This window comes from Cnuella takakiae (assembly GCF_001953305.1).
GTDB classification, from domain to species: Bacteria; Bacteroidota; Bacteroidia; order Chitinophagales; family Chitinophagaceae; genus Flavisolibacter; species Flavisolibacter takakiae.
Window position 1 is genome coordinate 5,298,243 of record NZ_MTFE01000010.1, and the last position, 57,671, is coordinate 5,355,913.

The window sequence follows — 57,671 nt, forward strand, 5'->3', positions numbered from 1 at the left end:
CGCAGTGGCAGCAGCCGAAGCCAGCTTTATCAATTACCTGTTTGAACAGATTGAAGCAGAGTTTGCACTCACTGAATCATCACAGGAAGAAATGCTTCGCACTTACCTGAAGCAGCTCCTGATCAAGTCCACCAGGCTTTGGAAAAAGCAGCATTTTGATACCGGGATGATGCAGCAAAACAATGACCTGGAATTTTTCAGGCGGTTTACCCTATTGGTTGAAAAACACTACAAGGAAAAACATGGGGTTGCCGATTATGCCGACCTGCTGCTGATGGCTCCAAAAACATTGACCCATAAATTCAAGCGTTTACATCTTCCACAGCCAAACGAAGTAATCAAGAACCGGCTGATGCTGGAAGCCAAAAGGCTGCTGGTACACACATCCATGTCTGCAAAGGAAATAGCTTATGAGTTGGGTTATGAAGACCCTGCCTACTTCAGTCGCCAGTTCCAGGTAAAAACCGGTGAGCCCCCTTCCTCCTTTCGATCCAGGTACCTGTCCGCTCCATCGTGATGGTATTCAGGCATACGCCCCTGCCACACCTACTGAGCACATTTACCAGAGAAACATTTTTATGCATTTTCCAAAACCAAATGACCTCCTGATGGGCATACTGTCCGCCTTATATTCTTGTGTGCTCATTGGCTATGTTGCGCCACAAGCACACCTGTTAGGCGCTGGTAGTCAGAAGTCAGGGCAATTGTTGCCATCAGTGGCTTTTAAATATGCTCTGTCCTCCCTTATAATCTGCTGGTCTAAGTATAGCTTGATATACTCAATTGTCGGATAGTCCAACACCCAGAAAAGATACATGGGAACCCGGCAAAACCTGCAGGTTAATGGTTAACGCATATCAGAACATTGGATTTTTTATCAGCACCCATACCCACCTCCTGTAAAGCAGGCATTCGGGAGGTAACCGGACGAACCCTTCGGGTAACAGGTCCTGAGGCGAAAGCCGGCAGGCCTCACTGGCTTTAGGCTTTACGTAAAGCTTAAAACAGGTACCCGGACCTGGCAGCCTACCGGAGCAAGGCCAGCACCTTCAATTTGTACAGCTGGTCCATACCACATCCACCGTGGCAACACCATTGCATGGGTTTCATGGAAGCGCTCCCATATTGCAGGCGCCAACCTTAAACTCTTACGGATGAACGCAGCAGCATTATACCGCACATTGGTCCGGGTTATTTTATTTGCCGCGGCCACTACCATTGCTTTGTGGCTGTTGGGGCAGGTGTATTCGGCAATTTTGTTGTTGCTGGTTGCCCTGGTGCTCGCCGTGGTCATCAACAAGCCGGTTGGCGACCTGGAGCAAAAAGGCTGGAAGCGGGGTTGGGCATCCCTGGCCGTATTCCTGGCCATCCTCCTTGTTATAGGTTTGATTGCATGGATTGTAGTGCCCAAGGTGAACCAGCAACTCCAGGTGCTGCTGGAAAACCTGCTCCAATACATTGAAGTAGTTCAAAAGCGGCTGGCAGACTGGCTGGATGTGATACCGGGCATGGAGGCACCAACCAAATCAAGCCCCGGTGGGCTTTCAGGAGGACTGCCCTCCCTTTCGCAGGCATTGCTGCGCATCGGCAATATTTCTCTTTCGGTATTGAACGTCATCCTGCTGTTGATCATCATTATCAGCATGGTTGTATACGCGGTGGTAAATCCCAAACCACTGGCAACATTGTATTTTTCCTTTTTCCATCCCAGGCAGCGCGAGCCGGCTACAAAGGCATTCCAGGAAGCTGCGGTCATGCTGTCGGGTTGGTTCAAATCAAATGTCATTGGCGGCTTTATTGAAGCGGTGGCAACGGTGATCGTACTATCGCTGCTGGGGGTGCCCGGAGCCTGGGTATGGGGTGCCCTGGCCCTGTTTGCCGAACTGATTCCAAAACTGGGATTTTACCTCATGGCTGTTCCGCCAACGCTGGTAGCTTTATCCATCAGCAATGCTACAGCCATTTGGGTTGCCGTGTTTTTCATCGTGATGGATGAAGTGATGGGCGATGTTGTGATGCCGCAATTAAGATCCAACACCATGAACATTCACCCCGTTCCCATCCTGTTCATGGTACTTGCCATGGGTGCCGCCTTTGGCTTTGTGGGCATCCTGCTGGCAACGCCACTGACAGCGATCTTCAAAGCCTATTATGAGAACTTCTACGAACGGCGCCTGCCGGAGGACCCGGAACTTCCGTCCAGGATAATGGCGATCATTCATCCCAAAACAAGCAGGCAAAAAGAAAATCAGCAAATCGGTTAATGCAGCGCTGCAGATCATTTCCCTTCAGTGCAATAAAACATTTTACCGGAACGGGCCTGTATTACAGCACCACCATTAAAATCTACAAATAACCATGAAGCTAAAACTACCCATTCCCATCTGGACCATTATAGCGCCGGTACTTGCCTGGCTGTTGTACTTTTTTGCACCTCCTGCAGGCAACACCTTTTTTGCAATACTCCTTGGCATTTCCCTTATGAGCGCGGTAATGGCAGCGGTTTACCATGCCGAGGTGATAGCTCACAAAGTGGGCGAACCCTTTGGCACCCTGGTGCTTGCCATTGCGGTTACCATCATCGAGGTTTCCCTGATTGTTTCTTTGATGTTGGCGGGTGGCACAGATACTGCTACCCTTGCCCGTGATACCGTTTTCGCTGCAGTCATGATCATCCTGACCGGCATGATCGGCCTGTGCCTTTTAGCAGGAGGAGCCCGCTATGGCGAGCAGGTGTTTGGACGTCATGGCGTCAGTTCTGCCCTAGTAACGCTGATGGCCATTACCGTGCTCACCCTTATCCTGCCCAACTATACCACCAGCATTGCAGGACCCTATTATAATACCAGCCAGTTGATCTTTGTTGCCGTGATCTCACTTGTGTTGTACGGAACATTTGTCCTTGTACAGGCAGTGCGCCACAGGGATTATTTTCTGCCGCCTGCCGCCGAAGCCGACGAGGAAGTACATGCCGAACCACCCACTACCCGCGTGGCCCTGCTCAGCACCCTGTTCCTTTTACTTTGCCTGGGCATTGTGGTGTTTCTTGCCAAAGCCCTGTCCCCAACCATTGAAAAAGGGGTGCTTGATTTAGGTGCGCCCAAATCACTCGTAGGTATTATCGTCGCATTTGTGATCTTGCTTCCGGAAGGCTTTGCCGCACTGAGGGCCGCCCGCAAAAACAGGTTGCAAACCAGCCTGAACCTGGCCCTGGGTTCTGCACTGGCAAGCATCGGGTTGACTATTCCCGCTGTAGCGATTGCCTCCCTCATTACCGGCTTTCCGGTAACATTGGGCATCGATGCAAAATCAATGGTGCTGCTGATGCTGTCCCTGTTTACGATTATCTTATCCTTTAGTACCGGTCGCACAACAATCCTGCAAGGCGTGGTTTTGTTGGTGGTGTTTGCCGTGTATTTGTTTACCACCATTGTTCCATAAGATGCCGCTCTTTAAAACTTGAGGTACTTGCGCCTTGGCAAAACAAGCTTGCTAAGCCGCTTTGTAAATTGTTGGGTTGTGGGGTACTTTCTGTTAGGCGTCAGGTTGTTGAAAATAACGGCCACCAGCAAAAGGATGGATGCGCCGGTAAGCACAGGCGCAAAGACGTATAGAAAGCCAAGGGCCTTTATTTTCTGTGAGCCGATCACCGCAATGAGCGCGGTGGCTCCGCCTGGAGGATGGAGTGTTTTGGTGACCTGCATTACGACAATGGATAGAGCAACGGCAAGCGGTGCGGTCAGCCAAATAATATCCGGTAAGACTTTAAAGATCGTTACACCAATCAATGCAGAAAGCACATGGCCACCAATCAGGTTTCGCGGCTGTGCCATCGGACTTTGCACCGCCCCATACACCAACACGCTGGATGCTCCAAAGGAGCCGATCAGGAATACATTTTCCAGTTCAGACAGAAATGAGTTGTGCAATAATGCAATGAGCAGGATTCCCGTAAAAGCGCCAACGAAAGACCAAAAGATCTCCCGGTAGTCTACAAGGGTTTCTTTGTAGATGATGTATTTCGAAATTCTTATTGCCCGTTTTATTTTCTTTTGAACCATCGGGGGTACACCTATAAATGGCCGGCAAATATAATATGATAATGTTTACAGCACCTGCGCAGCTTCCTTAGAGCAGTGCCTGACACCAGCTGATATCCGGGGTTATTTTCTTTAGAGGTGCAACATGCGAAAACCCTGTTAGCCTGGTGAAAGCAGGTTATACCTACATAAAAATGCCCCTTGTAGAAACAAAGGGCCATGTCCGTACCTATGATTGCGTTTAACAGTTCAATATTGACCGGCGTGCATAGCCACCTGCCGGTTCGATTGATACCAATGAATAATTTTATTGATTGCTGTTGCTTTGTCAAAAAGCGTTTCCCCTTTTAAGAAAAGCGGGGTATCCAGTTGCAAGGCAAGCAGGTAATTTCTTGGGTTCTTTGTACGCGAGTAGAAAACAACAGGGATATTTTTCGTTGCGTTCCTGAGCTTCAGTTCCTGCAATGCACGATGACCATCCATACCCGGCAGGTGCAATTCCAACAAGATCAGATCGGGCAATCTGTCTCCGGAAACATAGCAGTCTTCAATGCTGTTCAGCATCCCAAGAACATCTACAGCATGCATGGTGCAAACACCAGGCACACCAGACTTAAGCAGGTCGTCTGTTAATGCCAACTCCTGTTGATCATTGTCTACGATTAATACAAGCATGCAGGTTACGAATAGGGTACAATAGTGCGGGGAATCACGGCAAATATAGTAAATGCCGTAGCCACGGATAAGTATTTATACTGACCAAATTAACCACTACTTATCCACAAGATTGGTACAGCATCTTTTGTTGAAGGTTGAATCGGGTTAACCAACCGGACTTAAGAACAACTTTCAGTATCCTTTTTAGATTGTATAAATAATTTTCTTTTTCCATACAAACCACCCCACATGAGTATTGCTACAGGAGCAACTGCCTGCATGCAGCGCTTAGCCATACAGTTGATATGCTTTTGCAAACAGGACTTAACTATGCACACTATGACTTGCAGAATATACCCTGATACAAGCACGATAACAGCACAGGCCTGCCGTAGAAACGACAGGCCTGTGCTGTTATCGGTTACTTATTGGGTTTATTTACTGTTACGATGCAGGTACTTACCACTAACCGGCTTTAAATTAAGATAGCGCAACCCGGTGTGCCCATACAATGCCTGGGTAACTTTCGATTGCTTTATTTCATCAACCGCACATAATAAATGCCACCTGCTACCGAACCCGGGTGTGCCGCAAATTTTACCTGCAGCATGCCACCGGAGTTCTGTACCAGTTGCTGGGGCAAATCATAATCCACTTCGTAAAAGTTGTTGCCCTGGTTGCCATTCAATACCACCGTTTGCAGCAAGGTATCGTTGACCAGGATATCAAAGGTCCGGTCCTTGTCGCCGCCGTAGTAGGTGATGCGCAGTTTGCGGGATGCCTTCTTGCTGTCCTTCAGGTCGTAACTGAACCAGCCTCCGGTAGCATGCCGCCAGTGGCGGTCGCGGAACACACCCGACTCCGTCTTTTCACCTTTAAAACCATGGTCCGATTCGGGCTGCTGCTCGCCGGGCGCCACCTGGTCGATGGTCTGGGCCTCCAGTGCCAGGCTGGTCTTTTCCCTTTCCTGTATGGCTTTTTGACGCAGCGCCAGGCTATCGCTGGTTGTTACCGGCCAGTAGATCATATAGCGGGCATCATGAATCTGGAAAAACGGTACCAGCTCCAGGTTTTTGTATTGCTGCGGGTAAATTAGGCTGCTGGCGGTAAATGCCAGCGGCTTTCCTTTAACGGGCATCAAAGAAGCTTCCAAGTTTTGCTGGCTGGATACCAGCAAGGGTGCGTCTTCAATAGCATAAAGCGGCCCGTTGGCAATATGCCCCATCCGGCTGTCGTCGGCCCTGAGCCCCTGCAAACCCGTGGTGTCGGTGGCTGCTGCCAGCACTACCGGGCCATGGGTAAACGAAACCCAATTGGAACCATCGGGCAGCTTTTCGCTCCTGGTTTCCATGGGCAGGGAAATGGTAACCACATCACCCGACTTCCACATCCTGCTTACACCCGCATAAGATGCATCATTGGTAGTAAAAGGCACGTCCTTGTTGTTTACCCTGATCTTCATACCACCTTTCTTTACCCAGGAAGGCTGCCGTACAAAAAGGGTGAACTGCTGTGGCTTGCTCAAGGTGAGCGTTAGCTGCGAGCGCTCTTCAAATGGAAACTTCCCGCTTTGCACTACCTGTATGCCCCGTTCCTTCCAGCTGAGGGTAGAGGGAATAAAGAGGTTTACAAACAGGTCTTTGTCCTTGTGCGCATAAATCAGCTCGCCGTATTTACCGTGGTTTTCGATGCCCGAACCCACGCAGCACCAGAAACCCTGGTCGGGTTGCGAGTATACACGGTAGTGCCGGGGCCGCATGGGGGTAAAATATACAAAGCCGCCCTTGGGATGTTGCGAGGAAAGGATGTGGTTGTACAGCGTCCGCTCGTAATAATCCATATAATCGGCTGCGTAGTTGGCCAGGAACAATTGCCTGGTCAGCTTGAGCATGTTGTACGAATTACAGGTCTCCGGGCCTTCTTTCGATTCCAGCATGGAAGAGAAATCAGTGGCCGGGTGAAAATGCTCCCGTACACTGTTGCCGCCAATAGAAACGGTGCGGTGCGCAGTAACGGTATTCCAGAAAAAGTTGGCAGCATTGGCCCAGGCGGTATCGCCGCCTACTTCTGCCACCCGCATATACCCGATCACTTTGGGTATCTGGGTATTGGCGTGCATGCCGGTAAGGGAGTCTTTGCCCTGAAGCAAAGGATTCAGAATCCGCTGGTGCGAAAACCTGCGGGCCAGCGCCAGGTACTTCCCATCGCCGGTGATGGCGGCCACATCAGCAAACACTTCGTTCATGCCGCCGTGTTCGCTGCGCAGCATGTTTTGTACCTGCGCATCCGAAAGGTTGCGCGTCAGGTCCAAACACCAGTCCGAAAGCTTTACCAGGACGTCCTTAGCTTTTTGGTTGCCGGCAATCTGGTAGGCATCCACCAAACCTGCATACAGCTTGTGGATATTGTACCAGGGCACCCATTTATCGTTGAGTGAGAAAGAGCCCGCATTGATCTTGCCAGCTGCAATATCGGCCCAAAGCTGCCTGCTCCCGGGCACTCCACCCACATAGCCGTTGCCGTTTTGCTGCTGGCATTTTTCCAGCCAATCAATCATATAGCTGAGGCGGTCGTTCAGGTCCTTGCGGCCCGTGGAGGCATACATTTTGGCCAGCGCCGAAAGGTAGTGGCCGCCAATATGGCCATCGAGGCCGGTGCCCTCCCAGTTGCCATAGCCAGCCGCCTTCGACTCCAGGCCGGCTTCGCGCAAATAGGGCGCCAGCAGCCGGTCGGGGCTCATGGCCAGCATATACCGGGCATCGGTTTCCTGTGCCTGCTTAAAAGGGCTCTTCTGCAAACGAACGGCGCTGAGCGGAAACGCTTCCAACTGGCGCCCCTGGGCCCATCCAAGTTGCGGCAGCAGGGCTATCATACAAATCGAAACAATATTTTTCATACGCTTTAGGTGTCGAAACCTTTTTGACAGGGTTCAGATCAATAATGCAGCCCTGAAAGTTATATAAAGCTGTACAGCTTTTACCGGTACCCTATCAATAAGAAAAACTCCGGCACCGGAGCTTTTCTTATTGATACATATAGGTTTGTTTTTACAAGGCAAAGCTTGTTAATAGCCGGGGTTTTGCTTTAGGTTCTGGTTTTTGGCAAGTTCCGGGCGGGGCAGGGGAAATATGATCTTATTCGGGTCATTGGTTGCATCGTGCGAAAGCCACGACTTGCGGGTAAATGCACCAAAGCGGATCATATCCTGGCGTCTCCTGCCCTCCTGGTCAAACTCCCAGGCCAGTTCGTCCAGGAATCTTCCGTACAGGATATCGCCGCCACCCTCATTGGTAGTGCGGTTGATATCCCTGCGGCCATAGTCGTAGCTACTGCCACCTTTGAGCTGCGCCCCGGTAACGGTTGCCTTTTGCGGGTCGTTGGGAAATGCCCTTGTGCGCACCTGGGTTACAATGGTGGCCGCATCGTTTTCGCGGCCGGTGCGCAGCAGGCTTTCCGCCTTCATCAGCAACACATCGGCATACCGGAATACGGGAAAGTCGTTGCTCAGCTGCACGTTGGCACCCTGGGCAATTTCAAACTTGCCCAGGCGGTAACCATGTACCGATTCGGCACTGGCTATACTGGGCACTTCGTTGAGGTAGTTGAGCGGCTTGCCTTTAAAAGCACCCAGTTCCACCACCAGCTGTTCGCCGCTGGCAGAAAACTGCTGGCCCCTGATCCAGTTGCGCTGGAAGCGGAGGTCGGCAGGATCGTAGGAACTGATAAACTGCGGAATGGCCGACATACCACCCCAGGGCGAAGACAGCAGGTTGTAGGTCTTCTGGTTTTCGGGCGACAGCGACTGCATGTGCAGGTCGAAGGCATTCCAGTTGTTGGTAAAATCCTCGTCGAGCGGCAAGGCAAAAATGAGCTCCCTTGAGCTTTGGTTTTGCGTACGAAACACGTTCTTCTGGTCCGGTTCCAGCCGGTAGCCCCCGCTGGAATTGATCACGGCATCACAGGCGGCAATACATTTTTCCCATTCGGGTGTGCCTGCATACACTTCGGCATTCAGGTACATTTTTGCCAACAGCGTATAACCCGCCCATTTGTTGAATTTTCCATAGGTGGTAACATCGTTCTTCTCGCTCAGCAGCGGGATGTTCTCCGTCAGTTCTTTTACCACAAACTCGTACACCTGCTTCCGGGTGCTCTGGGCGGGCAAAAAGCCCGCGGGCAGGTCAAACTGCGTTACGATGGGCACATTGCCGAAGATATCGCAAAGAATATAGTAGTAGGATGCCCGCAGCACTTTCAACTCGGCCAGCACGGCTTCCTTGTTGGTGGTTAGCGGAATGAGCCCCGATTCGATCTGGTAAATAAGCCGGTTGCAATTGGTGATGCCGGCAAAGGTGCGGTTCCAGGTATTTACCACGATGCCTTCATCGGCCGTCCAGCGATGTTCGTGTATCCTGCGGTATACGCCGCCGTCTACCCAGCCGTTGGGTCGGCCGGGAATCACTTCCTGGTCGGCGGAAAGCTCCTGGGCACGCCACAGCCCGTCCCAGTCCAGCATCACAAAACGCCAGTTGGAATAGGCCGCACCCTGCAGGGCAGCAATCGTTTCGCTGTTTACGTTTAGCTGGTTGGAAACGATGGAGGTATAGGGCGTGTCCTTCAGCTTGGTACAGGAAGGGCTTGCGGCAAGTGCCGCAGCTGCAAAAAGGGCAGCAATGATTTTATGGGTATGTTTCATACAACATGCATGTTAGGTAGTTAGAGATTCAGGTTTACGCCGATGGTGAAAGTGCGGGTGTTGGGATAGCGGTCGCGGTCGTCGTTTCCGGGTGCCAGCCCCAGGCGGTTCACTTCGGGATCCACGCCTTTATACCCGGTAATAACTAAAGTGTTCAGCGTGCTTGCGTATACCCTTGCGGTTTTGATAAACTGGGAGCGGACGCGGTTAAAATTGTAACCAAGCGTTATGTTGTCCACTTTCCAGAAATCGCCGTTTTCAACATAGTGGCTGTTGAACTCCAGCGGTGAGGCCAGCTTTGCCTTTCCATACACCAGGTCCTGCGAAGAAGCCAGGCGGTTGTAATTCTGGATGGTGGGGTTTTCGAGGTACATACGCTGGAAGTTGGCAATCTGGAACCCGAATGCGCCGCGCATGGTTACCGAAAGGTCAAAAGCCTTGTAGCGGAGGTTGTTGTTCCAGCCGGCGTAGTATTTGGGCAGGCCATTGCCGATCACTTTCTTGTCCTCAAAAGCATGGGCAAACTGTGCATAAGGAACAGGCTTGCCATCCCTGCCTTCATAGATCCACTGGCCGTTTTCGTCGATATCAATCACCTTAAAACCATGGAAGTCGCCGATCTGCTTGCCGATGTAAACGATATTGGTATGCGTTTGAATGGGCTCACCGGTATAGCCGGTAGTGAAGTAATCGTTGGTGGCGGTATAGAGCTCATTGGAGAGGCTGGTCAGCCTGTTGGAGTTGGTAGAAAAGTTGAAGCTGGTGGTCCACTCCAAATCCCGCTTGCGCACTGGCACCACGTTTACCAGTACTTCCAAACCCTTGTTCTCCATCTCGCCTACATTGGCCCTGGTGCTGGGGTACAGGTTGGGCGGGCTGGGCACCTGGTAATCGTACAACAGGCCTTTTATGTTGCGTACATAGTAATCGATATTACCGCTGATCCGGCCATTGTACATACTGAAGTCAAGACCGAAGTTGGATTCATGTTTTTCTTCCCAGCGGATATAGGGGTTGGGATTGGTGGCGGGCTCCAGCACACGGCGCCACTCGCCATTGGTATACACAAAGGCGCCAAAGCGCAGCAGTGCCTGGCTCAGGAAGCCACCCGATGGCGGGTTGCCCGTAACGCCATAACCGGCCCGCAGCTTCAGGTCGTCGAAGATGGTCTGGTTTTGCATAAAGCCTTCCTTGCTGATGCGCCAGCCAACGGAAACGGCGGGGAAGGTGCCATAGGGTTTGTTGGCGCCAAACAGCTGGCTGGCACCTTCGTGGCGCAGGTTGGCCATCAGCAGGTACTTGTCGTTATAGCTATAGGTAAGCCTTCCGAAAAACGACACCAGGTTGGTCTCGCCCTTGCCGCTGTAAATCTCGCCCAGGCCTTCCTTGATGGCATTGCCCAGGCCAATCTGGTTGTACCCGAAATCATCGATGGGGAAGTTCCAGTTGCGGATAAAGTTGTTGTAGGATTCGTTCTCCTGGTAACCATAGCCGCCCAGTATGGAAGCACGGTGCTTACCAAAGTTCTTCGAGTATTCGGCGGTCAGCTCCACCAGCCGGTCGATAGAAAGGGAACTGCCCACGGCAGCATAGCCGTTCCGGTTGTCGCGCAGGGTAGAGATATGGTTCTTTGTTTCTGCATAACCCGCATTGGTATTTGCCCTTGAATAGGAAAACAAGGAGTTCAGGCGCAGGCCGGCGATGGGCGTATAGGTAAGGTTGGCATTCATACGCGAGTTCACGCCCTTTGTTTCGCCATCGGTTTCGAAGATGCGGGAAAGGGGGTTCTCGTAGTTGAAATTGCCGGCCTGCTCATGCCAGTTGCCATTGGCGTCCCTGATGGGCGCCGTGGGGTTGCGGATGAGGGCCTGGCGGTAAGTATACCCGTTGAAGCTGCCGCCGTCCTGTGTCTGGGTGAAATTGTTGGTCTGGTTCAGCAGCTGCAGGTTGATCTTCAGCTTGTCGTTGAGCATGCTGTGGTTTACATCGATCCTGCCGGTAAAGGTCTTGTTATCCGACTTCAGGAAGATACCCTCCAGGCTGCGGTAGTTGACCGAAGCCAGGTAGTTGGTGCGGTTGTTTCCGCCCCTGAAGGTAATGTTATGGATATGCGTCAGGGGTGTTTGCGAAATCTCGTTCAGCCAGTCGGTAGTGCTGCCCAGGTCCCAAGAAGCATCCCTGCCACCCGCGGCAATCTGTGCGCGGTAGTCGGCAGCCGACAGCATTTCGGGCCGCCTTGCAATCTGCTGGGTACTTACCGAACCGCTGTACTCAACGGTATTGGTATACCCACCCTTTGCCCTTTTGGTGGTAATGATGATCACCCCGTTGGTACCCCGCACGCCATAGATGGCGGCGGCCGAGCCATCCTTCAGCACGTCGATGGATTCAATGTCTTCAGGCGCAATGGTGCGCAGGCCCGAGGGAACGCCATCAATGATCACCAGGGGATCGCTGTTGGCGCCAAAAAGCGTGGTATTGCCCCGCAGGAGAATCTGGGAGTAGCCTGTGGGATCACCGCTGGGGTTGGATACCGTTAAACCGGCAACCTTACCCTGCAACAGCTGTGCTGCATCCTGCACGGGACCTTTTACAAAGTTCTCCGCCTTTACGGTGGCTACCGAACTCGTAACATTGGCCCTTTTTTGGCTGCCGTAACCAATCACCACCACTTCCGAAAGGGCAGCATTCTGGTTTTGCAGGGTCACCGAGATGTTCGACTGGTCGCGCACAGGCACTTCCTGCGTGGCATAGCCAACGGAAGTAAATACCAGCACGGGCTGTGCACCGGAAACATTGATCACAAAGCTGCCGTCGGTGTTGGAAGCAATAGAGTTGCTGGTAGCACGCTCCGCAATGGTGACATTGGGAACGCCTTTTCCAACGCTGTCCGTAACCACCCCGGTGATCTTTCGTGTTTGTTGTGCCGCAGCAGTAAAGCTTAGGAATTGCACAATCAGCAAGGCAAGAAGACAGGCGCCTCCTTTTAAAAGCAATCGCATTTTCATGGCAAATAGGTTTGAAAAGACTTATTAAGTGTGAAAATGACATTTATTCATTTACTTTATTCTACATATCATTCCACTCTTTCGATAAATAGTACCAAGTTGTACCATCGCCGGCAGGCGGTATTGAAAAGGGCGGAGAATCATTTTATTTTGACTTAGCCATACAAACCATCAGAACCAAGATTGCTTTACCGTAGTGTGCTCCATATCATCCTGTTGCTTTTTGCCTTGCCGCTATCACCCTATTGCCAGGACTACTCTTTCAGGCATTACGAAGTGGAGGCGGGCCTTTCCAACAATGCAGTCATTTGCAGTGCGCAGGACAAGTTGGGCTTTATGTGGTTTGGCACCCGGGACGGGCTGAACAGGTTCGACGGGCACAGCTTCAAAGTATACCGCTTCAGTAATAAGGAGCAGGAAAGCAATGGCAACAACTTTGTACACGCCCTGCACATCGATGCTGCGGGTACGCTGCTGGTAGGTACCGAAAAGGAATTGTACCGGTACGATGCAAAGGCAGACTCTTTCCGCTTTCTTACTGCCTCGCGTATGCCCGCGGTTGATGAGATCATCACCGACCGCAGGGGACATATCTGGTTTATTGCAGGTAATACCCTGTACCGGTTTGCTGAAAAAACAGGCAGCCTCAAACTGTACGAACCGCAACAGTTTTCGTGGATCACCAGCATTGGTATGGCCAATGACGGCACCATCTGGGTAGCCACGTCCGATGGGCTGCTAAAAAAGTATGATGCCGTCACCGATGGCTTCAGCAGTTATGACCTTTTTGCACATTCGCCAAACCGGGATAAACGCTGGATCGAAAAGATTCATGTTACAGGCGATGGCAGGATCATGGTAGGCACCAGCAAGGGCGGCTTTAAAATTTTTGACATGAAAACAGGCAGCTACCGCGACATACCGCTTTGCTGCGAAAAGCTGGACAACCTCTTTATCCGCACCTTTTTGCAGGCCACGCCGGATGAATGGTGGATCGGCACGGAAACGGGCCTTTTTACCTATAACCAAACAACAGGGGTTTCGAAAAAGCTGGTAAAGAAAAGCAGCGACCAGTTTGCCCTTTCCGACAACGTGATCTATACCTTTTGCAAGGACCGGGAAGGCGGTATCTGGGTGGGCACTTATTTCGGCGGGCTCAACTACTACCCCATACAGCACACGCCTTTTCAAAAGTTCTATCACAAACCCTCCGAAAACTCGCTGAGCGGCAACGTAGTGCGGGAAATATGCAAGGACCACCTGGGCAACCTGTGGGTAGGCACCGAGGACGCAGGCCTGAACAAGCTTGATGCTGCAACCGGCAGGTTTATACAATACAAACCCGACTCCAGCAGCGGGAGCATCGCCTATATCTGTATCCACAACCTCATGCCCGATGGTGATAAGTTGTGGATCGGCACCTACGAACACGGCCTCGACATCCTGAACATCCGTACAGGCAAAGTGGTGCGCCATTATGAAAGCGGGCCGGCAAGCGGCCTGAAAAGCAATTTTCCTTTCTGCCTGCTGAAAACCCGGGAAGGGAAAATACTGGTGGGCACCAATATTGGCATTTATAGCTACAATACCCGGCGCGACCATTTCGACCCTTTGCATGGGTTTCCGGCAAACGACTGGTACCTCTGCATGCTTGAAGACAGGGAGGGCACACTCTGGACCGGCATTTCGGGTAAGGGTGTTTATTACCGCAACAGCAAAACAGGTGCTTCCGGCAGTTTCAGCTATTCGCCTGCTGATGAAAAAAGCATCGCCAGCAATAAGGTGAATGCCATTTTCGAAGACAGCCGCAGGCAGCTTTGGTTTGCCACCGAAAACGGGCTGTGCAAATGGAACCCCGTCAGGCGCAACTTCGACCGTTATGACATTGCCAACGGCTTCCCCAGCAATTTCATGCTGTCTATACTGGAAGATGAAAAAGGGCAGCTCTGGATCAGCACCACCAGAGGCCTCACTTCTTTTGATCCCGCCACCAAAAAGGTGCTGGTATATACAACGGCCAACGGTTTGCTGAGCGACCAGTTCAACTTCAGCTCGGCTTACCGCGACGAAAACAACCGGATGTATTTTGGCAGCGCCAAAGGGCTGGTGGGCTTTCAACCGGCGGTATTCAAACAAAGCAATTACCAACCGCCTGTGTATATTACCGGGTTCCAGATCAAGAATGGGGAAGTGCCCATTGGCAAGGCAGGATCGCCCCTCTCCCGGTCCATCATCCTTACCGATAAGATTACCCTTGCCCACGACCAGGCCACCTTTAGCATTGAGTTTGCCGCACTTGGTTTTACCGCACCCCAAATGGTGGCATATGCCTACCAGATGGAAGGCCTTTCGGCCGGCTGGACCAACCTGAAAAACAACCGTAAGGTGTACTTCACCGAACTGCATCCCGGCACCTATACCTTCAGGGTAAAAGCCGCCAACAGCAGCGGCATCTGGAACGGCAGGGAAGCGACCCTCAGCATTACAATACTGCCGCCCTGGTGGGCAAGCAGGTGGGCCAATACCCTATACCTTGTACTGGTTCTGCTGCTGCTTTATGGCATCGTGCACCTGTATCACCGCAGGATAGCGGCCCGCAACCGCAAGCAGGTAGCACAACTGAAAGCCGCCAAGGAAAAAGAAGTGCTGGAAGCCAAGATCGAGTTTTTTACCAACGTGGCGCACGAAGTACGCACCCCGCTTACCCTCATAAAAATTCCCTTGGCCAAGGCTTTAAAGAAAGCGGAACAGAACCCCGAAATGGAAAAAAGCCTGAAGATCATCGACCGCAACACCAACCGCCTGATCGACCTCACCAACCAGCTGCTTGATTTCAGGCAGGTGGAAATCAGCAATTACCAACTGTCGTTTGCGCCTGCCAGTATATCCGACCTGCTGAACGATGCCTACCAGAACTTCAGCTCCATGGCCGAACAGAAAGGCATATCCTTCCTGCTGCACTTGCCAGCGCAACCGGTATGGGCTCATGTGGATACGGATGCTTTCAATAAAATCATTTACAACCTGCTGGGCAATGCTGTAAAATATGCCGATGGGCTTGCCACCATCACACTGGAGCACAACCAGTGGAAACAAGCATTTGTGGTGCAGGTAAAAAACGACGGCCCCCTGATTGCACCGGAGTACCGGCAGAAGATATTCGAGCCCTTCTTCCGCATTCCCGAAACCAGGGGACAAAAAGGTACGGGCATCGGCCTTGCGCTGGCCAACTCGCTGACGCAATTACACAATGGCAGCCTGGTACTGGATGATATCGATGGCGCACTCAATACATTCACCCTCACCATTCCCATGCAGCAACAGCAGCAGGACGCTGCAGCAAAGGATGCGCTAAGCAGGCAGCTATAATTTATGTACATGAAAAACACGATTCTTTTGGTTGACGACGAAGCGGAACTGCTGGAAGTGCTTTCGGAAGAACTGAACGAAAAATACCACATCGTTACGGCACAGCACGGCGCGGCGGCCCTGCAGGTGCTGGAAAAAGAACCCGTACAACTGGTGGTGAGTGATGTGATGATGGAAGTGATGGACGGCTTTGAACTGTGCAGGCGTATCAAGTCCAGTTTTGAATACAGCCACATCCCGGTGATACTGCTCACGGCAAAAAACACGCTGCAGTCAAAGATCGCAGGGCTTGAGCTTGGCGCCGACGCCTATATTGAAAAGCCCTTTGATATCGACCTGCTGTTTGTACAGATTGCCAACCTGCTGGCCAACCGCGACAAGCTGCGCAACTACTTTGTCAACTCGCCGGTGGTGCAAATCAAAACCATAGCACATACCCGGTCGGATGAAGTGTTCCTGGAAAAACTAACCGAAGCCATTGTTGATGCCATTGATGATCCTTCGCTGGATGTGGACAGACTGGCCGTACACATGAATATGAGCCGGACCACGCTTTTTCGTAAGATCAAAGCAGTTGCCGACATCACACCCAACGAGGTCATCAACCTTACCCGGCTGAAAAAAGCAGCAGAACTGCTCACCGACGGTAATGCCAAGATTTTTGAAGTGGCGTATAAAGTGGGCTACAACTCGCAGACAAATTTCGGCAGGAACTTCTCGAAACAATTTGGCATGACGCCAACACAATACCAGAAAGCCAATCAAACCAGGAAGTAATACAGTTTCTCCCCACCCTGTTCCACCTTAGTTGTTTGCTGGGTTAACATCAGTGGAAGAGCGTTCTTGCAAAGGGATAAGTACGGTTCTTTTCATTCCATGCTTTAGCCGGAAAATTGCTTACGGAAATTTCCGGCTAAAGCATTTGTATGTAATAGCCACTTACACATTTCAATTGTTCTCATTTGTTGAAAGTTCAAGATCCACAGTATATATTTACCCGCTTAAGCCTTTTCCGGTTGCTTATAACCGTTGCATTCAGCACCAGCACACTCCCCAACAATCCTATTGAATCGATCATTTCCATACGACAAAAAATTTGTACAATGATCATTGAATTAAGAGGCGTTGAGTTTGTAAACAAGGGAGCAGAACTCATGCTGCATGCCATCATGCAAAAAGTAAAGGAACGTTTTCCCAATGCCATCTTTGCCATGGAAACTTCCAGATGGATCAGTTCGGAAAAGCTGGCAGAGCACAAGATCTTCCAGGTAAAAAGAAGGCGCGCAGGGATCATACCCAAGATCATCCGGAGGAAACTAGGGTTTGTGTTACGCGAAGAAATCACCGTCGTCCTTGATGGTTCCGGCTTTGCTTTTGGCGACCAGTGGGGAGCAGCATACGCGGAAAGGAGGCTTGGCCGGCACATCGGCGCCTGGCGCCAGCAAGGCAAAAAAGTGATTTTATTGCCACAAGCATTTGGTCCGTTTTCCAACCCGGAACTAAATACGGTTATGGAAAAGATCGTGGCCAATACTGACCTGATCTTTGCAAGGGAAGAAAGATCTTTCCACTATCTGAAGAGCCTCGCCAATTACGAGCACATCAAACAGGCACCGGATTTTACCAACCTGATCAAGGGAAAGGTGCCGGCCGACTTTGATGCCCGCAAAATGCAGGTTGCCATTATTCCCAACCGCAAGATGATTGATAAAAAAGAAGAGGCAGGCAGTCACTACATGCAATTCCTGCATACTGCCATCAACAAGGTAAACAGCCTGGGACTACATCCTTATTTCCTGATTCATGAAGGCAAAAGGGACATCGATATTGCAAACGAGGTAAATGCCATGTTGCGCACCCCGATCCCCGTTATCATCGATCCAAATCCATTGGTGATAAAGGGCATTATTTCAACGGCATATTTTATTATTTGCTCCAGGTTCCATGGCGTTGTAAGCGCCCTTTCGCATGGCGTTCCCTGCATCAGTACCAGCTGGTCGCACAAATACGAAATGCTGCACCAGGAGTATGATTTTGAAGAGGGCCTTGTACTCGATATAAAAAGCAAGGAGGAAATAGAACAGATGATCGCTACTATGGCAGATCCCTCCGCCAACAAAACTGCCCGGGAAAAGCTCCTTCGGAACAGTGCGGTGCAAAAGCAAAGGTCTACGCAAATGTGGGAAACAGTATTTGCCGCCTTATTGCATAAAAAAGAAAAAGCCGGTTATGCAGCTTAATACACGCATATACATTTCATAGCGGTTATCGGTATTCAACCGTACGTTAGCTTGAACCCAGTGCAGCAACCCATATTTGTACAGTTGCTGCACTGGCAGGAGCGGCACCAGGCAGGTTTGGAACAACTGCGTTCCAACTATACATCCCGGGCAACAAACCAATCATCACGTGCCTGCAGGCAGCGCCACAAAGAAAGTAGCACCTGCACCCAGGCTGCTTTCGGCCCACACAAAACCACCGTGGTTTTCGGCCACCTTTTTAACAATGGACAATCCGACACCTGTACCCCGGTACTCGCTCATGCCATGCAGGCGGGTGAACACATTGAAGATGCGCTCCGCGTCACTTTGATCAAACCCAATTCCATTGTCCTTTACTTCAACCAGGTAAAACCAATGGTCGGCACTTTCCGGCTCAATGAATGGCGCCAGTTCTTTTGCATGCACTTTCCGGGATGCAATCTGGATTATGGGTACTGCTGCTTCCTTGCTGTATTTAAGTGCGTTGGCAACAAGGTTCTGAAACAGCTGCTGCATTTGTCTTTTATTACCTGTAATGGTAGGCAGTGCACCAACATGTACTTCGGCATTTCTTTGTAATATTTCCAATTCAAGGTCTTCCAAAACCAGCTGAACCTTTTTATTCAGGTCCACTGGTTCCTGGTCGGAAAAACCCAGGGTCACCTGCGAATAGCTCAACAGGTCGTCAACCAGGTTACCCATGCGGTTGGCCGCATTTTGCAACCGGTCGAAATGCAGGTGCTGCTTTTCGTTCAGGCCTGCCTGCAGTTCCTCTTTCAGCAGGTTCAAGAAAAACTTGATCTTGCGGATCGGCTCTTTGAGATCATGGGAAGCCGCATAGGCAAACTCTTCCAGGTTCGCATTGGTATGCTTCAACTCATCCACCAGCCGCTCCAGCTTGATCTGGGCTTCCTTGATGGGTGTTACATCCGTAAAAATATGTATCAGGTGGTCCGCATCCATTTTAGACACGGTGAGCTCCAGCCATCTTGCGGTAATAGCCAGGTGGTACTGGATAACGGAAGGCTCACCCGTAGCCAAGGTTTTCAAACAGGCTAGCCCATAAGCAGAACTGAGGATGTTGGGATCGAGCTGGGTGGCCGTTGTGCCCAAAAAAACATCCCTGGGCAAGCCTATAAATTTAACGGCTGCATCGTTGGCAAGGATAGTGGATGCATTTATGATAGCACCCTGTTCGTCCCTGATCATTTCAGTAACAGAAATGCCATTCGATGAATTGACCATGATATTGTTCAGCAAATTCCGCTGTTCTTCCAGTTCTGCCGTCCGCTCCTTTACCCTTGACTGCAGCTCCTGCTCACTTGCTTCTAATTGCTTTCGGGCCAGCACCTGCTCTGTTACATCATTGGCTACGGCTATGATTCCTGAAACAGTTCCATCCCCTTCCCTGAATGGCTGGTATAAAAAGTTGAGGTATACTGTTTCAATACCACTATTACGGGCAAGTTCAACGGGTCGCTCATTGGCCGAAAAAGGTTCGCCCGACTCGTACACGCCTTTCAGCAATTGCTCCAAACCCTGGTTGCTGGCCTCCGGAACGCCTTCAAATATGGGCCGGCCCAGCGCCTGGCTGGCAGTTTTACCCCAAACCTCGAACATACGTTCGTTGGCAATTTCCACTACATAGGCAGGCCCCCGCAGGATGCACATGGCCACCGGCGATTGCAAAATGGTATGCCGCAGGTTGCGTTCGCTTTCCTGGATCTTCCTGCTGGCCAGTATTTTTTCGGTTGTTTCAATACAGGCACAGAACAGTCCTGCTACATTTCCCTGGTCATCCAGGATGGGGCTGTAGGAAAAGGTAAAATAGGTTTCCTCTACAAAACTCCGGCGGTTCATATACAGCACCTGGTCTTCGCTCCAGGTAGAAACGCCCATAAAAACTTTTTCCACCAGTGGCGACAGGTCAGGCCAGATTTCCTTCCATGCTTCCTTGCCCGACTGGCCCAACAAACGGGGGTGCTTTTCACCTGCTATTGGGCAATAGGCGTCGTTATAAATGGTAATGAGTTCTGGCCCCCACCACACGAACATGGGAAACTTAGAGTTGAGTAAAATGCCTACTGCCGTGCGCAAACTCTGCGGCCAATTGCCTGGTGTACCAAGGGTGGAATGCCGCCAGTCTTTGGAACGGATCAGGGTACCCATCTCACCACCGCCATTCAAAAAACGATCATCCTGCGATTCGGTAAAGCTTTTGTTTTCACTATGACTCAAAGAGAAAGATTTTTTAAGATGGAAAGGGTGTGCTACCAAAATGCAAGGCTCAATTCTGCAGAACCGCAATGCAGGTTACAGAAACAGACCAGTAAGTTTATTGGTGCACAACTTACTGAAATGAAGTTGCATTCGCTTTATTGCAGCTGGATCCTTTGCAGCGGCAGGATTTCCAGGTGTGCATTTGCCATTCTAAATTTTATGGACAGCCCGCCGTTCTGAAGTGCAGCAACGATTCTATGGGTGCCTGCCTTACAGCTTTTTGGGGTGCTGCGAATGTTTCCAGTAAGCTACAATTGTTGACAGTGTGGCACACAAGGACTGAAAATTGGGGCTCTTGAAGAAAAAACCCTGGGCAGGAAGATCGTAGGCGTGCTGGATCTGCTTTTCGGAAGCATGATTGGACCAAAAGATAAAAGGCACGCTCTTGTACCGGACGCTTTCATCCTCCATCAGCATCTTGCGCACCTCGAAGCCGCTTGACTTAGCCATGTTCACATCACATAGAATCAGGAAGGGTGAAACAGGGCTTTCGTGGAGATAAGTCTTCAACTCGGCCCCATTCTTGAAAAAAACAAAATGATTGGAAATCTGCAGGACTTCACCTGCTTCCCTGATCATTTGCAAATCATCTTCATCGTCATCGAGCACTAAAATGGGATTGTCCTGCTGCATAACTGTTTGCTGATTTACCCGCAGCTAAGCCAAACTTGGGCCAAGTAAAAGACCTGCTGTTTGCAGCAGGCCTCCATTCAATTTACAGGGTAATAACGCCTGCAGCAACCGCCTTAATGGCATGCAACCGGAACACTAAGGGAGCAACAAACCTTTTAGTTTGAAGTCGTTTTGGGATCGGAACAAAGGTCAACCAGGTGCTCAATAATGCTTTTCAACTTGCTGTAGGAAGGTGGCTTGGTAATCATTTCCACGTTCATACTATCGCTATAGTTTAAATCGACAGGGCTGCTGGAGGTGGTAAACAGTACAATCGGTATCCTGCTCAATTCCACGTCCGCCTTCAGTGCTGCAAGGGTTTCCCTGCCGCCCAGTATGGGCATATTCAAGTCCAGCACAATAAGGCAGGGATGATCGGCACGGGCAAGTGCATTCAGGTGCTTCAGGAGTTCTTTTCCATTGGGAAAAGCTACAACCTCGTGGTCGGAAGTATGTGCTTCCAGGATTTCGCGGAACATCTCCTGGTCATCAATATCATCATAAGCCCATAAAATGGTGTGTTTCTTCATCATGGTTTCCATACGCACGTTTCTGATTGGTTAAGTGAACTCCAAAATGGGTATGCAAAAATCCATACTTGGACCCGGTACCATTTGTTAGGATCGGTAAAATAGCGGATTGTTTAGGTAAAAAGGGTGATAACGGCGATGAAAAAAGGCCGCATAGAAATGAAGCCTCGTTTTAATCCAATATCCTATGAAAAACCAAGCGGGAAAGAGCAAATAACGGTCCAGCTTGTTTCCGCCTTAAAAAAGCATCAAACTCATCCATAAATGGCGAAAAACTTACGCGCAACTTTTTCCTAATGTATTTTTTTCTACAGATTGAACAGTTTGAATGGAAGATTCCGGTACATAAGCAGCCAGCCCGGCTCTTTGAAAACCACCAGGTTTACCCGTTTTCGGCCGCGCTGACCGAAAGACAACACAGGTACAAGCTGTCATAAACAGTATCTTTTACTGCCGGTTCAGCATCCTACCAATTAGCGCTTTTTAAATGGCTGTTCCACCAAAAGGCATCCAGCTTTTGAGGTGCGGATCGGCTTACAGCAGCCGGCTTTGTTTATAATCCTACACCGGTTTTTAATGGAAGTATTGTTGTTGCTGATTAGAATACCTTGTTCTGGGAAAGATACCGCCTTATAAAAGAAACCGCCCCATATTTCTATACGCACACAAAGGTTATCATCAAATCTAAAAAACGCTCCACCATGCTCCTTGGCCATAATTTTATCGGGTTCGACAGCAAAGCAGCAGGCGAAAAACAACTCCATGCTTTCAGCACCGTGCTGAACGACCAGCTGCCCGGCGATTTTATCGTAGCAACGGAAAACGAAATAAACGAGGCGGTACAAAAAGCAACATCCGCTTTTGAACGATACCGGCAGACTTCCTTCGCCGACCGGGCCCTTTTCCTGGAAGCAATTGCCGACGAGATCATGGAGGTAGGTCCAGCCCTTGTTGAACGGGCACACCTCGAAACAGGGCTGCCCGAAGCCCGCATCACAGGCGAACGTGCCCGCACCGTGGGCCAGCTCCGCCTGTTTGCGGCACTCCTGCGCGAAGGCTCTTTTGTACATGCCATTATTGATACGGCCCTGCCCGACCGCACGCCCCTGCCCCGGGCCGACCTGCGGCAGTTGATGCTGCCCATTGGCCCGGTAGCGGTTTTTGCCGCCAGCAATTTTCCGTTAGCCTTCTCTACCGCCGGCGGCGATACGGCCGCTGCACTGGCTGCCGGCTGCCCCGTAGTGGTAAAGGCGCACAGCGCCCACCTGGGCACCAACGAACTGGTGGCTGCCGCCATCATCAGTGCTGCAAAAAGGTGCGGCATGCCCGATGGTGTGTTTTCCTCCCTTATTGGCGAAGGCGCACAGCTGGGGCAGCAGCTGGTAAAACACCCGCAGGTAAAAGCCGTTGGCTTTACCGGCTCGTTCCGTGGCGGCATGGCCCTTTTGAAAGCAGCTGTAAACGAGCGGGAAGAACCCATTCCCGTTTATGCCGAAATGAGCAGCATCAACCCCGTGCTGGTGCTGCCGGGCAAGATCAGCCAGGATGCCGATGCCCTTGCCACCCAACTGAGCGGCTCCATTACCTTAGGCGTTGGCCAGTTTTGTACCAACCCGGGATTGCTGTTTTTGGTACAGGATGAAAAAACGGATGCTTTTATTCAAAAGCTTGCACAAGCGCTGGAGCAGGTGCCGGCAGCCACCATGCTGAACAAGGCCATTTGCGCCGCTTACCAAACCGAGCGCCAGCAACTGCTGACACAGGAAGGTGTACAGGTGGTATTGAGAGGTAATGAAGGTGATACTGGTTATAAAGTAAACGCCTCGCTAGCCTATACCACGGCTGCCAATTTCAGACAGAACAATACACTCCATAACGAAGTATTTGGCCCTGCATCGCTGGTAGTGGTGTGTAGGGATGCCGCAGACCTGCGGGCTACCCTGCAGGAACTGCACGGGCAACTTACCGGCACCGTACTGGCAACACCGGCCGACCTGGAGGAGTTTGCCGACAGCGTTGATGTGCTGGTGCAAAAAGTAGGTCGCCTCATTTACAACGGCGTGCCCACCGGTGTGGAAGTGTCGCATGCCATGATGCACGGCGGACCTTTCCCGGCTACAACTTTCGCTCATTTTACGTCGGTAGGTACCGAGGCCATTAACCGCTTTTTGCGGCCGGTATGTTACCAGGACTGCCCGCAGGCTTTTCTGCCCGATGCCTTAAAGGATGAAAACCCGCTGCGCATCATGCGCAAGGTAAACGGTGTGCACACCAGGGATGCCATTGGGCAAAAAGAAGCCCTTGCCGTTTAAAGCAGCAACTTGCCAAACCACCATACATGAAAAGAGTCCTGTCTCTGTTACTAACGATTACCGGCCTTCATGCCTTTTCGCAAACCCTCAGCACACGGGTGGTGCACAACGACCCGGCCAAGTACCGGCAACTATCGGCCGTGCATGCCGGCGCAGGCCAGATGAAATTTGCCGGCCTTTTGGGTAGCCAGGCACTAACCACCAACCTGCTCTACCTCCATGCTGGGGAGATTCCCGACAAAGCCGGTATCGGGCAGCATTTCCACCACACCATCGAGGAGCTGTACGTGATCTTTGATGGTGAGGCCGAGTTTACCGTCAATGGCCGCACTTCCAAAATAAAAGGTCCCGCCGTGGTGCCCTGCAAAATGGGCAGCGCCCATGGTATTTATAATTCCAGTGGCAAAACACTGCGCTGGCTCAACTTCGCCGTGAGCACCACCAAGGGCCGTGGCGATAATTTCGACCTGGGCGACGACCGCGTGGGCGCTGCACTGGACCCCATACCGCAATTTGTTTCGGGCCAGCTGAAGCGGGAGGCCCTGCGCACCGGCACCACACCTTATGCAGGCAACGGCATCCAGTACCGCCGCATTTTAGGACCCGATGTTTTTGCCACTTCCTGGGACCATGTAGACCACCTCGTTATCCCGGCAGGCAGCAATGCAGGCAGGCAGCTTGAAGGGCTGGAAACCGTCTACTATGTGCTTAAAGGATCGGGAACCGTTGCCATCAACACAGATGCGGCACCTGTAAAAACAGACGATGCTTTTTATGGCGCTGCAGGTGAGGCAGTAAAGATTACCAACGATGGCAAGGAAGACCTGGAACTGCTGGCAATTGGCATTGCCACTGCCAAACAAAAAGAGCCTGCCCGCGCCAAGGCAGCAGCCCAGCCCAAGGCAATGGTATTGCAGATGGACTTTGTGGTAGCTAAAGAAAATGCAGCGGCTTTTGAGCAGATGTATACCAATGTGTATGTGCCTGCCATGATGGTGCAACAAGGGTATGTGGAGTCGAAACTGCTGCGCCTTTTCCCGGAACAGTTGGAAAAGGAAATTGAAGGAGAAGCAACGACCTACAACTACCAACTGCAGCTATCTTTCGATACCGAAGAGAACCGCCGCAAATGGGTAGCCAGCGAGCAACACAAGGCCGCATGGCCCGCCGCAGCCAGGCTTGCAAAATCGTACAAGTGGCGTGGCTACGAGGTTGCAGGCGATAACCGCAGGTAATGAAATGCTGTTTTTATGCGTTGGCTATTTATACCCTTATCACTCTTACACTTTATTACCCTTACGCCTGATCACTGATCGACTTAAACCCTTAGCAGAAATCTTTTTGTTTCCAACATTGTAATCAGCCTTATATCATTCCTTTAACAATAATGCCCCGGTAGCTCCGGGGCTTTTATGTTAATGTACAAACAAATGGCCGCTGCAATAAAAACAAAACCTGCATGCTGCATGGATCTTCACCCAGCGGTTTGAACCAGGCACTTGCGGGATATGCAGAAACCTGTAGCGCTATTCATAAATAAAGAGCCCGTGCATTGCTGCACAGGCTCTTTTTGCTCAACAGTAAGCCACGATCAAAGCCTATGTTTTATGCTGCTTCGCAGGTCCTGCCCTTAGTAGCCAGGGTTCTGTACCAGCTTTGGATTTTGTGCAATGGCCTGCTGCGGAATGGGATGCAGGTACTGCTTCATTTTGAAATTACGCGGATGGTTCAAGCCTACCCTGGTATAGGTCCAAACACCGCTGTTATTGCCTGGAACCGTATTCTCGATCTTCATCCCGGAAAGGTCCACGGTGAGTACCTGGTGGGCTACCCGCCAGCGGATGATATCATGGAAACGCTTGTTTTCAAAACACAGCTCTACCCTTCTTTCCTGGCGGATGGCATCACGCATCTGGTCCTGGCTCAGGCCTGCGGGCAGTGGTGGCAGGTTTACACGGGCCCTGATGGCATTGATGGCATCGTACACCGACTGGTCGGGGCCTACTGCTTCGTTCTGTGCTTCGGCATAGCCCAGCAACACTTCGGCATACCGGAAGTAGATGTAGTTGGCGCCGCTGAGGCCGGTAGCCGGTCGGTTCCTGGGGTTCAGCTTTTTCTTGAAATAATAACCGGTATTGCTTACATCGGTGCTGGCAAAATCGATTTGGTTCAGCGAAGGCCTTACCTTATCGATGCGGGTATAGATGGTATCTTCTTTCGGCATCCAGTCCATCTTGTAAGGCGCGCCATCGTATACAATCCACTTGTAAAAACGACGCTCCCTGCCTACGTAGGGCTTTTGCGGATCATAGCCCGATGCAGGGTCGGTGATGGGCTTGCCATTAGCCATAAAGAACTGGTCTACCAGCTCCTGTGTAGGGTTGTAATTACCCCAGGTGTAATAAGACCCAAGGATATAAACAGGGCCACCATACTGCTCGTAGTTGGACCCCCTGATATTGCCCACATGCTGCCGGTCGAAGATCACTTCCGAGTTGTACTCGTTGTCTTCATACCATAGCGTTGAGTCTTCGGGAAACAGGTTATAGGGCTTGCCGGGTCCACCCCATTCGGTCATGAACTTTTTAAACGAAGCGGCTGCCGTTGCCCAACGCGTTACATCTACATTGCCAAAGCCCGCTACCTTGTTGGGATCGGGGCCACCGGGAGCGGAAGTGGCATTGAAAGCAGGGCTGGCAGCCACCAGTTCCAGGTAGGCCTTCAGCATCTGTGCAGCACCCAAGGTGGCCCTGCCGGCATCGGCCTGGCCCTTGTTGTATTTTACAGCCAGGTACTTGTTGTTAACAATGGTATCGAGCGTTCTTGTCAGAAAGCCAAGCGTCTCGGCATAGGTGCTGCGCTTTACAAAAAGGCTCGCGGTGTCGGCCCGTGTTTGCGGGTCAAAAATCAGGGGCACACCACCCCAGTTCAGGAAAAGGATGCTGTAATGAAAAGCCCTGTTGAAGCGGGCTTCATCTATCCGCTTGTTGTACCAGGCCGCCGAATAGCTGCCCTTGCGCTGGGTTGTTTGCTGGATAAAGGTGTTGCACTTGCGGATGGCCGTATACAGCGCTGCCCAGTTGTGCCGGTTGATGGTGGCCACGCCTACTGCGCCACCGCCAAAAAGGCCGTAGTTGGAAGATGCCGGGTCAAGGATGCCATCTTTGTACTTCCACGAAGCATAGTAAAAACCGGCATCGTTGTCGTCGGTGAAATTGTCGAGTGTTTCCGGCTGGGAGTACAGGTCGGGCACCTGGTCGTAAACATCATTGAGAAAAATATCCGCATTCGATTCCGAGGCCCACTGGGTATTATCATTCAAAACCGCTTTGTTCTCATTGTCCAGGTCCTTATCGCAGGCGTACAAACCAAACGATGCGGTGAGGATGCACCCGTAAAGCATATATTTTTTAATGGATTTCATCTGTTGGTTCTTTAGCGTTAGAAAGTGGTGTTGAAGCCGACCATAAATGTTTTCTGGATGGGGTAACCCTGCTCACCGATGGTTTCCGGATCGGTGAACTTCAGCTTGGCAAACGTGAAAACGTTCTGGCCGGTTACATATACCCGCAGCGACTTCATCCGCAGTTTCGACACCAGGTTGTTAGGCAGTGTATAACCCAGTGATGCGGTTTTCAGGCGCAGGTAAGCACTGTTGATCAGCCAGAAATCCGAGGTCTGCCCGTTGTTGTTGGAAGGCGATGAATAAGCGCGTGGATACTTAGAGCTTTGGTTGTCCGGCGTCCACCTGTTGTTGTAGTACTCGTAGGCCGAGTTGCTGTTGTTGTTCAGGTGCGCTACAGTCATAAAACCATAGATGTTGAAGCTCGACATACCGGAGCCCTGGAACAGCAGGGAAAGATCCAGGCCTTTCCAGCTGGCGGCGGCATTGATACCATAGATGATGGCCGGTGTTTGAGGATCGCCTATTTCCGCTTCATCGTAGGAGTCGATCTTGCCATCGGGTGTACCGTTGGCGCCACCCAGGTCGGCATAACGGATATCGCCGGGGCGCAGCGTACCAAACTGGGTGATATTATAACCATCAGTTGCATTGATCACACCATCCTTGTTCTTATCATCATCGGTGGTGAACAGGCCAAGCGATCTGTAGCCAAACACGGCACCATTACGGCGACCGGTCCTGCTCCGTCTTGGATCGTTTCGGGTAACGGCATTTTCATATACCTGTACCAGTTTGTTCTTGGCATAGGTGAAGTTGGCGTCCAGCGACAACTGCAATCCATTTTTCAGGCGCTTGGTTGTTCCCACCATCAGTTCAACGCCACGGTTGTCCATGATACCGGCGTTTTCCTGTGCCAGCGACAGGCCGTATTCCTGCGGCACAATGATGTTGGGCGCCAGCAGCATACCGGTCCTTCTTTCGTAGAAATAATCGGCTTCTACCCGCAGCAGTCCTTTCCAGAAATTGGCTTCAACAGCCAAGTCGGTCTTGGTGCCAATTTCCCAGGTGATATTGGGGTTGTTTTCGCGTTGTACAAAGGAGCCTTGCACCAGGGCGCCATCGCCAAAAGCATAGGCATTGCCACGAAGCGAGTAGGCACTCTGGTACTGGAAAGCACTGCCGGCCAAATTGCCCGACTTACCCCAGGATCCGCGCAGCTTCAGGTAGTCCATGAACCGAACCCGCTCAAAGAACTTTTCGTTCGAGATCACCCAGCCAGCAGAGAAGGCAGGCAGGTAAGTCCAGCGTTTGCCAGGCGCAAAGTAGTAGTGCCCGTCGTAACGGCCCGATGCTTCCAAGAGGTAGCGCTTGTCGTAAGCATAGCTGGCGCGGTATACATAACCTACCTGGCTGCCGGTGCCCGATGCACCACTGTTTTCAAAATCGTTTTTGTTGGAACTACCCAGCGACAATTCATCAATGTCTACTGCAAAATTGTTGCGGCGGCCGCTGAAATCAAATTGTTTCCAGTTGCGTCTTTCGGCTACTGCCAAACCGGTCAACTCGTGTTTACCAAAGCTGTTGCTGTAGTTCAAAAAACCTTGCAGGGTAAGCGTGTTTTGCTGCCAGTATTGCTGGTTCAGCCAGGCAAAAGTAGCGGCACTGCTTTCCTGGGTAGAGAAAGCGGAAGTATAGGAGTATGGGGTGGTCGTGGTATTTTGCGTCCAGTAGATGAACGGGCGGTGCCACTGCTTCTGCACATAGTTATACGGATCGTAGTTGGCAGTTCCCTTGACGCTGAGCCCCTTGATAAAAGGCAGTTTCTGTTCGATGGCGATGGTGCTCAGCAGGTTGTTGGTATTCTGGCGGAAATAGCCCGAGGAGTTGATCACACCCAGCGGTGCATTACCCGAACTTTCACCCCACAAACCATTGGTAAACCGGAGCGGTGCAACAGGAATAAACTTGTACACACCCCGAAACAACTGGCCTGTGCCGCCATCCACATCGGTGGTTTTTTGCATGGCACCGTTCAGCGAAAACTGCGCCGTGGTGGTGGGCGTTACATTCACATCCAGGTTGATGTTGAAGTTGTAGCGGTCATAGGTCGACCGGTCGAACATACCATCCTGCTTGAAGTAGCTAAGCCCCGCAAAATATTTCACGGCCTGTCCGCCACCACGCACCTGAATGTTGCCCTGGTAAATGGATGCGTGTTTTTTCACCACATCATTCAAGGCATCCGAGAGTGGGTATTTGTCGGGGTCCTTTGCATGGTTGGCGGCATAGTTATCGATAAAATCAGGCGCAAAAGGCGGGTTGGTACCCTGGGGATTCTCTGTTCGGTAGGCCTCGTTTTTCAACCGCATATAATCCTGCGCCGAAAGCATCTTGGGCAGGTAAGTGGGCTGCTGGTCGCCAAAATAGCCACCAAAGCTGATAGTGGGTGCACCGGTAGTGCCACGCTTGGTGGTAATGAGGATCACCCCGTTTGCACCTCCCAGCCCGAAAGGAGCTACAGCTGCCGCATCTTTCAGTACAGACACGCTTTCGATGTTATTGGGATCTACTTCATTGATGTTGTTGCGGATCACACCATCTACCACTACCAGTGGGGCGCTGTTGCCGGTAGTGGCCGCACCGCGGATGGTGATGGTGGCATTGTCGGCACCGGGACGGCCGCCATTGGCGCGGGTGATGATACCCGTAGCACGGCCTGCAAGTGAGTTGGAGATATTGGCTGCAGGAACGGCGGCAAGCTGGCTGCCCTTAACGGTGGATACAGCCGCCGTGGATGATACTTTCTTCTGTGTACCATAACCCACCACGATTACCGATTCCATGGCGTTGCTGCTGGTGCTCATTTGCACAAGGAGGCCTGTAGTTGCACCCTTTACGGCGATCTCCTTGGAGCCATAACCCACAAAGGTTACAACCAATACTGCTTCCTGTCCCTGTACATTGATGGTAAAATTGCCTTCGGCATCCGAACTGGTGGTGTTGCTGGTGCCTTTCTCCGTAATGGTGGCCCGGCTGAGCGAGTTCCCACTGTCGTCGGTAACCTTTCCCCGCACGGTGAAAGCGTAGTTGTTGCGGGTCGGTTCTTTCCCGATCCGGTCTTTTGCAAATGCGGCTCCATGGCTGCCTGCCAGGAATAAAACAAGCAGTGGCTTAATAAGAAATGCCTTGTCTAACCCTGAAGGCTTAGCAATGAATTTTCTCATAAAAATTGATGATGTTGTTAGTTAATGGCGCGTCTAGCGCTGACAATCGTTAGCGGAACATTTGTAGCATGCTCCAAGGTGTTGGTTGATTTACTTCATGACATCAATTGGTTTTTAGGTTATACGAAATAGTTGCTTATGGCCTGTCTGTTGGCTTTTTGTTGGTAAGGGCGCACTCAATAACCGCACTTGCTGGCAGCACGCGGGCGGGGCTCCAGCCTTATGCACTATATAAAAACAGGGTATCGCTTGGGTAAGGGGTAATGTCTTTGGCAGGTGTTGCCCAAAGCATGCTGCGCATGGGTAAGGATGTGGTGCGGGTCTGATACCAGGTGGCCAGGTATGCAGATGCTGTCTTAATGCTTCCGCTGCAAAAACGGTGGCACGCAATCAGGTTGCAACAGTTGGCAAGACCAAACTGCAGCGGCAAACAAGCATCGTTAAAACCCGGCACTACAAAGGATTGCCGCAGTAATGGCGGGGCACAAAAACAAGCGTTATCGCATTTATCGTCAAGTACAGTACCAGCTGTTCATTCCGTATCAACGCTTATCGGGCAGTGCATACACCACGTATCCCCGCGGCAATGCACCGGGCTTTTTGGAATGATCGAAACTTCCCTTTGCAAAACTGTTGGTTGCATTTACCACCACGTACTGTTTGCCATTGAGTGCATACATGATGGGTTGCGCGTTGGACTCATGGCTTAAAGTTGTTTCCCACAACGGCTTGCCATTGTCCGCATCATAGGCGTACAACTTCCCGCCCTTGCCGGTGCAGAACAACATACCGGTGGAAGTAACGATAATGCCTTTGCGTTGCGAGCCGTTCACAGCACCTGCCAACTTATCGCCTTTTACCGCAGTGATGGAATCTTCACCAAGGGGCTGTTTCCATTTGATGGTTCCGGTATTGAGGTCATAGGCAATCACCCAAGCCCAGGGCGGCCCCAATAGGTTGGGCCAGGCCGTGCCATAGTCGGTAGTGTAGCGGTTTGCCGGGTGTGGCACGCCTGCAGGGTATTCGGACATGGGCGCCTGGGGTGCAACATCGGGGCTCACCGGTGCACCACCCGAAGCCACCACCGGGCCTGCAGGCATTTTGTTGGATTGATCGCGGCGCGGACCCATGAATCTTACAGCAGGATTACCGCCCAGATAGCGGAAGATTGCGGCAGCACTTTGATCGTCCACATGCGCAAAGCCGGGCATCTGCCCGCGGCCTACGGTGAGCAGGGTTTTGAATTCATCGAGGGTCATCCGTTGCCCCGCTGTCACAATATTCGGTGCAATGCCGCGGCCTGTGAGGTTGTCGCCATGGCAGGAGCGGCAGGTAGTAGCAATCAGTGTTTTTGCTTTTTGCACCTCTCCCTTCGACATCAGCTCAGTAGGCGATTTTACCCGTTCCAGTTTGTACACCGAAGGATATTCCTGCGCCAGGATATACATCATGCCCCTGGCAGGATTGGAAGCGGTATTGCCAAAGTTGGCGCCTCCCAGTGCACCGGGCAGCATGATGGTTTCGTACTGGTCGGAAGGCGGTATGTACAGACCCGATTTGGCAGCGTCGATGCGCTTGTACCACTTTTGTTTTTCCTCTTCCGTGAGATAAGGGTTCACCATGTCTTTGGTCACCTGGTGCCTGGTAAAGCTGGGTAAACTTGGAATGGGCTGCGTGGGCCATGCTTTCTCACCGGGCATCTTGCTGGCAGGGAAAGGCTTTTCCAAGATCGGGAATACAGGCTTACCGGTAACACGATCAAAAACAAAAACAAACCCGTGCTTCGTGGCAACAGCTACGGCATCTATCTGCCTGCCGTTGCGGTTTACGGTAATCAGTTGTGGCGCGGAAGCCAGGTCATAATCCCAAAGGTCGTGGTGCACGGTTTGAAAATGCCAGATGCGCTTGCCCGTGCGGGCATCGAGGGCCACCAGGCTATTGCCAAAAAGATTGCTCCCAAGCCTGTCGGCACCATAAAAATCATAGGTAGGCGAACCGATGGGCAGGTATACAATACCCCGCTTTTCATCTACCGACATTTCGCTCCATACATTGGCACCGCCCACATATTTATAAGCGTCTTTCGGCCATGTTTCATAGCCATATTCACCTGGATGGGGTATGGTATGAAACACCCAGGCAAGCTTACCGGTTACTACATTGTAAGCCCTGATATGACCGGGTGCGGAGAAATAACTTTCGCCCGGTGCCGAACCCATGATGATCAGGTCCTGGTACACCACGCCGGGCATCATCGACTGCATCCTTCGGATAGAACTGGGCTCGCGGTCCAGTGCCTTGCGCATGTCCACGTACCCACCTGTTCCAAAGCTCAGGATCGATTTGCCGGTAAGGGCATCAATAGCCTGCAGGGTGTTGTTGAGGGTAAACAATAAGCGCCGGTCCTTGCGGTCTTTACTTTCCCAATAATTGATGCCCCTGCGGGTAAGTCCCTGCAGGTTGGCATGTATCCAAAGCTCTTTTCCCGTTTCGGCATGAATGGCCACCAGCGAGGCGTTTTTTGCCATCACATACATGATGGTATCTACCACGATGGGACTGAAAAAATTAAAGGCAGAATCCATGGTAGGATACACCCACGCTACCTGCAGCTGGCTAACGTTCTCCTTGGTGAATTGCGTGCCTTCAAAATATTTGGACTGGTCGGGCCCGCCGCTGTAATGGTTCCAGGTGGCATGTGAGTCCGCCAACTTATTTGTATCCACAGCGGCATAGGCAAAAAAGGACACCAGAGCAATAATGACAAGGTTGATCCTGGCAGGCAATCGGTTCCGTATCATGTAACAATCGTTTGAAAAACTATACAGCAGCAGGCAGTGGAAGCAGCCCTGATGCAATCCTTGAACTAAGGAAGGCCCCCGGTTAGTTATGGCGAAACACCAGGGGCCTTATTGGGTAAATGCTCATTTAGTTTTGGTTGCCAATAGCCAACCAGGAACGAACGGAAAGGACAGGAGCAGGGTTTTAGCTGGTGGTACTACTTAAATCAACAGGCAATAAAGTAGTTGCTACGGCCGAAAGCCTGTTCTTTGGTTTTGCCTGTTGACTTGAGTGCTTCCAGCTTTGATACTGCTTCAATAACGGGACACAGCTTTCTGGTAATAAATGAAGGCGAAGGCTTTAGGGCTTAACCTTGGTAAGCTTCATCTCCCCTCTTTCACTTTTCACGGTCACTTCGTTTTCGTTGACAACCTCGCCGGTATAATCCAGTTTCATATCGTTGAAAGATATGCTGTAGGAAAACTTCTTACCATCGATCTTTCCATTCTCCAGCTTGGACTCCCCAAACTGGGTCTTCCAGGTACCGGTCAGGTCTTTTCCTTCAACCTTAAAGGTATAGTTGACTTCAAATGTACCGTTGGGGGTTTCGCGGGTTCCTTTCCAACTTCCATCAATAGCATTTTGTGCAAAAGAGGTAAAACTTCCAACAAGCAGAAAAAAGGTGAAGAGCAATTTCATGGCAAACAAATTTTGGTTGGGTAATTGAATGGGGACGATTAAAAATAGTACGCCGCATATTCAAAAACGTTCAATATAATCCGCCGTTAAATACTAGACAGGCCGGTGTTCCGAAATAACTATTTTCCAATCCGGTACTAAAAAATCAAAACTTTATGAGGGCAACACGATTGCAAAACAAGGTTTGCTATGGCCTCCTTATACTCACCGTGCTGGCGTTTACAAAATGCACTTCTTCCTCCGGTGCTGCCGCCGGTTGGGAAAAGAAAAACAAGGAACTGATTGCACAACACAAGCTTACCGAAAGGCCATTGCCGGCACTGCCTGCCACATCCGTTAACACCAACCTGGAACCGGCCCAGGTAACCGGTCTTACAAAGCTGGATAGCGTTGCACTATACCCTGGAATAAGCGCAAAAATGTTTTGGGGAACCGGCGTAATGGTCAGCACCCTGCAGCTGGCACCGAATGCCACCATCAGGGAAGAAACCTTGCCTGCCGACCGCCTGCTGTTTGTGTTGGAAGGTACCATCAACCAATCGGTTGACGGTTCACCGGCAGCCATGACCGCAAGAAAAAGAGAAGCCCCTGATGGCAGGCATAGCGGTACGCCAAAGATGGACTTTGTGTATTTGGAAAAAGGAACAAGGAGTGCCGTCACCGCCGGTGCTTCGGGAGCAAAACTGCTGGAAGTATACAGTCCTTTCCGGCTTGATTATCTGCAAAAGGCTGGTGTACAAAACCTGCCGGCACAGGTAGCAGATATTAAAGCGGCACTGGCGCCCAATATTGAGCCGCGCAAGGTGTATGACCTTTATGATATCCAGCTGACGCCCCTGGCAACAGGCGCCGCATCAAGGCTGGTATCGGCAAAGAATGTGCAACTGAGTTTTATCTCAATGGATCCCAATTCTGTTTTCCCCCACCATATTCACCCCGAAGAACAGATGATGCTGGTGCTGCGCGGTGCGTGCAACGAGATACTGCTGGATGGCGAGCAGGCCATGAAGGCTGGCGACGTGGTGCGCATCCCAGCCAACATGGTACATGGCGCCCGCATCGGCGAGCTTGGCTGCGATGCGCTGGATATTTTCTGGCCCGCCCGTGCCGATTACCTCCAAAAAGAAAAAACCGGCAAAACCGCATTCAATGCCATCATTCCCCAAAACGCCAAACTGGAACTGGTAGTAGACGGTAAGAAGACTAAACCCGAACTCACCTTTACCGAAGGGCCGAAGTGGATGGGGGGTAAGGTCTATTTCTCCAATATGTATTTCGACGAGAACTTCGGTGCCAACCCAAAAAGGAGCTCGCTGGTGGCGCTTGATCCTGATGGCAGCTACCGCAATATTTCGGAAGGCAAAATGCAAACCAACGGGCTCTATCCTTACAAGAACGGCAACCTGCTGGTATGCGACATGATGGGCCACCGGGTGGTGGAAATGACTACTAAAGGCGAAGTGGTGCGGGTGGTTGCTGATAAGTTTGAAGGCAGGCCCATTGATGGGCCCAACGATGTGATCACCGACGCTAAGGGCGGCTTCTATTTCACCGACCCGCAGTTTACGATGGAGGCCGAAAAGTTCCAGCCGGGCAGGGCCGTTTATTATGTTTCGCCTGGTGGTAAGATCACCCGGATCACCAAGCCCAACGAGTTTGCCATGCCCAACGGCATTGTGCTTTCGCCCGACGGCAAAACATTGTTCATCAACAACTGCTATGATGACGAAAGCTGGTACCCGGTAAAAAGCGACAAGGACAATTTCATCTGGGCTTATGATGTGCAGGCAAACGGCACCATCAGCAACGGCCGCAAGTTTGCACAGCTGGTGCTGCCGGAAACGGTATTGGACAGAAAAGGCAAATCTTCCAGTGCCGATGGCATGGCCATCGATAAGCTGGGCAACCTATATGTGGCCACCTATTGCGGTGTACAGATCTTCAATGAAAAGGGTGCTTATGTGGGCATGATCAATCTTCCATCCTTTCCCGTAAGCCTATGCTTTGGCGACAGCGATATGAAGACCCTGTTCATTGTTAGCTACAGCAAGGTGTATAAGATCCGCACCAATATGCAGGGCTTTGTGAATTACCTGTAAGTTTTGATATGTAAGCATAACCGCCTGGTACGATTGAGTGCAGGCGGCTTTTTTTGTGACATATGCCTTGGCGCTCTTTGCGTTTTATTTAGCGTTCTTTGCGATACTCTTTTTTGTCTCGCAAAGAACGCAAAGAGGTGACGCAAAGGACGCTGAGTTTATAACTAAACCGGACCGATGGATTCTTCTTACAAAAGACTATTTATCCCATTTTCATTTTATGTGTGGATTAAGCACCCATGGGAAATACTTGTAGCTTGGAGCTTAATGCTTGCAGCTTTTCCACAGCTTTTTTCAAATTGGTATTACTCATTGGTTGCGGCCCTTGCCACTTCCACATCTTTCGCCACATCAGGCCGGATCTTTTCCCAATGGAAAAGCAGGTGCTTGTTTTCTTCGGAGCGCACACCGTTCTGTTCGCTCAGGTGCACCAGCGGCATGTCGTTGTACAGCGGGCGGGTGATGCGCACCACTTCATCCCAATACTTGAGGGCTGCTTCCAGATGCATGATCGCTTTTTGCTTGTTGGCTGCACCACCTTTTGTACGGTAGGCTTGCAGGGCAACGGCACCCTTTATTTTCTCCGCAAAATGCAATCCCATGTAGGCCCATGCCTGCACATCGGCAACTTCGAACGGCAAGGCAGGATTACCTGAGGTATTGATGCCTTTAACCAGTCGGAGTGCTTCGGCACAATCCTGTTCGAGCATGGCGGCAAGTTTGGGCGGCGTAACCTTATTTGTTGCAAATGACTGTTTCGCTGCTGCCGCTTTTACATAAGCTGCTACCGATACGTAGTTGGGATCGGTCACCGGCTGGTCAATCAGCCGGTCAACAGAAATGTATTCCACCCTTTTCACCTTATCATCCAACGCCATAAACCCTTCGGAGTACAGGGTAAGGTCCATGGTGAAATCAAAAAGCGAACCCAGACGCAAAGGCGTTTTGCCGGCCAATGAAAAGGCCTGCAGCAGGTTTGTTCCTTCTTTGCCATAGCGTTGCAGAAAAGCCGATTGAAAAACAGCGTCCGGCGTTTGGGGATTGTACAGGAGCCGGCCCCATATTTTGTAGAACAGCCATTGCCGCTCAAAAGCATATTTCCAGTTGACGGCAATACCGGGCCTGGTAAAATAATCCTTGGCAGGTATATAGGTTTCCGACCCGATCATATAACCACCCACATAGGGCTGGGCGTTGGTGGCAATATGGGAACGCACAAAATCGGGTACGCCCCAGCGCAGACAAAAGAAATCTTCGTTGCGGGCCGTCCAATTGATCTTGTAGTTCTGCGGCTCCGGCTTGAAATAGGTGTCGTACAGTTTACCACCGTGTACTTTCACCAGCGTTGGCGTGGAGTGTGCATGCGACCAGTTGTATTTTAAATCGGCAAAGATGGGCGGCTGCAAAAAGGACAACTGTCCCTGTGCTGCTATCTCCTTGCGGGTGAGCCGTTCGGTTTCGACACTGGTTACTCCCAGCGAGTTGGTGGTGCTGGAAAATGGAATGCGGTGAATCAGCTTCAACTTGCGACCCGATAAGCGCATGCCTTCTATGATGGTTTCCTTCATCCACGCCTCACGTTCTTCAGGTGTCATACCGCCCATGCCTTCGCCCAGCGTCAGTCCCATCCCGGTGATTCCTGGGTACTCCTGCAGCATTTGCGCCACGCATTCTCGGGTATAGCGCTTTACCAGTTCCGAGGTGTCGCCCTTTACAAAAAAGTCGTGCTGCAGGTTGTCCATGGCCACGTTGTGCGCCTTTGAAAACGCGGGGCTTACAAAGATGTTGAACGGGATGATATAGGTATCAAGTGCACGTTCCTTCGCCATGCGAAAGATGCCTGCAAAGAGCGTCTTCCATTCCTGCAATTCCGCATCTGAAAAGGGCGATGCCTCCGGGAAACTCTTCGGCCTGATCATAAAGGTGTAGGGATGCAGGTTCCACAGCGTTAGTGCGTTGATGCGGTTCTCCACCATCATGTCGAGGAAAGCTTCCCAGTAAGCGAGATCCTTGCAGGTTTCGTAGTGCAGGTCGAGGGCATCGCTGTGCCGGTAAGTGTCCCAGGGCAGGTCGAACTTGATGGCCCGAAGCGCATAGCGTGGCTTTTCGCTGAGCGTCTTGATGGCTTCCAGCCTTCCGCCGTTCCGCACCTTTTCAGCAAGCGATAAACAGCCATAGATCATCCCGCGGTAATCGCCACCGCTTACCGTTATCTTATGGCCATTGCCACTGATGGCATAAGCCTCTTCGCCAAGCTTTGGGGCGTTTGCAGCAATACTGATCGCAATCCTGGGTTGCGTGCTGCTTAAGGTGTAGCCTTTTCCCCTGATTGCTTTTCCCAGCAGTTCCGCAGCATAGCTTGCCAGTGGCGATGTTTTATCGTAATGGATTTGCACCGCCTGAGAAAACACGAAAGAACAGCATCCCAAAAGGGCAACGATCAGCAAGCAGGAATTCTTATTCATAAACATGTGGCGCAATGCTAAAACTGTAGGCAGCAACTACGAAAAGTGAATGTACCTGAATATTAAAAGAATAAATGGCGCCACCTTTAGCTCACGGCGTCGCAATGATGTTTGCCGCTGAACAAGCCGCTCCATGCCAATGCAAATTAAAAGCAGCGATCAAGCACAAGCTACCAGGTTCTTTTGCTCATCATCTTGTCCAGCTCGGCGCGGGTCATCTTACCCAGCTCCGGGTGCTTGTCCAGCCATTGCAGGAAAGCAGCTTTAATTTCATCGGGCCACTGGCTGTCGATCTGTCCGGTGGTGTATTTGCCGGTGCGTACCATTTCAAATCCAAACTGGTCTTTGCGGATCACGAACTCGGCGGTGCTCACCACCTGCTCCGCCATATGTGCGGGCACAAACAACACGCCTTCTTTTTGCACAATCACCAGGTCGCCGGGCAGCACAATGGCGGGCCCGATGCGGATGGGTGTGTTCAATCCCATGAGCACCATTTCTTCGGTAAACGAAGGATGGAAATCGCGTACAAATGCATTGAAACCCCTGATCTTACTCAGTTCCGCCAGGTCCCTTGCAGCACCATCGAACACCACGCCATTGCCCGACTTGGCAAAAATGGAATTGGCGAGCGTTGCGCCCATGATGCCGCCACCGCTGATCTTACCAAAGGCATCGGCCACATAGAGATCGCCCCTGGTAAGTGCATCGATGGGCCAGGCGTTGGTATTGCCGGTTCTGCCCTGTCTGGCGCCGCGGCTCTTGATGTTTTTTTCTACATCGGGCCTGCTGGGCAGGTACATGGCCGTTACCGCACGGCCGGTGAACCCGGTATCATGCACCATCTTCCAGTTGCCTTCAAACTGATTAAGGTATCCTTCGTTCTTCAGTACGGTCCAGGCATCGTCGATGTAAATCTTCCTGGCCCTTTCCAAAATTTCATCGGGCAGCTTCGGACGGCCATCGGCAAAGCGTTCACCTTTCCACTCGGAGGTAAGGAAAATAAGTTCTTCTTTGGATATGGTTTGTGCCTTGGTTGCCTGTACAACCAACAGCGATGCAAACAGGAGGGTAAAAACAAGCTTAAGCTTCATCGGTAAATTTCTTTAGATCGTATCTCAAAACAAGGGTGTCATTCAAGACATAAATGGAACGAATACTACTCACTGTTGCCGGCATTTTTGGCGATAACTGCCACGGCTTCTGTGCCAAGCCGTTCCCTTAACTGTGTGCGGTAAAGACTGCGGGGCGCCACATGTGCATCCATCGACTCTACATGGCCACCCGGTTTGGTCAGATCCTGTAGGCCGGCGTTGAAGATTACAGCATTCAAGCCCACGTGCCCGAAGGAATAATTTTGTGCCGTTGGTGGCCTTTGCACCAGGAAGTCGCCTTCGCAATTCCAGAAAACGATATTGGCGCCGGCCCAGCCAATGATAAAATCCCAGTACCTGGCCGTAAGCGGTGCGGCCACATTGTCGTACAGCACCCCGTTTACCCAGTGGTTGTGCGGCTCGCTGGTGGAGTAAGGATTTACAGCCTTGCAGTCGAGGAACACATTGCCGCTGGCCTCATGTCCTTGCAGCACAAAAGAGTGCCGGCCCTTTTGCGAAAAACAGCGTTGCACCAGGCAAAGCTGCCCATTAACCTGGTAGGTAAAACGCCGGGCGCCCATGCGGATGGAAACAGGCTCCCAGGATTCGCAATCCTGTACCGTCACCCATTTTGATCCGGCATTTACCTGTACCACGCTGTTGCCAAAATGCAGGGCGGTGATGTTGCGCACCCACACATTCCTGGCATTGCTGATGTTGATGAAATTGAAGTAGTGGGCCTCGTCCGAAAAGTATTCCTCGCCCTGGTATTGGTATTTAGGATCGAGTTTGTCGCGGTCCATATTACCATAAGTGCGGGTACGCACCGAGGGGTCGTATTCCGACACACCCCGCAGGTTTTCGATGCCTGCCTGCTCGATGCGTTCATCGGTATAGCGCATCAGCGCACCGCCACCCCAACGGCTTTCAATAGCGCAAAAGATGGGTGCATCAATGGTGATGGTGTTTCCTTTTACCTCCGTGATCGTCCTGTCGTAATGGATATCAAACGGCTGCCACCTGTTGCGGCCCACCGTTGCGCTGTCGGCACCAATGGCCTTGATCCATGCAGCATTGCCCATGCGGCGCACCAGCACCCGGTCGCCCTTTTTGAATGCCTTTGCAGCAGCAACCGAAAAGCTGGTAGCACCAACGGGCACATAAGCATCCGTGATGGTTTGCTTGCTGTTTTCATCAGGCTTTGCGCCTGCTTCGCCTGCAATATTGATAAGCGCCGGCCGGCCGCCACGGCCGCCACCTTTTGGCGATGCTTCTTTAGGCATCCTGCCGATGAGGATGGTACCAATATCACCGGTGCCTTCGCCGCGGAGTATGATACCGGACTTCCGGATATACAGGGGCTTTTCCAACAGGTATTGGCCCATCTTCAGCAGGATGGCACCCCTGAAGCCGGAAGCATCCGGCGGCAAGGCCGATATGCTGTCAATCAGTTGTTGCAAACGTGCAGCGTTGTCGCCCGCAACAGGCCATACGGTTGCTTTGGCCTGCACCGTTGGTATGGGTACACCACCCCCGCGGTAACCGGCGTTGGAAAAGTCCGGTATCTTATTGCCCAAACTGTCGGCAACATATACCAGCCTGCCATTAACACCGGGATATACCAGTGAAGTGGTTGGAGCCATACCTTGCGACCGGCCTGCAGTACAGGCAAGGAGCAAAGCGGCTACTGCAAAAGGTTGAAATGGATTGCGCATAAACCAATTTTAGGCATCGGTTAAGGCAGCTGCAAAACAGGCATTTGCGCTGTGTTGCAGCAGGATTATGGTGCAAGCAAAAGCTTCAGAACAGCCGGCAGGCATCCAGAACGAAAGTCATGGATGCCTGCGCTATGCTATTACTGCAGATGCATTTACACAAAGAACGGCACATTGGGCGTTGCATACTTTTTCATTGCTTCAATATTCAGGTCAACGCCAATACCGGGTTTCTCCGATACTTTGATATAGCTGTCCTTTACCCAGTTTGCTTCATCAAAAGTTACAATCTCCCGGAACATCGGATCGGTATGGAAATAGGATTGCCACTCCATCAGGTGGAAGTTAGGCACCGTAACACAAACATGTGCACATGCCATCGCCCCCAGCAAAGAAGCTACCATATGTGGCGAGAAAGGCACATAATACATGTTGGCCAGATTGGCAATCCGCTGCCCTTCTCCCAAGCCACCACATTTCTGTAAGTCCGGCATTACAACATCAACACCATTATCCAGCAATTGCTTGAAGCCATAGCCGAGATATACGTTTTCACCCGCCGCAATAGGCGTATTGGTTTCCATCGCAATCTGCTTGTAGGCAGCATAATTCTCCGCCGGGATGGGCTCTTCCAGCCAGGTAAGATTTAAAGGCTCTACTTTCTTGGCAATAGCCTGCGCCGTTACGTAATCGTAGCGGCCATGCATGTCTACGCAAAGGTCAATTTTAGGCCCTACCGCTTCCCGTACTGCGGCAAGCTGGTTGTACATCCTGGAAATCTCACCCGGGCTGGCCGTCCAGTTATAACGGTCTTTCTTATCCGGGTCAGCGGCATAATCAAGGTCAAATTTCAACGCATCAAAGTTCCATTTCTTAATTGCGCCCGTTGCCGCTTCTGCAAAATCTTTTGGCGAGGGAAACTGGCTGCGATAAAGGGCTGTATCGCAATACACCCTTACCTTATCGCGAAGCTTGCCACCCAGCAGCTGGTAAACAGGCATGTTAAACGCTTTTCCTGTCAAATCCCACATGGCTGTTTCCAGCGCCGACAGCACCGCTACATACATACCTGATTGCCCACCCCCGAAGTGCGCACTTCTGCGCAGGTCTTCAAAGATTTTATGCGGGTTCAGGGGGCTTTGGTTCTTCAACCTTCTTCCCAGGTTTTGTACGAGGTGATAGGTGCCACCGATGGCGTCTACACCTTCGCCCAGGCCATAGATACCCTGGTTGGTTAAGACTTTTACATACAAGCTGCCACGGATATATCCGCATTGTACATCGGTAATTTTCAAATCGGAGGGCGCAGAGAATTTAACCTGGTTATCAACAGCATGCTCCAGAGGCTGGCCCCAGGATGCTATGGGTGCCAAAGGCGCCAAAGCTGCTGCCAACCCGGCTTTAGATAAAAACGATCTTCTTGAATTTGACATGGCGAGTATATTGTTAGTTAAATAAATGGCTGTCAACAAAGAGGTCAGCAGCTGCACAACCGCAAATGCTTATCCGTTAATAGCTATTGGTTTGCTGGGAAGTGCTTTCTCTTTGCCTGATGATTTCCTGCACCTGCTCGCGGCCGACGGGAAGTTTGTTCACGTTGTCTTTAAGCCACTGCGTAAAATCTTTTTGAATATTGTCGGCCCACCGTGCATCGATCTGTCCGGCGGTATATTTTCCTTCGCGGATGCGGAGCTGGCCAAACATATCTTCCAGCCGAACGAGTTCCGAACTAGTTACCACCCTTTCTGCTAATTGCGGCGGAATAAAAATCACCACCCCCATTTTACCCAGTACCACATCACCCGGCATTACTGTTACGGTGCGGATGCGGGTTGGCTTATTAATGCCCACAATCATGGTAGTGAGGTCCCTGTTCTGGCCACCACCGGGATTGTGGTACGATGGATCATAGCTGCTGAAAAAGGAAGTAAAGCCACCCATCTCTTTCAGGCCTTCCACATCCCTGAGCGCACCATCGTAAACAATACCATTACCTGTACGGGTATAGATGGCAGTACCCACCCGGTCACCGATGGTAGGTCCGTTTCTTTTGGCGCCAAACTGGTCGGCAACATACACATCGCCCTTCGACAGCTGCTCCACGGCCCACACGTTTTGTGCACGCCGGCCTTCTTTCTTACCCATCGAGTCAATGGCCTTCCATACATCGGGACGGCCCGGCATAAACGTAGTAGTAAATGCACGGCCCACCAGTACGCTGTCGCGGTTGATGATCTCGCCCCAGCCTTCAGCGATCTGGTAGCGGAAACCGGCGCTGCTGATGGTGGCCCAGGCTTCTTCGATGGTTACCGCTTTCATGCGGCGTATGATATCATCCGGCACCTTGGGACGGCCATCAGGAAAACGTTCGCCTTTCCAGTCGGAAGTGAGCGCAATCAGTTCGTCTTTGCTGGCTTGTACAAACTGCGCATCTGCTTGCTTCAGTCCGACAAACAGGGTGAGGGCAAACAACAATCGTTTGGGTGTGAACATGGGTATATGGTTTTTTGAAAATGAACAGGTTTAGATAAGGTCCGCTTTTAAAACTTCCTTTTGACCGCCCGTTGTTTCATCCGGCTGCAGGTCATCTTTAGGCACACGGTTGTGCCACCAGCTGGAAAGCAGCGAGCCCGTGATATTCATCATGGGACCAAAGATGGCAGGCGCAAGAGCCACGGCGGGGTTTGCACTTATTTTAGAAGCCAGTGCCGAAGCCAAACCGGCGTTTTGCATGCCTACTTCAAGGGCGATGGTGCGGCTGTCGCGTTCGTTGAACCTGAAGAGTCTTCCCGACCAGTATCCAAGCAGGTAGCCGAACGTGTTGTGAATAAAAGTGGCCAGGATGATCATACCACCTACCTGCAGCAGCGCATCCCTGCCCTTTGCAATAATCACTACCAGGATCAGCACAATACCGATCATGGAAGTAATGGGCAATACCTTGTTGAGCCATGCCACCCTTCCTTTCAGCAGGTAGCGCACCCCAATACCAGCTGCCACCGGTATCACCACCATCTTCACCATTTCCAATACCATATCGAGGAAGTGAATGGTGATGAGGCTGCCTCCCAGCAACTGCATCAGGAGGGGCGTGAGCAGTGGCGCCACCAGGGTAGATACGGTGGTTACCGAAACGGACAGAGCCAGGTTGCCCCGCGACAGGTAACACATTACGTTGGAGGCAAGGCCACTGGGCGAGCAGCCAACGAGGATAATACCCGCTGCTATTTCGGGTGGAAAATTGAACATATTGGCAACACCAAAGCCGATGAAGGGCATGATGATGTAGTGACACACCACACCGATAACCACCCCTTTGGGCATCTGTACGATGCGGGAGAAATCCTGCAGGCTCAACTCGGTGCCCATGCCAAACATGATGAGTTGCAGCAGGGGAACGATGAGACCTGAAAGGTTGAAATCGCCAACGGTTTTGAAGTAGTTGGGATAGTACATCGTAAGGCTGACCGCCGCGAAGATCATCACCGTATAAGAAAAGCCTTTCAGGAAATGATGCCCCCTGAAAGCAATGGCTAAACTCAGTAAGGACAGCATCAGCAGCCAGCCACCCCAATGGTGCATTTGCTGGACGGTGACAATGAGCCATGCCACCAGGAAAACGGCAGCAGCTGCGTAAAAGAAGGAGAAAACTGATTTTGTATTCATGGCAAGTGGTTGGGTGATCCGGTGGGGAGGGTTCAGGTATTTTGCTGCAGGTCGGCGATGGCTTCAAACTCATCGAAGAGTTTTGTGCTCAATCGTTCGAAGATGGCAAAGAGCTTCATGTATATTTCATGGTGTTGCGCGTTGGGCTGGAAGTTTTCGGCCAGCTTTACTTTTTGCGCTGCCTGCTCCAGGTCTTTATACAGGCCCATCTCGGTAGCGCTCACCAGGAAGGCGCCACAGGCTACGCTGTCGGGTCCCGAATTTTGCTTTACCAATACGGGCTTGTTAAACATATCGGCCATCATCTGGGTCCACAGCGGGTAAGCGGCATAGGTGCCATTGGCCGAAAGGCTAGTAAAGCTGCGGTGTTCTTCGAGGGTTTTGCCAATATTGTAAAAGGCAAAGAGGATGCCTTCAATAGTTGCCCGTATAAAATGCCTTTGTTCGTGTTTGATGTTCAAACCAAAATAAGCACCCCGTGCATTGGCATTCCAGATGGGTGCTCTTTCGCCTTGCAGGTAGGGCAGGAAAATAAGTCCTTCGGAACCTGCAGGCACCCTGCCGGCTTCAATCAACAGGTCTTCGATACAGTCTTCGAGGTCGAACACCTTTTTGAAATCGCCAAACTGTTTTGCATACCATTCGAATGCAGCGCCCACATTGTTGGTAGGGCCGCCCGAAACATAATAGCCATCCGATAGCACGTAGTTGAATAAACGTTGTTGTTTGTCCTGCAACACTTCCTTACCCACCACCCGCACGGCGCCACTTTCTTCCATGGTCACGGTGGCTTTTTCATCGCCCCAAACACCGGCACCAAGGGTGGCCATACAACCATCACTGGAGCCAACAAGCAGCTTTACATTTTCGGGCAATCCCAGCGAGGTCTGGTATTGCCTTTTCAATTTTTTAGGTGCGTAAAATACAGGCACTGCTTCGGCAAGCTGCGACTTGTTGATACCGGCATGTTGCAAGGCTAAATCCTCCCACTGCAGCGAATGGATATTCAACAGGCCCGTTGCCGATGCCACGCTATAGTCTACCACGTACTCGCCGGTAAGCTGCTGGATGATATAGGTTTTGATGGATAGAAACTTGTATGCAGCATCAAACCATTCCTTGTTGTTGTTTTTGATCCAGGCAATTTTGTTCAGGGGCGACATGGCATGTATGGGCGTGCCCGTCATCTGGTACAGCGACTTACCGAAATCGGAGTGCTTCAAATCATCTGCTTCCTTTTTCGCACGGTTGTCCGACCATACAATGGCATTGCCCAGCGGCACCCCGGTTTTGCTGATAGCCAGTACGCTGTGCATGGCACTACTAAAGCAGATGCTCACTACCGTATGGTTCTTTGGATGGATCTTTTCATTTAAAAAATTCTTGAGCATATAGAGCATGGTGATAAAGATCTGCTCCGGGTCCTGCTCGCTGTAACCTGGCTTTGAATGAAAGGTTGGATAAGATCCTTTCACCGAGCCAATGATGACCCCTTCCAGGTCGAAGGCTGCTACCCTGATAGCGCCGGTGCCAATTTCTATCGTAACGATGCAATCCATTCGGAATAGGTTTATTCGGGTGTGGTGGTATTCTTTTTCCTGAACTCACTGGGTGTATAACCGGTAAGTTTTTTAAACGTAGTGGCGAAATGCTGGGAGGAATAAAATCCTACGTCCAGCGCAATGTCGGTAACATGCACATCGGGGCGTTTCAGCAACTTGATGGCTTCCGATATGCGGATATTGATCAAATAGTTAAGGGGTGAAAAACCGGTATAGCTTTTTACCTTTTCAGAAAATGCGGTATTACCCAATCCTACCAGTGCCGCCATCTCTTCTACCGTCCACTGGTGCGATAGTCTTTCGCGTAATGTTTGCTCCAGCTTCATAAAAGTTTGCGGGAAATCCCTGCGCGAAGTATTCTGTCGTGTCAGCTGCCGTGCAACCACTATGAACAACTCTTCTATCAGCTGGTTGATGCGGGTGGTATAACCAATCTCCTGCTGTGCAAACTCCTGTTGTATGTGTTGCATCAGGGTGCCGGCCTCTTTTAGTTTCGATAGCACCGGGCAGTTGTTCAATACCAGTATCTGCCCGATGCTGCGGCACTCGCTATCGCTGAGGCGGCTCCACTTGCCCATGATCATTTTACCTGTAGGCTCCAGCTGCTGCAGGCCCAGGTGCAGCCAGGCAACGGTACCGATGTCCAGCAGGTCTTTTTCACCGCCAAAGCTTTGCCCGGGTAATATGAGCGCCAGGTCGCCGGGATACAAAATATAGTGCTGGTTGTCGATCATCCAGTCAAAGCGGCCATCGGCTACATAGTAGATGCGCAGAAAGTCGTGTGCCGCTTTTGTAAGCGAACCAAATTGTATCGTACTGATTTTTTTGAAAGCAAATTCAATGATATGCGGAAACGCATGAAGCTCTTTACATTCTTTTCTTAAAAAGTACTGGTTCATGCAAGCGTTCGTTTCGGAATGGGCAATGATCGTCTCAACGATATTAGGAAGAAATACGTTTGTCCTTGTACAATATCCTACGCTGTTCTTTTTTGGAAGTTTTTGGAGCTGATGTTAGAATACTTTGTATCAGCCTTCAGACGATTTCGTCACGCCGTCCAACCCTTTTTTGCTAACAAACGCTTGCCATTATGAAAGAACTGCTCCGGCGGACCTCCGCCCAGGTAAAGAAGCTATGCTTCTTGTGCGCCCTTATGCTTGTATCTGCCGCCGCCTTTGCACAAACTGTTGCCGGCACTGTTGTAGATGTAGACAATAAACCGGTAAGCCTGGCAACAGTAGAAGTAAAAGGAACCTCACGGCGAACAGTAACCGATGATGCAGGTAAATTCAGCATCCTCGCTGCCACCAGTGATATCCTCGTGGTCACTTCGGTAAACTATGCCATCCAGGAAACGCCGCTTAACGGGCGGCAATCGGTAAGCATTACGCTTACCCCTACCTCCAAGAGTATGGAGACGGTAGTGGTAACGGCACTGGGCATCAAGCGAGAGTCGAAGAAGCTGGGTTATGCTGCCGAAACCGTACGGGTAAACGAACTGCAGCAAAACCGTACTACCAACTTAGGCACCGCACTGGAAGGCAAGATCGCAGGGCTGGACATCACGCCGCCCTCAGCGGGTGCAGGGGCCAGTAATAAGATCAGGCTCCGCGGCCAGTCGGCTTTTGCGGGTGCCAACAACTCGCCCCTGCTGGTGATTAACGGCCTGCCCATGGACCAGGGCGCCCGGGGCACCAATGCCGATGGGCCAAACAGGGATTTAGGCGATAACCTGCAGATGGTGAACCCCGATGACATAGAAAGCATGACGGTGCTGAAAGGCGCTACCGCAGCGGCTATTTACGGGTCAAGGGCCGCAAACGGCGCCATCATCATCACCACCAAGAACGGCAGCAAATCCTCGGGCCTTGGCGTTGAACTCACCTCCAATGTTTCCGCCGACGAGGTGCTCGACCTCACCGATTTTCAGTACGAGTTTGGACAGGGTGTAAACGGCGTCCGTCCTAAAACACAGGGAGAGGCTGTTAACTCCGGCCAGTTTGGCTGGGGTGAGCGCTACGACGCGGTACCTACCATCCAGTTTGACGGCGTATCAAGGCCCTACGCGCCGCAAAGGGACCGCATCAAGAATTTCTTCAACACGGGCACCTCTTTTACCAATACCATCGCGGTATCGAGCGGCAATGCAAAAGGAAGCTTCCGCGCTTCTTTTACCAACCAGGATGTAAAAGGCATCGTGTACACCAACAAGTACCACAAGAAGATCTTCAACCTGGGTGTCAACCAAAATCTGAGCGACAAGCTCTCCATCCAGCTTAACCTGAATTACACCAACGAAAAGAACGAGAACCCGCCGCAGGTAGGTGTGCAGGGCATCGGCACCATGAACTTCCTGGTACGCACTTCGCCTACCGTGCCACTTGAAGTATACAAGGCCAATGCGGTAAACGAAGTCGGTATAGAACGGCAAACAACCGGTTTTGCACAAACCCTGATCAATCCCTACTGGACCCTGCCCAGGCAGTTCTTTTTCAACAAAAGAGACCGCCTGCTGAGCACGGCTACCATGCGCTACCAGATGCTTAAGTGGCTGTACCTGCAGGGCCGTATCAATATGGATTACGGCGTTGACTTTACGGAGCAGAACACCCCCACCGGCACCGGCAGCCCCGCCAATGGTGCCTATTACGATCCCACCCGCACTACCTTTAACGGCACCTATGTGGTGGGTGAAACCAGCGGCAAGCAGATCAACGCCGACTTCCTGCTGGGTGGCAACCACCGCTTTGGCGACTTTTCTATAGATGCCAGCTTTGGCGGCAATATTTTCACCGACCGCTACCGCAACTTCAACCAGGATGCAACTGCCTTTATTGTACGCGACCTGTACACCATCGAAAACGGCACCGTGAAAAACCAGACCTATGGCATCGGCAGGCGCCAGATCAATTCGCTGTACGGGCTGGCCGAACTGGGTTATAAGGACCTCCTCTTCCTGAATATCACCGGCCGCAACGATTGGTTCTCGGTATTGAATCCAAACAACAACAGTTATTTCTATCCCTCGGTGAGCGGCAGCTTTGTCTTCTCCGAACTGCTGGAAAGCTCGCCCTGGCTGAGTTTCGGCAAGCTCCGGGCTTCCTATGCCGATGTAGGCAGCGAAAACGGCATTGGGATATTTGGCGGACAGCTCACCTATGGCTTTTTACAACAGCCTTTCAACGGCAGCACGCTGGCGCAGATCAACAACGCCAACAATCCCAACCCCAATATCCGGCCCTTCAGCGTGCGGGAAAAAGAAGTGGGCCTGGAACTTCGCTTGTTTGCAAGCCGCCTCCACCTCGATATTGCCGCTTACGACAAGCAGACAAAAGACCAGATCGTAACCATCACCAACTCCATTGCATCGGGTTATAACGGCACCACCATCAACTTCGGCGCACTGCAAAACAGGGGTATTGAACTACTGCTGGATGGCACCCCGTACAGAACCCGCAATTTCAGTTGGACCAGTGCGTTCAACACCGCTTATAACACCACCAAAGTGCTGGCACTTACCCCCGGTGTAACCCGTACCACCGTGGCCGACTGGTCGGGTGGCAACGAGTTCATTGGTTCGCTGGTATACGAGGTGGGCAAGCCCCTCAACCAGATCTCATCGCGCACCTACCTCCGCGACGACCAGGGCAATATCCTCCTCGGCCCCGACGGCCGCCTCCGCGCCACCACCAGCAATGTGCTGCACGGCAGCGCACTGCCCAAGTTTACCGGTGGCTGGAACAACGTTTTCCGTTATAAAAACCTGAGCCTGCTGGTGCACATGGATTATAAAACCGGCGGCAAAATGCTTTCGTCCACCGCCCTCAACGCACTGCGGCAGGGCCATTCCAAAGCATCGCTGGTGGGGCGCCGTCCCGGTGAGACCGGTGTGGTATTCCCCGGTATTTACCAAAGCGGCCCCAATGTAGGCAAGCCCAATACAACACCTGTTTACGGGCAGCAGTTTTACGCCGATTACCGCAACCTGCAGATTGCCGACCCGGTAATATTCAAATCAGATTTCATCAAGCTGCGCAACATCACGCTCACCTACGACTTCTCGCCCGTGATTGGCACCAAGTACATCAAGGGGCTGGTGCTTTCCGCCGCCTGCCGCAATGTGGCCATCATCAAAAAATGGGTACCTGATATCGATCCCGAAGCCGTACAATCGAGCGGCGATTTCCGGGTAGGATACGAAGCGGTATCCCTGCCTACCACCCGCAATTACAGTGTCAACCTTAATGTGAAATTTTAAACTGTAGCCATGAAAAAAGGAACTAACCTGATACTGATCTCCTCCATGGCACTGGCCATGCTTACCGGTTGTGATAAAGATTTTGACCGGCTGAATACAAACCCTGCGGCCGTTGTGAATGTAGACCCGGGTTACCTGTTCAACAATGCACAACGCCTCACCGATCCAGGCAGCTGGGAGGGTGAAGGAACCATTGCGCAGCATTTTGTAAATGCCTATAACCTGGGCGCCACTGCAGGCTTCCAGTTCAACCTCAATGTGGACATCTTTAACCGCACCCGCTTCAACAATACCTACTCGGGACCGCTCAAGCACCTCGAACACATCATCAGCCTGGTGAAAGCCGATGCCACCCGCACCAACCTGTACAACGAAACGCGGATTTGGCGGGCGTTAAACTACATGATGCTGGTAGACAGCTATGGCGATGTGCCCTACCAGGAAGCAGGCAAGGCCTACCTCGAAAGCATCTATTATCCCAAGTACAACAAAGACGAAGAGATTTACGAAAGCATTTACAAGGAACTCAAAGAAGCTACCGCCGCACTGGACCCGGCCAAAGACATCAACAAGTTTGACCTGTTTTACGGCGGCAATGTGGCCCAGTGGAAAAGCCTTGGTAACGCCATCCTGCTGCGCCTAGGCATGCGCTATTCCAAGCTGGACCCCAACAAGGCCAAAACCATCGTGCAGGAAGCGTTCACTGGTGGTGTGATGCAAAGCAATAACGACAATGCCGTAATCAAGTATATGACGGCTGCAGGCCTGCCGCTGGCAGGTTACAGCAATCCCCTGAACAACTCGGTGCGGGCCAACAACCCCTATTACTATTACCTCACAGAGCCGCTGGTAAACCAGCTGAAAACAACCCTGGATCCAAGGCTGAAATACATCGCGGCAAAATATCCCAACCAGACGGCAGCGCCTTCCAACCCGGCACCGGATACCACCATGGCCAACCAGTTTGGTTTCCCCATTGGGTACAGCGATGCCACCCTGCCCACCTACCCTGGTTTCAGGGCTCCTATAGGTACGGGGCAAAACTATTCGCAGCTCAATTTCAACGTGGTGGGCAATGCCACTACCCCGGTGTTTTATATCACCAACGCACAAACGAAATTGCTGTTAGCCGAAGCAGCTTTAAGGGGCTGGCTGACAGGCGGCAAAACCGCGCAGGAATACTACGAGGAAGGGGTAAGAGCAGCCATGGATGAATACACAGTTTATCCCAATGTGCAAAGTCCGGCCATCCCGCTGCCCCTGCAAAACAGCTATCTGGCCCATCCTGCTGTTGCCTTCAACCCTGCCGAGGCACTCCGGTTGATCAATACCCAGTACTGGATTGCATCTTTTGGGAATGGGCTGGAAGCCTGGGCCAATTTCCGGCGCACCGCATTCCCTGCATTGGTGCCCAATAATTTCAACAGCAACCTGCAGGGCGGCTTTGCACGGCGCATGGCTTACCCCGTGTCGGAATCGAACGTGAACACAGCCAACTACCAGGCGGCAGTTGCCAGCATGGGCGGGAAAGACGACCTCACTACCCGGGTATTCTGGGACGTGCAATAAGGTACCGGAAAACCATTGCAGCGCTATCGAAGAACGCGTGCACACAACCAGGGCGAGGACCGCTACAAGGGCTGGTCCCCGCCCTGGCAAACAGGAAGAACAAGGCAGGCAGCGACCATCAACAACCGGTACGCCCTGCCAACTACCAGCTACACATACAACGAACTGTTGCTTACATGGAAAAAAGAACAGACGAGACCAGTGCACATAAAGAAATGCGCAGTGCTGATTGGTTTGGCAAAAGCGATAAAATGGGTTTTGTGCACCGCTCCTGGCTGCGCAACCAGGGTTATCCGAGCGACTATTTCGACGGGCGGCCCGTCATTGGCATCTGCAATACCTGGAGCGAACTCACGCCTTGCAACGGGCACCTGCGCGAGCTTGCCGAAGTGGTTAAGCGCGGTGTGATTGAAGCGGGCGGCTTCCCGCTCGAATTCCCTGTGACCTCCTTGGGCGAAACCATCATGCGGCCCACCACCATGCTGTTTCGCAACCTCGCTGCCATGGATACCGAAGAAAGCATCCGCGCCAACCCGCTGGATGGCGTGGTACTGCTTACCGGCTGCGACAAAACAACACCATCTACCCTGATGGGTGCCTGCAGCGTGGACCTGCCCACACTGGTTATTCCCGGCGGGCCCATGCTCAACGGAAGGTTCCGGGGCGAGTGCCTGGGCAGCGGCTCCTTCAACTGGATGGTAAAGGAAAAAACCATCGTGGAAAGCTATTCGGCCGAAGACATATTGGAAGCAGAAATAGGCGTTGCTAGGAGTGCCGGTCATTGTATGACCATGGGCACCGCCTCCACCATGGCCTGTATGGTGGAAGCCCTTGGCCTGACACTGCCCGGAGCCGCCGCCATCCCGGCCGTTGATGCCCGCAAGAAAGTAATGGCGCAACTGTCGGGCAGAAGGATTGTACAAATGGCCAAAGAAAACCTGAAGCTTTCCAAAGTGCTGACCCGCGAAGCATTTGAAAATGCCATCATCGTGAATGCCGCCATCGGTGGCTCCACCAACTTCGTGATCCACCTGCTGGCAATTGCCGGCAGGATTGGCGTAAACCTGCAGTTGGAAGACTTTGACCGTATCGGCAGCAAGATCCCCCTGCTGGCAAACCTGAAGCCCGCTGGTAAATACCTGATGGAGGACTTCTATTACGCCGGCGGGTTGCCGGTGGTGATCAGCCAGCTGAAGCAGTACCTGCACAACGATGCTGTCACCATCAACGGGCAAAGCCTCGGCGAAAACAACCATGCACCGGTATGCTACAACCAGGATGTGATTGCCACCATCGACAAACCCGTGCAGCAGCAGGCGGGCATCGCCGTGCTGAAAGGAAACCTCTGCGAGCAGGGCGCCATCATCAAACCATCGGCTGCCAATAAGGAACTGATGCAGCACCGCGGCCGCGCCGTGGTGTTTGATACCATTGAAGATTACCATGCACGGATTGATGACCCGCAGCTGGACATTGATGAAGCCTGTGTGATTGTGTTGAAGAACGTGGGACCGGTGGGTTACCCGGGCATGCCGGAAGTAGGCAATGTAGACCTGCCCGAAAAACTATTGCGCAAAGGCATCAGGGATATGATCCGTATTTCGGATGGGCGGATGAGTGGAACCGCTGCGGGTACAGTGGTGTTGCACGTATCGCCTGAGTCGGCCGTGGGAGGAACCCTAGCCTTTGTGCATGACGGCGATATGATAGAGCTGGATGTGGCAGGCCGCAGGCTGCACCTCGATATTACGGATGAAGAACTGGCGCGCAGAAGGGCTGCCTGGCAGCCACCGGAGCCCATGGCCGAAAGGGGCTATGTAAAGCTGCACATCGACCATGTGCAGCAGGCGCACCTGGGTGCCGACATGGACGTGCTGCGTGGCGGGTCGGGTAGTAAAGTGACAAGGGATTTACACTAGCACCTGAAGTTAAATAGCAGGTAAAATTCAAAAGTATAAAGGCAGAATTTGAAACAGGTTAGCACCGGTGCCTGCATCCCTTTTTAAACTTTGATTTACTGGTATAGCGATTTAGAGCAGCATGCTAAGCGTAGCTTTTGCACAACACCTGTTTTCTCCGCCACCTTGGTTATATTCATTCGGGTTAAAAACTTTCTTTTCAACAAGCAAATACTTACAAACAAAAGGACATGAAACTGTACAGAACCTTGGGCGGGATCCGCGTTCACCATGAAGGGCAATCGTACGTGGTGCAGGAAGACAACTGGGATGCATTTATCAACGACGACAACCTGTTTGACAAGCTGCAACAAATTATTTCCACCCAGCCCGCTGCTGCCGGCACCGAAGTGGATGGCGTACTGGCGCCCATCGGCAGCCAGGAGCTCTGGGCCTGTGGCGTTACCTACCTCCGCAGCAAGGTGGGCAGGCAGGAAGAAAGCAAGGACGCCGGCGGCGGCGACTTCTACGCACGGGTATACGAGGCCGAGCGCCCCGAAGTGTTTTTTAAGTCCACGCCGCACCGCGTGGTAGGGCCGAATGGAAAAGTAAAGATCCGCAGAGACTCTACCTGGGACGTGCCCGAGCCCGAACTGACCCTGGTGGTAACATCATCGGGAAAGATCGTGGGTTATACCATCGGCAACGACATGAGCAGCCGCAGCATTGAAGGCGAAAACCCCCTCTACCTGCCGCAGGCAAAAACCTACGATGCCTGTGCCGCTGTTGGTCCCTGCGTCTTTGTAACCAACCAGCCGCTGGACAGGGGCACACAGATCCACCTGGCCATTGGCCGCGGTGGCGCTCCCGTGTTTGAAGGTTCCATCGGCATCGATCAAATGAAGCGGACACCCGAAGAACTGGTGTCTTTTGTGTTCCGGGAATGCTCCTTTCCCAACGGCTGTCTTATCATGACCGGCACCGGTATTGTACCCGAAAATGACTTTACCCTGCAAAGCGGCGACGAGGTGCGCATATCCATTGATGGCATCGGCACGCTGGTAAATGAAGTGCTGTAATCCTTCTGAATGATGCCGCTGAACATCTGCTGCATAAAAATGCACAAATATGCTATCGGGTGCAGGCGGCATACCTAACCTTTATACGGGCGATAGGTAAAAGAAAAACCAATGGCTTTACCCATCGTTCCACCAAACGCTTGCTTTTGTTCAACCCATTCAGTCAACCATCAAAACATGGCCATATGAGATCCAGATTTTCAACCCTTTTACTGGCAACGACGATGTTTAGCATCGCCGCCAATGCCCAGGGCCAGCCCGCTGTGCTGGAAGATTTCAAACCTTCTGCCTTTAACCAGCCTTTCCAGGATTACCCACAGGTAAACTCGCAGGGTTATGCCCGATTTCGGATTGTGGCGCCACAGGCCGACAGCGTTCGGGTAACCCTGGGCCTCGGCGGGCAAGGCGGCACCCGGCTGACCAAAGGACCGGATGGCGTTTTTACCGGCACTACCACCGGGCCCATGGATGAAGGTTTCCACTACTACCACCTCATTGTGGACGGCGCCGTTTATAATGATCCCGGCACCGGCAACTTTTATGGCTCCCAGCGTTGGGAAAGCGGTATTGAAATACCCGCCAAAGATCAGGACTTCTATGCCCTGAAAGACGTACCGCACGGTCATGTACACCAGGTACTGTTTCCTTCCAAAAGCACCAACACATCCAGGGTGGCCTACGTGTACACCCCTCCGGGCTACGAAAACGGGAAAACCAAATACCCGGTATTGTACCTCCAGCACGGCTGGGGGGAAAATGAAACCTCCTGGGGCATCCAGGGCAAGGCCAACCTGATCATGGACAATATGATTGCCGAGGGCAGAACCAAACCCTTTATCGTGGTGATGACCTATGGCATGACCAATACTGGTGCCCGCCCGGGTGCGCCTCGCCCGGCGCCTGCCCCCGCTCCGGGTAGTGCCGCTCCTGCTACCGGTGCCGCTCCGGCTGCGGGTACTACACCGGCTCCCGCCCGCCCGGGTGGCGGCATGGCTGCCATGATTGCCAACAATGGCTTCCAGCAGGTGCTGGTAGACGAGTTGGTACCTTATGTTGACGCACATTTCCGCACCATTGCCAACCGCAACGGCCGTGCAATGGCCGGATTGTCCATGGGTGCTGCCGAAACAAAGTTCATCACCCTGGCCCAGCCCGAGGTATTTGGCTACTGGGGGTTATTGAGTGGCGGCAACTATACGCCGGAAGAATTACAGGGCAAGATGAAGCCTAAGCTTATTTATATCACTTACGGCAGCAAAGAAACACGCGGAGCGGAAGCGCTTCCTAAGGTGGAAGCTGATTTAAAAGCGGCTGGCTACAATGTAGGTACTTATGTTTCGCCCAATACGGCCCACGAATTCCAAACCTGGCGCCGCAGCCTGTACCAAATGGCTCCCCTGCTTTTTAAATAGTCAATAAGGCATTCATTCAATAGCAGCACCCCGGTGCTGCTATTGAATTTAATCTGGTTGCCGCCAGCACGGGCAATAAAGACCAGTTATTCAGTCGCATCCATTCAAACACAAACTTGTGAAAACTACCTTGTTTACACGACCAGCTTCCCTAAAGCATGCAGGCAAATTACCGATGGCACTTTGTCTGTTCCTTTCCTCCGCCCTGGGTGCCCAGGAGGTAGTGCAACTTTATACGGGCACGGTCCCTAATTCGAAACAAACCGAAAGGAAAGAAACCTTCAACCAGGGCATGTACCGCAACGTCACCCGCCCCACGCTGGAGGTTTATTTACCGGAAAAAGAAAAAGCTACTGGTACGGCCGTGATCATCATTCCCGGTGGCGGCTATGGCGTGGTGGTGTACCAGGGCGAAGGCATCGGCACCGCCAAGCAATTTGCCCAAAATGGCATTACCGCCTTTGTACTCAAGTACCGCCTCCCCGACGATTCCATAATGGAGCAGAAAAGCATCGGCCCCCTGCAGGATGCACAGCAAGCCATCAAGTATGTGCGGGAAAATGCAACCAGGTGGGGCGTGGATGCAAAGAAACTGGGCATCGTTGGTTTTTCGGCAGGTGGTCACCTGGCATCTACGGCGGCTACGCATTTTGAACAACCGGTGATTGAAAACAGGAACAACACCAGCCTGCGCCCCGACTTCCAAGTGGTGGTATACCCCGTTATCAGTATGCGCGACAGCCTTACCCACCAGGGGTCGCGAGATGGCCTGCTGGGTAAAAATCCTTCGAAGGAACAGGTAGCACTATTCTCCAACGAGTTGCAGGTAAGGGACAATACCCCGCCGGCCTATATCACCCACACCGCCGACGACAAAACCGTTGATGTGGACAACAGCATCCTTTACTTCGAAAGCCTG

General features: G+C 51.8%; 35 protein-coding genes (2 of these 35 cut by a window edge). 15 read left to right on the top strand and 20 right to left on the bottom strand.

Annotated features, from left to right (window positions below; genetic code table 11):
• From BUE76_RS22665 to BUE76_RS22675, 3 genes are all read left to right on the top strand, one after another.
• Positions 1-517, top strand: partial view of a helix-turn-helix domain-containing protein gene (locus BUE76_RS22665; protein WP_073041682.1) — the 3' portion only. 344 nt of this gene lie to the left of the window's left edge; the window shows 517 of its 861 coding nt (coding positions 345-861); its start codon lies off the left edge, out of view; it ends in the stop codon at positions 515-517.
• A gap of 637 nt (positions 518-1,154) precedes the next feature.
• Positions 1,155-2,264, top strand: coding sequence for an AI-2E family transporter (locus BUE76_RS22670; RefSeq protein ID WP_073041679.1), 1,110 nt, complete (start codon positions 1,155-1,157; stop codon positions 2,262-2,264).
• Positions 2,265-2,358: 94 nt separating this feature from the next.
• The gene (locus tag BUE76_RS22675) at positions 2,359-3,441 is read left to right on the top strand and encodes a calcium:proton antiporter (protein WP_073041676.1); all 1,083 of its coding nucleotides are present in this window, start codon (positions 2,359-2,361) and stop codon (positions 3,439-3,441) included.
• 11 nt (positions 3,442-3,452) lie between these two features.
• On the opposite strand, the gene BUE76_RS22680 is transcribed toward BUE76_RS22675, so the two are convergent.
• The 5 genes from BUE76_RS22680 to BUE76_RS22700 form a co-directional block, all read right to left on the bottom strand.
• Positions 3,453-4,061, bottom strand: a complete 609-nt coding sequence (locus tag BUE76_RS22680) for an HPP family protein (protein WP_073041674.1) — start codon at positions 4,059-4,061, stop codon at positions 3,453-3,455.
• A gap of 228 nt (positions 4,062-4,289) precedes the next feature.
• Positions 4,290-4,715, bottom strand: coding sequence for a response regulator (locus tag BUE76_RS22685; protein ID WP_073041667.1), 426 nt, complete (start codon positions 4,713-4,715; stop codon positions 4,290-4,292).
• Positions 4,716-5,232: 517 nt separating this feature from the next.
• Complete coding sequence (locus BUE76_RS22690; protein WP_073041665.1) at positions 5,233-7,593, bottom strand: glycoside hydrolase family 127 protein; 2,361 nt, start codon at positions 7,591-7,593, stop codon at positions 5,233-5,235.
• A 168-nt stretch (positions 7,594-7,761) separates the two neighbouring features.
• Positions 7,762-9,393: a RagB/SusD family nutrient uptake outer membrane protein gene (locus BUE76_RS22695; RefSeq protein WP_073041663.1), complete on the bottom strand. Its 1,632-nt coding sequence runs from the start codon at positions 9,391-9,393 to the stop codon at positions 7,762-7,764.
• A 20-nt stretch (positions 9,394-9,413) separates the two neighbouring features.
• Positions 9,414-12,401 carry a SusC/RagA family TonB-linked outer membrane protein gene (locus BUE76_RS22700; RefSeq protein ID WP_216820718.1) on the bottom strand — a complete coding sequence of 996 codons (2,988 nt, stop codon included), beginning with the start codon at positions 12,399-12,401 and terminating at the stop codon, positions 9,414-9,416.
• A gap of 183 nt (positions 12,402-12,584) precedes the next feature.
• Between BUE76_RS22700 and BUE76_RS22705 the strand changes: the two genes are divergently transcribed.
• The 3 genes from BUE76_RS22705 to BUE76_RS22715 all read left to right on the top strand — a co-directional run bounded on the left by BUE76_RS22705 (position 12,585) and on the right by BUE76_RS22715 (position 18,010).
• Complete coding sequence (locus tag BUE76_RS22705; protein ID WP_083596430.1) at positions 12,585-15,770, top strand: ligand-binding sensor domain-containing protein; 3,186 nt, start codon at positions 12,585-12,587, stop codon at positions 15,768-15,770.
• 9 nt (positions 15,771-15,779) lie between these two features.
• Entirely contained in the window at positions 15,780-16,547 is a 768-nt protein-coding gene (locus BUE76_RS22710; protein WP_076026766.1) for a response regulator transcription factor, read from the top strand.
• Positions 16,548-16,873: 326 nt separating this feature from the next.
• A complete protein-coding gene (locus BUE76_RS22715; RefSeq protein WP_073041661.1) occupies positions 16,874-18,010 on the top strand; it encodes a polysaccharide pyruvyl transferase family protein in 1,137 nt (378 codons plus the stop codon).
• Between the two features lie 165 nt (positions 18,011-18,175).
• Here BUE76_RS22715 and BUE76_RS22720 read toward each other — a convergent pair whose 3' ends face one another.
• From BUE76_RS22720 to BUE76_RS22730, 3 genes are all read right to left on the bottom strand, one after another.
• The gene (locus BUE76_RS22720) at positions 18,176-20,269 is read right to left on the bottom strand and encodes a PAS domain-containing sensor histidine kinase (RefSeq protein WP_073041659.1); all 2,094 of its coding nucleotides are present in this window, start codon (positions 20,267-20,269) and stop codon (positions 18,176-18,178) included.
• A gap of 252 nt (positions 20,270-20,521) precedes the next feature.
• Positions 20,522-20,944 (bottom strand): response regulator, encoded by a 423-nt coding sequence (locus tag BUE76_RS22725; protein WP_073041656.1) that lies wholly within the window; start codon positions 20,942-20,944, stop codon positions 20,522-20,524.
• Positions 20,945-21,099: 155 nt separating this feature from the next.
• Positions 21,100-21,516 (bottom strand): response regulator, encoded by a 417-nt coding sequence (locus BUE76_RS22730; RefSeq protein WP_143157268.1) that lies wholly within the window; start codon positions 21,514-21,516, stop codon positions 21,100-21,102.
• A gap of 698 nt (positions 21,517-22,214) precedes the next feature.
• On the opposite strand from BUE76_RS22730, the gene BUE76_RS22735 reads away from it, so the two are divergent.
• Both BUE76_RS22735 and BUE76_RS22740 read left to right on the top strand, forming a co-directional pair.
• Complete coding sequence (locus tag BUE76_RS22735; RefSeq protein WP_073042107.1) at positions 22,215-23,825, top strand: aldehyde dehydrogenase (NADP(+)); 1,611 nt, start codon at positions 22,215-22,217, stop codon at positions 23,823-23,825.
• A gap of 26 nt (positions 23,826-23,851) precedes the next feature.
• Positions 23,852-25,060, top strand: coding sequence for a cupin domain-containing protein (locus BUE76_RS22740; protein ID WP_073041652.1), 1,209 nt, complete (start codon positions 23,852-23,854; stop codon positions 25,058-25,060).
• A gap of 395 nt (positions 25,061-25,455) precedes the next feature.
• On the opposite strand, the gene BUE76_RS22745 is transcribed toward BUE76_RS22740, so the two are convergent.
• From BUE76_RS22745 to BUE76_RS22765, 4 genes are all read right to left on the bottom strand, one after another.
• Complete coding sequence (locus tag BUE76_RS22745; protein WP_073041650.1) at positions 25,456-27,249, bottom strand: RagB/SusD family nutrient uptake outer membrane protein; 1,794 nt, start codon at positions 27,247-27,249, stop codon at positions 25,456-25,458.
• Positions 27,250-27,266: 17 nt separating this feature from the next.
• Positions 27,267-30,455 carry a SusC/RagA family TonB-linked outer membrane protein gene (locus BUE76_RS22750; RefSeq protein WP_073041648.1) on the bottom strand — a complete coding sequence of 1,063 codons (3,189 nt, stop codon included), beginning with the start codon at positions 30,453-30,455 and terminating at the stop codon, positions 27,267-27,269.
• Between the two features lie 542 nt (positions 30,456-30,997).
• Complete coding sequence (locus BUE76_RS22760) at positions 30,998-33,256, bottom strand: outer membrane protein assembly factor BamB family protein (protein ID WP_083596429.1); 2,259 nt, start codon at positions 33,254-33,256, stop codon at positions 30,998-31,000.
• 340 nt (positions 33,257-33,596) lie between these two features.
• Positions 33,597-33,935 carry a hypothetical protein gene (locus tag BUE76_RS22765; protein WP_073041644.1) on the bottom strand — a complete coding sequence of 113 codons (339 nt, stop codon included), beginning with the start codon at positions 33,933-33,935 and terminating at the stop codon, positions 33,597-33,599.
• Positions 33,936-34,090: 155 nt separating this feature from the next.
• Here BUE76_RS22765 and BUE76_RS22770 point away from each other — a divergent pair, with 155 nt between their 5' ends.
• Positions 34,091-36,034, top strand: a complete 1,944-nt coding sequence (locus BUE76_RS22770) for an SMP-30/gluconolactonase/LRE family protein (RefSeq protein WP_073041643.1) — start codon at positions 34,091-34,093, stop codon at positions 36,032-36,034.
• A 305-nt stretch (positions 36,035-36,339) separates the two neighbouring features.
• Here the strand turns inward: BUE76_RS22770 and BUE76_RS22775 are convergent, their stop codons facing one another.
• The 8 genes from BUE76_RS22775 to BUE76_RS22810 all read right to left on the bottom strand — a co-directional run bounded on the left by BUE76_RS22775 (position 36,340) and on the right by BUE76_RS22810 (position 47,435).
• Positions 36,340-38,499 carry a glycoside hydrolase family 20 zincin-like fold domain-containing protein gene (locus tag BUE76_RS22775; protein WP_073042103.1) on the bottom strand — a complete coding sequence of 720 codons (2,160 nt, stop codon included), beginning with the start codon at positions 38,497-38,499 and terminating at the stop codon, positions 36,340-36,342.
• A 170-nt stretch (positions 38,500-38,669) separates the two neighbouring features.
• On the bottom strand, positions 38,670-39,593 hold the full coding sequence (locus tag BUE76_RS22780; RefSeq protein ID WP_073041641.1) for an RraA family protein: 924 nt from the start codon (positions 39,591-39,593) through the stop codon (positions 38,670-38,672).
• Positions 39,594-39,658: 65 nt separating this feature from the next.
• On the bottom strand, positions 39,659-41,308 hold the full coding sequence (locus BUE76_RS22785) for a hypothetical protein (RefSeq protein ID WP_073041639.1): 1,650 nt from the start codon (positions 41,306-41,308) through the stop codon (positions 39,659-39,661).
• 155 nt (positions 41,309-41,463) lie between these two features.
• Complete coding sequence (locus BUE76_RS22790; protein ID WP_073042101.1) at positions 41,464-42,741, bottom strand: mandelate racemase/muconate lactonizing enzyme family protein; 1,278 nt, start codon at positions 42,739-42,741, stop codon at positions 41,464-41,466.
• Positions 42,742-42,817: 76 nt separating this feature from the next.
• On the bottom strand, positions 42,818-43,801 hold the full coding sequence (locus tag BUE76_RS22795; RefSeq protein ID WP_073041637.1) for an RraA family protein: 984 nt from the start codon (positions 43,799-43,801) through the stop codon (positions 42,818-42,820).
• Between the two features lie 30 nt (positions 43,802-43,831).
• Positions 43,832-44,974 carry a bile acid:sodium symporter family protein gene (locus tag BUE76_RS22800; protein ID WP_073041635.1) on the bottom strand — a complete coding sequence of 381 codons (1,143 nt, stop codon included), beginning with the start codon at positions 44,972-44,974 and terminating at the stop codon, positions 43,832-43,834.
• A 32-nt stretch (positions 44,975-45,006) separates the two neighbouring features.
• A complete protein-coding gene (locus BUE76_RS22805) occupies positions 45,007-46,533 on the bottom strand; it encodes a gluconokinase (RefSeq protein WP_073041634.1) in 1,527 nt (508 codons plus the stop codon).
• Positions 46,534-46,544: 11 nt separating this feature from the next.
• Positions 46,545-47,435, bottom strand: a complete 891-nt coding sequence (locus BUE76_RS22810; RefSeq protein ID WP_073041632.1) for an AraC family transcriptional regulator — start codon at positions 47,433-47,435, stop codon at positions 46,545-46,547.
• A gap of 191 nt (positions 47,436-47,626) precedes the next feature.
• On the opposite strand from BUE76_RS22810, the gene BUE76_RS22815 reads away from it, so the two are divergent.
• From BUE76_RS22815 to BUE76_RS22840, 6 genes are all read left to right on the top strand, one after another.
• Positions 47,627-50,794 (top strand): SusC/RagA family TonB-linked outer membrane protein, encoded by a 3,168-nt coding sequence (locus BUE76_RS22815; RefSeq protein WP_083596428.1) that lies wholly within the window; start codon positions 47,627-47,629, stop codon positions 50,792-50,794.
• 9 nt (positions 50,795-50,803) lie between these two features.
• Entirely contained in the window at positions 50,804-52,363 is a 1,560-nt protein-coding gene (locus BUE76_RS22820) for a SusD/RagB family nutrient-binding outer membrane lipoprotein (protein ID WP_073041630.1), read from the top strand.
• A 176-nt stretch (positions 52,364-52,539) separates the two neighbouring features.
• Positions 52,540-54,282 carry an IlvD/Edd family dehydratase gene (locus BUE76_RS22825; protein WP_073041628.1) on the top strand — a complete coding sequence of 581 codons (1,743 nt, stop codon included), beginning with the start codon at positions 52,540-52,542 and terminating at the stop codon, positions 54,280-54,282.
• 230 nt (positions 54,283-54,512) lie between these two features.
• Positions 54,513-55,340, top strand: coding sequence for a fumarylacetoacetate hydrolase family protein (locus tag BUE76_RS22830; protein WP_073041625.1), 828 nt, complete (start codon positions 54,513-54,515; stop codon positions 55,338-55,340).
• A 185-nt stretch (positions 55,341-55,525) separates the two neighbouring features.
• Positions 55,526-56,752, top strand: a complete 1,227-nt coding sequence (locus tag BUE76_RS25225) for an alpha/beta hydrolase (protein WP_073041623.1) — start codon at positions 55,526-55,528, stop codon at positions 56,750-56,752.
• Between the two features lie 175 nt (positions 56,753-56,927).
• A protein-coding gene (locus BUE76_RS22840; protein ID WP_073041621.1) for an alpha/beta hydrolase crosses the window boundary here: on the top strand, positions 56,928-57,671 show its 5' portion. The gene runs 123 nt beyond the window's last position; the window shows 744 of its 867 coding nt (coding positions 1-744); its start codon is at positions 56,928-56,930; its stop codon lies beyond the right edge, outside the window.

Bases quoted from the DNA above. Each gene is read 5' to 3' on its own strand.
- BUE76_RS22800 (WP_073041635.1), bottom strand. From the start codon at position 44,974: ATGAATACAAAATCAGTTTTCTCCTTCTTTTACGCAGCTGCTGCCGTT.
- BUE76_RS22825 (WP_073041628.1), top strand. From the start codon at position 52,540: ATGGAAAAAAGAACAGACGAGACCAGTGCACATAAAGAAATGCGCAGT.
- BUE76_RS22810 (WP_073041632.1), bottom strand. From the start codon at position 47,435: ATGAACCAGTACTTTTTAAGAAAAGAATGTAAAGAGCTTCATGCGTTT.
- BUE76_RS22710 (WP_076026766.1), top strand. From the start codon at position 15,780: ATGAAAAACACGATTCTTTTGGTTGACGACGAAGCGGAACTGCTGGAA.
- BUE76_RS22770 (WP_073041643.1), top strand. From the start codon at position 34,091: ATGAGGGCAACACGATTGCAAAACAAGGTTTGCTATGGCCTCCTTATA.
- BUE76_RS22735 (WP_073042107.1), top strand. From the start codon at position 22,215: ATGCTCCTTGGCCATAATTTTATCGGGTTCGACAGCAAAGCAGCAGGC.
- BUE76_RS22780 (WP_073041641.1), bottom strand. From the start codon at position 39,593: ATGAAGCTTAAGCTTGTTTTTACCCTCCTGTTTGCATCGCTGTTGGTT.
- BUE76_RS22790 (WP_073042101.1), bottom strand. From the start codon at position 42,741: ATGTCAAATTCAAGAAGATCGTTTTTATCTAAAGCCGGGTTGGCAGCA.
- BUE76_RS22690 (WP_073041665.1), bottom strand. From the start codon at position 7,593: ATGAAAAATATTGTTTCGATTTGTATGATAGCCCTGCTGCCGCAACTT.
- BUE76_RS22680 (WP_073041674.1), bottom strand. From the start codon at position 4,061: ATGGTTCAAAAGAAAATAAAACGGGCAATAAGAATTTCGAAATACATC.
- BUE76_RS22785 (WP_073041639.1), bottom strand. From the start codon at position 41,308: ATGCGCAATCCATTTCAACCTTTTGCAGTAGCCGCTTTGCTCCTTGCC.
- BUE76_RS22725 (WP_073041656.1), bottom strand. From the start codon at position 20,944: ATGCAGCAGGACAATCCCATTTTAGTGCTCGATGACGATGAAGATGAT.
- BUE76_RS22695 (WP_073041663.1), bottom strand. From the start codon at position 9,393: ATGAAACATACCCATAAAATCATTGCTGCCCTTTTTGCAGCTGCGGCA.
- BUE76_RS22745 (WP_073041650.1), bottom strand. From the start codon at position 27,249: ATGAAATCCATTAAAAAATATATGCTTTACGGGTGCATCCTCACCGCA.
- BUE76_RS22830 (WP_073041625.1), top strand. From the start codon at position 54,513: ATGAAACTGTACAGAACCTTGGGCGGGATCCGCGTTCACCATGAAGGG.
- BUE76_RS22730 (WP_143157268.1), bottom strand. From the start codon at position 21,516: ATGATGAAGAAACACACCATTTTATGGGCTTATGATGATATTGATGAC.
- BUE76_RS22805 (WP_073041634.1), bottom strand. From the start codon at position 46,533: ATGGATTGCATCGTTACGATAGAAATTGGCACCGGCGCTATCAGGGTA.
- BUE76_RS22760 (WP_083596429.1), bottom strand. From the start codon at position 33,256: ATGATACGGAACCGATTGCCTGCCAGGATCAACCTTGTCATTATTGCT.
- BUE76_RS22675 (WP_073041676.1), top strand. From the start codon at position 2,359: ATGAAGCTAAAACTACCCATTCCCATCTGGACCATTATAGCGCCGGTA.
- BUE76_RS22795 (WP_073041637.1), bottom strand. From the start codon at position 43,801: ATGTTCACACCCAAACGATTGTTGTTTGCCCTCACCCTGTTTGTCGGA.
- BUE76_RS22750 (WP_073041648.1), bottom strand. From the start codon at position 30,455: ATGAGAAAATTCATTGCTAAGCCTTCAGGGTTAGACAAGGCATTTCTT.
- BUE76_RS22715 (WP_073041661.1), top strand. From the start codon at position 16,874: ATGATCATTGAATTAAGAGGCGTTGAGTTTGTAAACAAGGGAGCAGAA.
- BUE76_RS22700 (WP_216820718.1), bottom strand. From the start codon at position 12,401: ATGAAAATGCGATTGCTTTTAAAAGGAGGCGCCTGTCTTCTTGCCTTG.
- BUE76_RS22820 (WP_073041630.1), top strand. From the start codon at position 50,804: ATGAAAAAAGGAACTAACCTGATACTGATCTCCTCCATGGCACTGGCC.
- BUE76_RS22765 (WP_073041644.1), bottom strand. From the start codon at position 33,935: ATGAAATTGCTCTTCACCTTTTTTCTGCTTGTTGGAAGTTTTACCTCT.
- BUE76_RS22685 (WP_073041667.1), bottom strand. From the start codon at position 4,715: ATGCTTGTATTAATCGTAGACAATGATCAACAGGAGTTGGCATTAACA.
- BUE76_RS22815 (WP_083596428.1), top strand. From the start codon at position 47,627: ATGAAAGAACTGCTCCGGCGGACCTCCGCCCAGGTAAAGAAGCTATGC.
- BUE76_RS22740 (WP_073041652.1), top strand. From the start codon at position 23,852: ATGAAAAGAGTCCTGTCTCTGTTACTAACGATTACCGGCCTTCATGCC.
- BUE76_RS22775 (WP_073042103.1), bottom strand. From the start codon at position 38,499: ATGAATAAGAATTCCTGCTTGCTGATCGTTGCCCTTTTGGGATGCTGT.
- BUE76_RS22670 (WP_073041679.1), top strand. From the start codon at position 1,155: ATGAACGCAGCAGCATTATACCGCACATTGGTCCGGGTTATTTTATTT.
- BUE76_RS25225 (WP_073041623.1), top strand. From the start codon at position 55,526: ATGAGATCCAGATTTTCAACCCTTTTACTGGCAACGACGATGTTTAGC.